51 protein-coding genes (2 of these 51 cut by a window edge) are annotated in these 57,671 nt (G+C 51.9%); 23 read left to right on the top strand and 28 right to left on the bottom strand.

The window, feature by feature from the left end:
- A protein-coding gene (locus F822_RS06280) for a DNA topoisomerase III (RefSeq protein WP_025041234.1) crosses the window boundary here: on the top strand, positions 1–1,108 show its 3' end. Its footprint begins 1,433 nt before the window's first position; only the last 1,108 of its 2,541 coding nucleotides appear in the window; the start codon falls outside the window, past its left edge; it ends in the stop codon at positions 1,106–1,108.
- Between the two features lie 117 nt (positions 1,109–1,225).
- Here F822_RS06280 and F822_RS06275 read toward each other — a convergent pair whose 3' ends face one another.
- From F822_RS06275 to F822_RS06265, 3 genes are all read right to left on the bottom strand, one after another.
- Positions 1,226–1,477, bottom strand: a complete 252-nt coding sequence (locus F822_RS06275; protein WP_025041233.1) for an acyl carrier protein — start codon at positions 1,475–1,477, stop codon at positions 1,226–1,228.
- Positions 1,478–1,494: 17 nt separating this feature from the next.
- Positions 1,495–2,712 carry a beta-ketoacyl-ACP synthase II gene (gene fabF / locus F822_RS06270; protein WP_025041232.1) on the bottom strand — a complete coding sequence of 406 codons (1,218 nt, stop codon included), beginning with the start codon at positions 2,710–2,712 and terminating at the stop codon, positions 1,495–1,497.
- A 144-nt stretch (positions 2,713–2,856) separates the two neighbouring features.
- Positions 2,857–3,111: a hypothetical protein gene (locus F822_RS06265; RefSeq protein ID WP_025041231.1), complete on the bottom strand. Its 255-nt coding sequence runs from the start codon at positions 3,109–3,111 to the stop codon at positions 2,857–2,859.
- A 498-nt stretch (positions 3,112–3,609) separates the two neighbouring features.
- Here F822_RS06265 and F822_RS06260 point away from each other — a divergent pair, with 498 nt between their 5' ends.
- The 7 genes from F822_RS06260 (at position 3,610) to F822_RS06230 (ending at position 11,870) form a co-directional block, all read left to right on the top strand.
- Positions 3,610–4,761: a hypothetical protein gene (locus tag F822_RS06260; protein WP_025041230.1), complete on the top strand. Its 1,152-nt coding sequence runs from the start codon at positions 3,610–3,612 to the stop codon at positions 4,759–4,761.
- Positions 4,762–4,807: 46 nt separating this feature from the next.
- The gene (locus F822_RS06255) at positions 4,808–5,647 is read left to right on the top strand and encodes a nucleotidyltransferase family protein (protein ID WP_025041229.1); all 840 of its coding nucleotides are present in this window, start codon (positions 4,808–4,810) and stop codon (positions 5,645–5,647) included.
- Between the two features lie 44 nt (positions 5,648–5,691).
- A complete protein-coding gene (gene lptF / locus F822_RS06250; RefSeq protein ID WP_025041228.1) occupies positions 5,692–6,780 on the top strand; it encodes an LPS export ABC transporter permease LptF in 1,089 nt (362 codons plus the stop codon).
- Entirely contained in the window at positions 6,777–7,841 is a 1,065-nt protein-coding gene (gene lptG / locus F822_RS06245) for an LPS export ABC transporter permease LptG (RefSeq protein ID WP_025041227.1), read from the top strand. The genes lptF and lptG overlap by 4 nt, the downstream gene beginning before the upstream one ends.
- 447 nt (positions 7,842–8,288) lie before the next feature.
- Positions 8,289–9,518 carry a CDP-alcohol phosphatidyltransferase family protein gene (locus F822_RS06240; protein ID WP_025041226.1) on the top strand — a complete coding sequence of 410 codons (1,230 nt, stop codon included), beginning with the start codon at positions 8,289–8,291 and terminating at the stop codon, positions 9,516–9,518.
- Positions 9,511–10,506: a diacylglycerol/lipid kinase family protein gene (locus tag F822_RS06235; protein WP_025041225.1), complete on the top strand. Its 996-nt coding sequence runs from the start codon at positions 9,511–9,513 to the stop codon at positions 10,504–10,506. The genes F822_RS06240 and F822_RS06235 overlap by 8 nt, the downstream gene beginning before the upstream one ends.
- Before the next feature lie 392 nt (positions 10,507–10,898).
- Positions 10,899–11,870, top strand: coding sequence for a hypothetical protein (locus tag F822_RS06230; protein ID WP_025041224.1), 972 nt, complete (start codon positions 10,899–10,901; stop codon positions 11,868–11,870).
- 231 nt (positions 11,871–12,101) lie between these two features.
- Here F822_RS06230 and F822_RS06225 read toward each other — a convergent pair whose 3' ends face one another.
- The 3 genes from F822_RS06225 to F822_RS06215 all read right to left on the bottom strand — a co-directional run bounded on the left by F822_RS06225 (position 12,102) and on the right by F822_RS06215 (position 15,719).
- A complete protein-coding gene (locus F822_RS06225) occupies positions 12,102–13,301 on the bottom strand; it encodes an acylneuraminate cytidylyltransferase (protein WP_025041223.1) in 1,200 nt (399 codons plus the stop codon).
- Positions 13,301–14,179, bottom strand: coding sequence for an N-acetylneuraminate synthase family protein (locus F822_RS06220; RefSeq protein ID WP_025041222.1), 879 nt, complete (start codon positions 14,177–14,179; stop codon positions 13,301–13,303). The genes F822_RS06225 and F822_RS06220 overlap by 1 nt, the downstream gene beginning before the upstream one ends.
- 139 nt (positions 14,180–14,318) lie before the next feature.
- Positions 14,319–15,719: a surface carbohydrate biosynthesis protein gene (locus F822_RS06215; protein ID WP_025041221.1), complete on the bottom strand. Its 1,401-nt coding sequence runs from the start codon at positions 15,717–15,719 to the stop codon at positions 14,319–14,321.
- A 628-nt stretch (positions 15,720–16,347) separates the two neighbouring features.
- Between F822_RS06215 and F822_RS06210 the strand changes: the two genes are divergently transcribed.
- The 7 genes from F822_RS06210 (at position 16,348) to F822_RS06180 (ending at position 22,794) form a co-directional block, all read left to right on the top strand.
- On the top strand, positions 16,348–17,019 hold the full coding sequence (locus F822_RS06210; RefSeq protein WP_025041220.1) for a heavy metal response regulator transcription factor: 672 nt from the start codon (positions 16,348–16,350) through the stop codon (positions 17,017–17,019).
- On the top strand, positions 17,006–18,436 hold the full coding sequence (locus F822_RS06205; protein ID WP_197272885.1) for a heavy metal sensor histidine kinase: 1,431 nt from the start codon (positions 17,006–17,008) through the stop codon (positions 18,434–18,436). The genes F822_RS06210 and F822_RS06205 overlap by 14 nt, the downstream gene beginning before the upstream one ends.
- A 235-nt stretch (positions 18,437–18,671) precedes the next feature.
- Positions 18,672–19,022, top strand: a complete 351-nt coding sequence (locus F822_RS06200; RefSeq protein ID WP_231623586.1) for a GlpM family protein — start codon at positions 18,672–18,674, stop codon at positions 19,020–19,022.
- A gap of 116 nt (positions 19,023–19,138) precedes the next feature.
- Positions 19,139–20,074, top strand: a complete 936-nt coding sequence (locus F822_RS06195; RefSeq protein ID WP_156304355.1) for a hypothetical protein — start codon at positions 19,139–19,141, stop codon at positions 20,072–20,074.
- 187 nt (positions 20,075–20,261) lie between these two features.
- Positions 20,262–20,978, top strand: coding sequence for an acylneuraminate cytidylyltransferase family protein (locus tag F822_RS06190; RefSeq protein WP_025041217.1), 717 nt, complete (start codon positions 20,262–20,264; stop codon positions 20,976–20,978).
- The gene (locus F822_RS06185) at positions 20,975–21,961 is read left to right on the top strand and encodes a Gfo/Idh/MocA family protein (protein WP_025041216.1); all 987 of its coding nucleotides are present in this window, start codon (positions 20,975–20,977) and stop codon (positions 21,959–21,961) included. The genes F822_RS06190 and F822_RS06185 overlap by 4 nt, the downstream gene beginning before the upstream one ends.
- Positions 21,958–22,794 (top strand): SDR family oxidoreductase, encoded by an 837-nt coding sequence (locus tag F822_RS06180; protein WP_025041215.1) that lies wholly within the window; start codon positions 21,958–21,960, stop codon positions 22,792–22,794. The genes F822_RS06185 and F822_RS06180 overlap by 4 nt, the downstream gene beginning before the upstream one ends.
- Before the next feature lie 263 nt (positions 22,795–23,057).
- Here the strand turns inward: F822_RS06180 and F822_RS06175 are convergent, their stop codons facing one another.
- Both F822_RS06175 and F822_RS06170 read right to left on the bottom strand, forming a co-directional pair.
- On the bottom strand, positions 23,058–24,101 hold the full coding sequence (locus F822_RS06175) for a phospholipase D-like domain-containing protein (RefSeq protein ID WP_231623585.1): 1,044 nt from the start codon (positions 24,099–24,101) through the stop codon (positions 23,058–23,060).
- A gap of 289 nt (positions 24,102–24,390) precedes the next feature.
- Positions 24,391–25,686, bottom strand: a complete 1,296-nt coding sequence (locus F822_RS06170; RefSeq protein ID WP_025041214.1) for a hypothetical protein — start codon at positions 25,684–25,686, stop codon at positions 24,391–24,393.
- Between the two features lie 664 nt (positions 25,687–26,350).
- Here F822_RS06170 and F822_RS06165 point away from each other — a divergent pair.
- Entirely contained in the window at positions 26,351–27,355 is a 1,005-nt protein-coding gene (locus F822_RS06165) for an O-antigen ligase family protein (protein ID WP_231623584.1), read from the top strand.
- Between the two features lie 17 nt (positions 27,356–27,372).
- Here the strand turns inward: F822_RS06165 and F822_RS06160 are convergent, their stop codons facing one another.
- From F822_RS06160 to F822_RS06150, 3 genes are all read right to left on the bottom strand, one after another.
- Positions 27,373–29,967 (bottom strand): glycosyltransferase family 39 protein, encoded by a 2,595-nt coding sequence (locus tag F822_RS06160; protein ID WP_053111336.1) that lies wholly within the window; start codon positions 29,965–29,967, stop codon positions 27,373–27,375.
- Positions 29,968–30,570: 603 nt separating this feature from the next.
- Positions 30,571–31,281, bottom strand: coding sequence for a 2,3-bisphosphoglycerate-dependent phosphoglycerate mutase (locus F822_RS06155; protein ID WP_025040557.1), 711 nt, complete (start codon positions 31,279–31,281; stop codon positions 30,571–30,573).
- A gap of 457 nt (positions 31,282–31,738) precedes the next feature.
- Positions 31,739–32,182 (bottom strand): HIT family protein, encoded by a 444-nt coding sequence (locus F822_RS06150; protein WP_036575380.1) that lies wholly within the window; start codon positions 32,180–32,182, stop codon positions 31,739–31,741.
- 735 nt (positions 32,183–32,917) lie between these two features.
- On the opposite strand from F822_RS06150, the gene F822_RS06140 reads away from it, so the two are divergent.
- On the top strand, positions 32,918–34,240 hold the full coding sequence (locus tag F822_RS06140; protein ID WP_025040554.1) for a sugar-transfer associated ATP-grasp domain-containing protein: 1,323 nt from the start codon (positions 32,918–32,920) through the stop codon (positions 34,238–34,240).
- 118 nt (positions 34,241–34,358) lie between these two features.
- On the opposite strand, the gene F822_RS06135 is transcribed toward F822_RS06140, so the two are convergent.
- The 6 genes from F822_RS06135 to F822_RS06110 form a co-directional block, all read right to left on the bottom strand.
- Positions 34,359–35,168 carry a phosphocholine cytidylyltransferase family protein gene (locus F822_RS06135; RefSeq protein WP_025040553.1) on the bottom strand — a complete coding sequence of 270 codons (810 nt, stop codon included), beginning with the start codon at positions 35,166–35,168 and terminating at the stop codon, positions 34,359–34,361.
- Between the two features lie 99 nt (positions 35,169–35,267).
- A complete protein-coding gene (locus F822_RS06130; RefSeq protein WP_025040552.1) occupies positions 35,268–35,909 on the bottom strand; it encodes an HAD family hydrolase in 642 nt (213 codons plus the stop codon).
- On the bottom strand, positions 35,906–36,835 hold the full coding sequence (locus tag F822_RS06125) for an NAD-dependent epimerase/dehydratase family protein (RefSeq protein ID WP_025040551.1): 930 nt from the start codon (positions 36,833–36,835) through the stop codon (positions 35,906–35,908). Before F822_RS06125 ends, F822_RS06130 begins: the two co-directional genes overlap by 4 nt.
- Complete coding sequence (locus F822_RS06120; RefSeq protein WP_025040550.1) at positions 36,828–37,781, bottom strand: phosphoglycerate dehydrogenase; 954 nt, start codon at positions 37,779–37,781, stop codon at positions 36,828–36,830. The genes F822_RS06125 and F822_RS06120 overlap by 8 nt, the downstream gene beginning before the upstream one ends.
- The gene (locus F822_RS06115) at positions 37,778–38,539 is read right to left on the bottom strand and encodes an HpcH/HpaI aldolase family protein (protein ID WP_025040549.1); all 762 of its coding nucleotides are present in this window, start codon (positions 38,537–38,539) and stop codon (positions 37,778–37,780) included. Before F822_RS06115 ends, F822_RS06120 begins: the two co-directional genes overlap by 4 nt.
- Positions 38,540–38,591: 52 nt before the next feature.
- The gene (locus F822_RS06110) at positions 38,592–39,350 is read right to left on the bottom strand and encodes a 3-deoxy-manno-octulosonate cytidylyltransferase (protein ID WP_025040548.1); all 759 of its coding nucleotides are present in this window, start codon (positions 39,348–39,350) and stop codon (positions 38,592–38,594) included.
- 370 nt (positions 39,351–39,720) lie between these two features.
- On the opposite strand from F822_RS06110, the gene F822_RS06105 reads away from it, so the two are divergent.
- From F822_RS06105 to F822_RS06095, 3 genes are all read left to right on the top strand, one after another.
- On the top strand, positions 39,721–41,040 hold the full coding sequence (locus F822_RS06105) for a hypothetical protein (RefSeq protein WP_025040547.1): 1,320 nt from the start codon (positions 39,721–39,723) through the stop codon (positions 41,038–41,040).
- Between the two features lie 43 nt (positions 41,041–41,083).
- Positions 41,084–42,136: a glycosyltransferase family 2 protein gene (locus F822_RS06100; RefSeq protein WP_025040546.1), complete on the top strand. Its 1,053-nt coding sequence runs from the start codon at positions 41,084–41,086 to the stop codon at positions 42,134–42,136.
- 150 nt (positions 42,137–42,286) lie between these two features.
- On the top strand, positions 42,287–43,051 hold the full coding sequence (locus tag F822_RS06095; protein ID WP_025040545.1) for a 3',5'-cyclic-nucleotide phosphodiesterase: 765 nt from the start codon (positions 42,287–42,289) through the stop codon (positions 43,049–43,051).
- A gap of 250 nt (positions 43,052–43,301) precedes the next feature.
- On the opposite strand, the gene corA is transcribed toward F822_RS06095, so the two are convergent.
- The 4 genes from corA to rpiA form a co-directional block, all read right to left on the bottom strand.
- Positions 43,302–44,372 carry a magnesium/cobalt transporter CorA gene (gene corA, locus F822_RS06090; protein ID WP_025040544.1) on the bottom strand — a complete coding sequence of 357 codons (1,071 nt, stop codon included), beginning with the start codon at positions 44,370–44,372 and terminating at the stop codon, positions 43,302–43,304.
- A 14-nt stretch (positions 44,373–44,386) separates the two neighbouring features.
- The gene (gene ppx, locus F822_RS06085) at positions 44,387–45,937 is read right to left on the bottom strand and encodes an exopolyphosphatase (protein WP_025040543.1); all 1,551 of its coding nucleotides are present in this window, start codon (positions 45,935–45,937) and stop codon (positions 44,387–44,389) included.
- Between the two features lie 29 nt (positions 45,938–45,966).
- Positions 45,967–46,674: a phosphate signaling complex protein PhoU gene (gene phoU / locus F822_RS06080; protein WP_025040542.1), complete on the bottom strand. Its 708-nt coding sequence runs from the start codon at positions 46,672–46,674 to the stop codon at positions 45,967–45,969.
- A gap of 81 nt (positions 46,675–46,755) precedes the next feature.
- Positions 46,756–47,415: a ribose-5-phosphate isomerase RpiA gene (rpiA, locus tag F822_RS06075; protein ID WP_025040541.1), complete on the bottom strand. Its 660-nt coding sequence runs from the start codon at positions 47,413–47,415 to the stop codon at positions 46,756–46,758.
- 138 nt (positions 47,416–47,553) lie between these two features.
- On the opposite strand from rpiA, the gene ilvA reads away from it, so the two are divergent.
- Positions 47,554–49,065 (top strand): threonine ammonia-lyase, biosynthetic, encoded by a 1,512-nt coding sequence (gene ilvA / locus F822_RS06070; RefSeq protein ID WP_025040540.1) that lies wholly within the window; start codon positions 47,554–47,556, stop codon positions 49,063–49,065.
- A 267-nt stretch (positions 49,066–49,332) separates the two neighbouring features.
- On the top strand, positions 49,333–50,658 hold the full coding sequence (locus F822_RS06065) for a porin (protein WP_025040539.1): 1,326 nt from the start codon (positions 49,333–49,335) through the stop codon (positions 50,656–50,658).
- A 98-nt stretch (positions 50,659–50,756) separates the two neighbouring features.
- Here F822_RS06065 and F822_RS06060 read toward each other — a convergent pair whose 3' ends face one another.
- Positions 50,757–51,191: a hypothetical protein gene (locus F822_RS06060; RefSeq protein ID WP_025040538.1), complete on the bottom strand. Its 435-nt coding sequence runs from the start codon at positions 51,189–51,191 to the stop codon at positions 50,757–50,759.
- A gap of 401 nt (positions 51,192–51,592) precedes the next feature.
- Here F822_RS06060 and F822_RS06055 point away from each other — a divergent pair, with 401 nt between their 5' ends.
- Positions 51,593–52,951 (top strand): porin, encoded by a 1,359-nt coding sequence (locus F822_RS06055; protein ID WP_025040537.1) that lies wholly within the window; start codon positions 51,593–51,595, stop codon positions 52,949–52,951.
- Positions 52,952–53,267: 316 nt separating this feature from the next.
- Here the strand turns inward: F822_RS06055 and F822_RS06050 are convergent, their stop codons facing one another.
- The 6 genes from F822_RS06050 to hflK form a co-directional block, all read right to left on the bottom strand.
- Entirely contained in the window at positions 53,268–53,702 is a 435-nt protein-coding gene (locus tag F822_RS06050; protein ID WP_231623583.1) for a GNAT family N-acetyltransferase, read from the bottom strand.
- A 79-nt stretch (positions 53,703–53,781) separates the two neighbouring features.
- On the bottom strand, positions 53,782–55,089 hold the full coding sequence (locus tag F822_RS06045) for an adenylosuccinate synthase (RefSeq protein WP_025040535.1): 1,308 nt from the start codon (positions 55,087–55,089) through the stop codon (positions 53,782–53,784).
- A 108-nt stretch (positions 55,090–55,197) separates the two neighbouring features.
- Complete coding sequence (locus F822_RS06040) at positions 55,198–56,367, bottom strand: ATP phosphoribosyltransferase regulatory subunit (RefSeq protein WP_025040534.1); 1,170 nt, start codon at positions 56,365–56,367, stop codon at positions 55,198–55,200.
- A 46-nt stretch (positions 56,368–56,413) separates the two neighbouring features.
- Positions 56,414–56,599 carry a DUF2065 domain-containing protein gene (locus tag F822_RS06035; protein ID WP_025040533.1) on the bottom strand — a complete coding sequence of 62 codons (186 nt, stop codon included), beginning with the start codon at positions 56,597–56,599 and terminating at the stop codon, positions 56,414–56,416.
- 192 nt (positions 56,600–56,791) lie between these two features.
- Positions 56,792–57,670 carry a protease modulator HflC gene (gene hflC / locus F822_RS06030; protein ID WP_025040532.1) on the bottom strand — a complete coding sequence of 293 codons (879 nt, stop codon included), beginning with the start codon at positions 57,668–57,670 and terminating at the stop codon, positions 56,792–56,794.
- Position 57,671 carries a 1-nt sliver of an FtsH protease activity modulator HflK gene (hflK, locus tag F822_RS06025; RefSeq protein ID WP_025040531.1) on the bottom strand. 1,190 nt of this gene lie beyond the right edge of the window, so only 1 of the gene's 1,191 nt is visible here; the start codon falls outside the window, past its right edge — the gene reads right to left on this strand; only part of the stop codon is in view: it crosses the right edge, with 1 base visible at position 57,671.

Raw genomic sequence — 57,671 nt, 5'->3', positions numbered from 1 at the left:
AGAGGTTAGGGTTATTTCCAATCACACTCGGCCGCCGGCGAGATTCAATGAAGCGACGCTGCTGTCAGCCATGGAGGGTGCCGGTAAACTTGTGGAAGACGAGGAACTGCGAGAAGCCATGAGCGCAAAAGGCTTGGGTACGCCCGCAACCCGTGCATCGATCATAGAAGGTCTGGTATCGGAAAATTACATGCAGCGTGTGGGGCGGGAACTGCATCCCACGGCCAAGGCGTTTTCGTTGATCACCTTATTGCGTGGATTGAAGGTGCCGGAACTCACCTCACCGGAACTGACTGGCAATTGGGAATTCAAACTACGCCAGATCGAGCAGGGCAAACTCAAGCGTAACAATTTCATGGAAGAGATCGCCGGCATGACGAGTCATATCGTGGAACAGGCGAAGAGTCATCGCGGGGAAACCATCAGCGGCGACTTTTCCACGCTTGAATCGCCTTGTCCAAAATGCGGTGGTATCGTACAGGAAACCTACAAAAAATTTCAGTGCCGGAAATGCGATTTTGCATTATGGAAAATTCTTGCGGGGCGGCAATTTGAAACAGCTGAAATGGAACAACTGATCACTCGGCGCGAGGTGGGTCCGCTACAGGGGTTTCGAAGCAAGATGGGGCGGTTGTTCAATGCCAACGTCAAACTTACTGATGAATTTGAAATGAAATTCGACTTTGGCGAGGATACAGAAGAGGATGCGGAGGAGCTTGATTTTACCGGACAGGAACCGTTGGGAAAATGCCCCCGCTGTGGCGGCAGGGTATTCGACCACGGGATGAGTTATGCATGCGAGAAGGCTTTGGGCTCAGCGCGTACTTGCAATTTCAAGACAGGTAAAATAATCCTCACTCGCCCTATTGAACGCGAACAAGTCGTCAAGCTGTTGCACAGCGGTAAAACAGATTTGCTATCAAAGTTCATTTCAAAGAAGGGAAGACCCTTTTCGGCTTATCTGGTCATCGGTGCGGGCGGAAAAGTGGGGTTCGAGTTTGAGCCGAGAAATACAAAGCAAAAAGCCGCAACGCCCACTATGATGGAAGCAAAAATCGCAAAACCGAAAACCCGCAGCCGTTCGTCAAAAGATTCTCTCGCCGGGTAAAAATGAGTCTTGGGATGTGGATAGGGTGGATTTTGGCGCCGTCACGTACACTTATGCTTTCGCTTTTCTCATTTGTCAGAGCGATTCTCCTGGCGGTCATACCTTGGAGCGCCGCCTCTAAGGCGCCGTAGCCTGGTGTTTTTCGATATAGGAAATAATATCTCCGACACTGCTGAATCCCTTTGCTTCCTCACTGTCGAAATTGATCCCGAAAGCATCTTCAGCGTCGAACAAAAGCTGAATCGTATCCATGGAGTCAAGCCCGAGCTCTTCAAATTTTGAAGACCTGTTTATCGTGGATGCATCCAGATTCTCAGCTTTTGTAGCGATAAACTGTATGACCTTCGTTTCGATATCTGCTGTGTCCATCTAATCTCTTCCTTCGTTCACGGGTTTGTGAAAATGATACTTGCATTGTTGCCCCCAAATCCGAAAGCATTGCATAGGCCGGTACGGGGGTTTCTTTGTTGTGCGTGGTTTGGCGTGTAATCGAGATCACACTCCGGATCAGCCTCGTCAAGATTGATGGTCGGATGTATCGTGCCGGTGTGAAGCGCCATGATGGTGGCAATGCTGCCGATAGCCGCCGATGCGCCAATCGAATGTCCAACCATTGACTTGGTTGCGCTAATGGCAATATCCCCGGCCCGGTTTCCAAAAACATGTTTGATAGCCCGGGTTTCCACGATATCTCCAAGCGGGGTGGACGTCGCGTGCGCATTGATATGGTCGATGGAATCGGGCTCCAGGCCGGCGTCCTGGATAGCCGCTTGCATCGTCGATATCTGACCCTCGATGTCGGGCATTACAATATGCTTGGCGTCGCACGCTTGCCCAAAACCAGCGAGTTGCGCGTATATTTTTGCCCCCCGGCGTATGGCCTGTTCTTCCCTCTCCAGAATGAGTATCCCGGCACCCTCGGACATGACGAAACCTGCCCGGCTCCTGGCGAAAGGCCGTGATGCGCCCTCCGGGTCGTTATTGGAACTGGTAGTTAACGCATGCAATATTTCAAAGCTCGTCATGGTCAACGGCAATACGCAGGCTTCCGCACCGCCGGCAACGACGGCGTCGGCTCTCCCGGCACGCAAGAGATCGAGTGCCATGCCAATCGCATTGGCTCCGGATGAGCACGCTGTGCTGCAAGTCAGATTGACTCCTTTCAGCCCATGTTTGATTGCGACCCACGCAGCTGCGGAGTTTGCCATCGTTCGAGGTACCGTGAAAGGAGGTACCGGCTGATTCTGGAACCTGCGCGTGGCAGAAGATTCAAACGTGCCGAACCCACCCATTCCCGACCCTATGCTTACCGCCACTCGTTGTGGTGCATAGGCATCGAGTTTACCCGCATCTTCAAGAGCGAGATTGGCAGCGAGCAGTGCCAGTTGCGCAAATCTGTCCGTTTGATCTATGTATTTGGCCGAGAGAAAGGTCGCGGGATCAAAACCGGCCACTTCCCCGGCTATTTGCGAACGCTGCTTGGACGCATCGAAGGCGCTGATTCTTTTAATCCCGCTCACGCCATTGACCGCTGCCGACCAAAACTGGTCAGTGCCTGTGCCAATCGGAGAAACAATCCCCATTCCCGTAACGACTATACGCATACGTAACCAGAATGACTCATAAAGAAATTCAGGAACACCAGGCTTTTCCAAAAACCCGGGGCGGTAGGAAGACTTGCTGGGGCTGCGGTCAGCTTTTCCTGTCTGCTCGCCCCGGCATTCTTCGGTCCGAGCGTAAATCCGGTCTTACTGTGCATTAAACATCATGGGGAACAGGTATCTCAATATGCCTCCCATGATCCAGATAAGAAGTATTAAACTTGAGATTACAGCCCCTCCTTCGATAAGTGCCGAAAGGAGCGTCCCTCCCAGGCTGTCGAATTCCTGCTGCCCATCTTCATTACGCCGGCCCAGGCGGCGCTTTTTCACCCATACCTGCATTCCGATGACAACCGGAATAAGGGCGAGGGCAATTAGCAGATTATATTCAGGAGTGCCCATTAATAATTAACCTTCCATAAATTATTGCTACAGAAACCTTCAGGTGGGTAGTGTTCCTTTTCCATTCATGCATCTGCAAAAAACCGATGACGCATCAACAGCGCTTCTTTGATGCCGCTCGCCGGCTAATCAAGCTGTTGCCACAAATGATGGTAAATCCCATAATGGCAACGTTTGTTATTTATATGGCCTAACGACCCTATCCATAAACAGAGTCCATTATGTCTAATGCGTACTCCGTCACGCAGTAAATTATTGAAATCCGTGCTACGTTTCAAACCAGCAATTATAATATGATACGACATCAACGTGTCGAGTTAACGAATTTTTGCCTATCACCCAACTTTACACCACGCGCTGAGGTTCAGCGGATTTCACACAAATACGGTTACAAACGAGAAGAGATATTGCCACACTCCGTGCAGATTGAATCAAATTTGTTTTCTCTTGGGCTGGACATCATTTTAGCGAATTACTCGCATCCGTCGACGCTATCTCATGGATGATTCCTCCCAGCCAGCCCGCCAGGCGGTCACCACCCATCCGGTTACGAGTCGAAATGACATTGGCGTGTTTATTGACGTTCCTTGGCGCATTTACGCCGATGACCCCATGTGGGTGCCACCATTGCGCCTGGAGCGACGGTTTCATTTTTCAAGATTCAATCCATTCTTCAAGCATGGTGAATGGCAGGCCTGGATCGCCTACCGGAATAACCAACCCGTGGGAAGGATCAGCGCTCAAATTGATCAACTTCATCGACAGCGCTATGGCCCGGAAACGGGGCATTTCGGATTGTTCGAGTGTATAGATGATGCAGAAGTGGCCGCCGTATTGGTGCGTGCCGCTGAGGAATGGCTGGCTGCCCGGCATACCCGGCACGTAACCGGGCCGTTCAATTTATCCATTAATCAGGAATGCGGCGTCCTGGTGGATGGTTTCGATACGCCTCCAATGGTAATGATGCCGCATTCGCGCCGGTGGTATGGCCGGTTACTCGAAGAGCAGGGCTACCAGCCGGTAAAGGATATGCTCGCCTACTGGGTGGAGGTGGACTTCAAGGTGCCCCGCTTGATGAGCGCCCTGATCGCAAAATTTTCGGATCAGGTACGTCTGAGGCCGCTACGCCGCGACAGGTTTAGCGAGGAAATGGAAATACTGCGTGATATATTCAACGATGCCTGGTCGGAAAACTGGGGATTCGTTCCTTTTACCAAGGCTGAGTTTGCCGAACTCGGTACCAGTCTTCGTTTGCTCGTACCCGATGATTGCATTCAGATTGCCGAGGTGGATGGCGTTCCATCCGCATTCATGGTGGCTTTGCCGAACCTCAACGAAATTTTTGCCGAGCTTGACGGAAGCCTGTTCCCGTTTGGCTGGGTGAAGCTGAGCCGGATAAAATCCAGAGGAGCGGTACGCACGGGCCGTATACCTTTGATGGGGGTGCGCAAGCAGTTCCATAATACCCCGCTCGGCATGGCGCTGGCTTTTATGGTAATCGACGCGCCGAAGAAACTGGCGCGTGCAGTGGGCGTTGAGGCAGTGGAATTGTCATGGGTACTCGAGGATAACAAACCCATGCGCGCGGTTCTGGATAGCTTGGGCTGCCGGCAGTATAAGCGTTATCGCATCTATGGAAAAACGCTGTGATCAACGCGCACGAACACCAAATCGAACGCCAAACCAGGGATTCAAAATGAAAACGGATCAGTTTATCGCGCTGGTGCTGGCGGCGGATCGCGCTGCCAATGATCCCGTCGCGGGTAAAACCGGCGTGGCCTGCAAGGCAATCGCACCCATTTGCGGCACGCCGATGATCATCCGCGTATTGGATGCGCTGGAAGCCAGCGATATGGTGAAAACAATCGTCATACTGGGTCCGCCGGCTTCCATTCTCCCCGATTGCCCGGAGTTGGAGGAGCGCGTTAAAAGCGGGCGCGTTATCTGGCTACCGAATCTGGATTCCCCCAGTCGAAGCGCAAACAGCGGCCTCGAACAGATTGATCAGGACGCGCCTGTCTTGCTGACGACAGCGGATCACGCATTATTGACACCCTCTATCGTGCAGTATTTTTTAAGCAAATCGCTAACGGCACACAGTGATGCAACGGTAGGCGTGGTCAGGCATGAAGATGTCGCGGCCGCGTTTCCGGGCGTAAAACGAACCGTAATACGACTACAGGATGGCGGGGTCTGTGGTTGCAATCTTTATGCGTTTCTCAATCATCGGGGAAGGGGTCTGGTTTCATTCTGGCAGCGTGCGGAAGATCTGCGCAAACGCCCGTGGTTATTGATCTCCCGCACTTTTGGGTTCATGACGGTCCTTTCCTATTTGCTGGGGATATTGACAGTTGATAAGGGATTGAAAGCGGTTTTAGCCAAAACCGGCATCAGAGTGCGGCCGGTGTTTTTGCCATACCCGCAGGCTGGTGTCGATGTCGATAAGGTTGAAGATATGCTGCTTGTGGAATCCGTTCTGGCGAGAGCGGCACCGCTTGCTCAAGAGCAGGCAGATTCGCATGACCTTATCCCCTAGCCTTAAAGGCTGTCTCATTACATAGCATAGCGGCAAAGAAATCCGTGAAGATAATCGATCGATACATCACGCGGGAATTGTTGATGCCGTTTACGGTAATAGCCGTAATCCTGTCGACATTGTTCTCGAGCTTCAGCAGTGCCAATTTTCTGGCCGGGGCAATGTCGGAGTCGCTCGGCGTTGGCGCCATGCTGAAGGTGGTGCTGCTTAAGACGGTGATCGCGTTGGAAGTGTTGATGCCGATTTCCTTGTATGTCGCGGTAGTCATGGGGCTTGGGCGTTTATATAGAGATCAGGAAATCAGCGTCTTACGTTCCGCCGGTGTCAGCGAAAATCGCATAATCTTTGCTGTTCTTATCGTTGCCATTCCTGTGGGAATTGCCAGCGGGCTTCTTTCCGTATTCGTGCGTCCATGGGCATATGAAGAAAGTTACTTGATGAGCGCACAGGCAGAGGCGGAATTAAACATGGATCGATTCCAGGCTGGGCGTTTTTATGGGAGCGAGGGCAAAGGCAAGGGCAATGGCAGAGTGGTTTACATTCAAACCAAGGATGGCGCCGGTAAGCAAATGAAAGATGTATTCCACTACATGAATAAAGATGGAATCAGCGAGATCATAGTGGCCAAGGAGGCCTATCAGCAGGAGCCCATAGCGGGCCAACGGCCCCAGATACATTTGCTGGACGGTTCCATTTACCGGCTCATGCATTCAGGAACGAAGGATACTGTCGTCCACTTCGAGAAATTGGTCTATTTTACCGATAGCGGAAATATACTGAATTACAGACGAAAGGCGACGGCCACGGCCACGTTGATGAAATCCGATCAGCCGCGTGACGTTGCTGAATTCCAATGGCGGATTTCACGTCCTATTGCTACGATTCTCCTGGCCCTTATCGCCGTGCCATTCAGCCGTACTTCCCCTCGTCAGGGAAAAAGTGAAAGGTCTTTTTATGGTGCAGCCGCCGTTTTCGCGATCTACTATATCCTGAGTGGATTAGCCCAGACCTGGGTCGAGCAGGGTACTGTCAGCAGAGTACCCGGTGTCTGGTGGCTTTATATATTGATGGCCCTGTTTGCGTTCAGCCTGCTATCTACCGGGTTCCGGCAGAAGTTATTTCTGCGCAGATGACGATAATCAATCGCTATCTGGCGTTTCAGATCGTCATGGGTCTGGGAATCGCTACGGTGATACTCCTGCCGCTATTTGGTTTTCTCGACTTGCTTGATCAGCTTGGTGATGTCGGCAAGGGCACCTATCAAGTCGAGGACGCGTTCCTGAATACGGCCTTACTATTGCCGCGCAGATTTATTCAGCTTGCGCCTTTCATCGTGTTGCTGGGTAATGTTGTCGCATTGGGTCGGCTGGCGGTCGGGTCAGAGTTGACAGCATTGCGCGTGGCAGGTCTATCCCCAACCCGTATCAGCCTTCCTCCACTTGCGGTTGGGTTGGTCCTTTTATTGGTTACCATGGTACTGGATCAATTTGTCGCTCCCCAATTGCAGCAGAAGGCTATTTCTTCGCGGGCCGTTGCGCTTGAGAAGAGCGCCGCGCTTGGGAAGCAACTGGGTATCTGGACCCGGGACAAACGAAATATATTGCGTATCGGTGAGATGCTGCATGCGGGGAAAGCAGCGGATGTCGAGCTAATGCATTTTGACGACAATGGCCTTCTGCTGACCTATACCTACGCTAAGTATGCAGTTTTCATTGATGGTGATCTGTGGGAATTTAACGACGTTACCACTAAAACGTTTACCGAAAACCGGATAGAATCCGTAAGCACGAATTCGATGCAGTGGAAATCATTTCTGAATCCGGATGATATTTCGACGCTGACGAAGCCTCCGGAGAGTCTTTCGCCGATCGATCTGTTTCTGCATGTCCGTTTTTTACGCGCTACCAGTCAAGAAGCGGATGCTTATGCACTTGCCTTATGGCGGAAGGTCGGCGGCGCATTGACGACAATTGCAATGTTACTGCTTTCGATACCGTTTGTTTTCGGATCGGTACGGGCCGGTCTTGCCAACAGACTCGTCGTTGCGTCCATGCTCGGTATCAGCGTCTACCTGTTTGATCAGATTATTGCCAATGCGGGTTTGCTGCTGCACCTGAACCCGGCGCTAACCGCGCTATTGCCCGGGTTGGTGCTGATCGCTCTTGCGAGTTTCTGGTTGCGGCGAATTTTTTAGGGCTTCTTGCTTATTTTCCGTCATTAGGTTACAAGACCGCATCCATTTCTGATCATCTTCGCCGTGTTACTGATACCGCAATCTGCACAACTTCCCCAGCCAAACAAATATGAAGGAATTCTGAACAAGTCCCTCCTGGGCGCGAGGTGTAGTGGCATCGTGAGAATGTCATCTTCAGGCAAAAGACGTAAATAGTGCCAGCCTGCCTCGCCTGGAGCCTGATGAAGCAGACCGTCCCCAGCGTATCCCATTGCGCTGGTCTTCCTTCGGGTTTCGGTATCGGACGTTCATTGCGTTTCACGTCCGGGCTTTCAAGGCCGATCCGCAGCCTTCATGTTCGCTTTACGCCCTTTCCAGTCTTGGCCAGCTCGGTTGCCACCCAAGCGCTCCGTAGAGGCTGTTCAAAATTTCTAAAACCAGACCACAATCAGACAAACAACTCGAAATATGCCAAAGTCAGTTTACATCTATATCGTCGGCGATAGTGAGACGAATATCTGGGGCTTGAGCGGCCGCGAGCGCTTGCAGCGCATGTTGAAGCCCTTTTCGCAGACCCGGTTGGTCGATGATCCCGAGCAGATTCCGGTGCATGCATCGGCACTGGTGCTTCGTGCGGATCATCTATTCGATGCCAGGGTATTGGCGGCGTTGATTAACGCAAAAACAAACCTTGTGCTCTGCAGCAATCAGGGTCAACCCGCCGCGATCCGGATTATCGAGGGTGATGTGCATCATGTACTGGCGGATTTTGTGGATGGAGAAGATGGGCGAACTTTTTCCGACTTCCCGCTTTATGCGCTGAAGGACCTCGATTTATCAAGCCTCCGGCAAAATCTCAAGAAGAGAGACCCTCCGTACGTTTTCCCTATCAACAATGATAACCGGCAAACGCTCGAATCCGAACTGTTTACGCGATCTTACAAGGGTGTGACTGATCTCGTGACAAAATGGCTCTGGCCGGTTCCCGCATTCTGGACTGTACGCTTTTGCGTACGCTTCGGTATACGGCCTAATCACGTTACGCTGCTCAGTCTTGTGTTTGCCGTACTGGCAGGGGTTGCGTTCTGGCATGGCTACTATGGTTCGGGGCTGGTGATGGGGTGGCTGATGACCTTTCTGGACACCGTTGACGGAAAATTGGCGCGAGTCACTGTCACCTCAAGCCGCTTGGGGGATGTGCTCGATCATGGTCTGGATATCATTCATCCGCCGCTCTGGTATATTGCCTGGGGTGTAGGGTTGGCGGCGGCGTTAACGCAGCCATTCACCCTGACGGTATTGTTCTGGTTGATACTTATCGGCTATATTGGCGGCCGCTTGTGTGAAGGGGCGTTCCAATTCTGGGTTGGGTCATTTGATATCTTCATCTGGCGACCGCTGGATTCTTTTAGCCGGCTCATCACTGCCCGGCGTAATCCCAACCTCATCCTGCTGACGTTCGGCTGGCTCATGGACAGGCCTGACATTGGCCTCTGGTCGGTGGTCATCTGGCATCTGGTCTCAACGGCGTTTCTTGCTCTCCGATTAATGATGGGTTGGCAAGCGCGGCGGCTTCACGGTCCTTTGCGATCATGGTTTGAGGAAATTGTGCCGGGTCGGGATGATGGAAAACTTGCTGTTCGTATTTTTGTCCCTTTAACGGTTAAGGTAAATGATAGAAAAGTCACGCATGGATAGATTGAGGTCTGGAGCACCTGCGACCGGGTTGCTTTTCAATCCTCTCAGCGGACGTATTCGCAAACGTAAAGATGCGATAAGGCGAGCGCTCACGGAGATTCCGGGCGCTGTCTGCAGAGAAGTGACCAATGCACCGGAGATTAACGCATCGGTGGATGCCTTTATAGATGCCGGTATCGATTTGCTGATAATCGTTGGCGGAGACGGTACGGTACAGGGCGTGTTATGTCACTTGTTTGCCACGCAACCCCTTGCAAAATGGCCCATGTTGACGGTCGTGCCGGGGGGGACAACCAACATGACAGCTTTGGATCTGGGCATCAGCGGCAGCCCGGAGTCTATTCTTCAGCAGTTGCGGGATTATCTGCTGAAGCAGACGCCCCCCTTGCTGCTGGAGCGTCATGTGCTGTGCATCGAACAAAGCGAAGCGGCAAAGGTTTATGGGATGTTCTTCGGTGTCGGGCTTATTGCCCGGGCAGTAATATTCTCCCAGAGCAAAATAAAACAATTGGGTATCACTGGAGAAATTTATTCAGCTATCATCACCATAGGATACATTATCGGTTTGATTTTAGGGCGGCGGCACGGAGCATGGGCACCGGTTCAGTTATCAATTATCGACAAGGGTATTGAGTTGCACCGCGGCACCTTCGCGTTTCTCTTCGCAAGTACCCTCGATCGATTGCTGTTCGGCATGCGTCCCTACTGGGGACAAGAGCAGGAGCCGTTACATGTGACGTTTGTCCGTCAGCAGTCAAAGCGCCCCTTACGCTCATTGTTTCAATTACTTTCAGGTCGCGGAGATCTCCTCAAGGAAAAAAACGGCTATCACAGCTGTAATAACAGGGTGTTGGAACTGCGGATGGATGACGATTATATTGTCGATGGTGAATCCTACCGTGCGGCGAGTCAAGATGGACCGCTGCGTATTACCGCAGCGGGTCCGGTCAGCTTTTTGGTAGCGAATAGCGCAAACGCCGGTTCATGATCCTAAATCCGGTAGTTGACCGCTCATTTAATAGATCAGTGTCGTGATTAATAACAATATTTCATATTATTTGACGCTCACCTTCCGGGTGAGGTCGCTACGGGGCGAATTGCACGGTTTTTGCGACACATGGCTGCGTTGCAACTCCTTGGAATGGAGCGGCGCCCCAAAGCGTCGCCCGAGAGGCCCCGCGAAGCGGGGATCGGGCAGCGCAGGGAATACCGCGATCGCGCTCCACACGCAAGGGGACGCCCGCATCCCGCTTCGGGGTCGCACCTTCCTGCGGAAGGCACTGCTCCGCCCTGCGCGGTCGCATTCCACGTCGTTGCGCCTTGCCCTGCACCCCAAAAACCGTACACTTCACCCCGTCCAACTACCGGATGTAGGATGATATGACAAGCAACACCTCAGTACCCGATCGGCAGCTCCCGGACGACTTGATCTCAGAAATGGCCTCGCTGAGTTCGAAAGTGGTATCGGCGGATTTTCTTATCCTCGTCGAGGCGTTGAAAACCCGTTTCGGGTCATCGCTGGAAGCGGTACTGCTTTATGGATCTTGCCTGCGTTCCCACGAGATCGGTGATGGGGTGGTGGATTTCTACGCCGTGGTGAACAGCTACAGCGAAGCTTATCCAGAGCATTACCTGGCCGTTCTAAATGCCTGGCTGCCGCCAAACGTATTTTTTCTCGAGGCGTCCGCCCAGGAAAGGAAGTTCCGTGCCAAGTACGCGGTGGTTTCGATGGCGGATTTTGAGCAAGGCACCCAACACTGGTTTCACCCCTATCTATGGGCGCGTTTTGCTCAGCCCTCCCGATTGCTGTATGCACGTGACGAAACGGTTCGCATGCGGGTCAATCGAGCGCTGGCCCATGCGGTGATAACATTTCTCGAAGCCAGCCTTCCGTTGCTGGAGTCGCCGGCAGTGAGCGCCGAGGCAATCTGGACCAACGGATTGACCCAGACCTATGCGGCGGAATTGCGGCCTGAGCGGTCGACGCGTGCCCGCCAGCTCGTGGAGCTCAATCTGGATGACTACGCACGCTTGACCCGATGCGCCGCATCGGCATTAGCGGAAACGCTAGAGGTATTGCCAGACGGAAATTATCGATGTTTAACGGGGGCGGCAGAGCGGCGCGGCTCATTATGGCGTTGGCGATTACGCCGTTGGCAGGGGAAAATCCTGTCTGTACTGCGGCTTTCAAAGGCGGCATTCACTTTCCACGACAGTATTAATTATGCTGCCTGGAAAATAGAGCGTCATACCGGGGTCCGTGTCGAGGTAACCCCCTTGTTGCGGCGCCATCCGCTGCTTTGGGGTCTTAAAGTTTCGTGGAGACTGTTGCGGCGAGGCGTAATGCGTTAGCATCGCTCAAGCGTCGATGCCGGGATTGGACCTTATATGGGCGAACCAGGGATCATCCCAGATAATCCATTAGGACGCGAGATGATGGCGAGGCAGGTTGCGAGACAATTTTGCCGGTTGAGAGAAGTCCATAGCTTGGTCTATGGACGCCGAGCAAGCGGCGAAAATGGCCGCAAACTGACCGCCAGCACTCGCGTAGGCTCGCAGAGCCGCCCAATGAATTATCTGGGATCATAAGTATGCCTCTGCTTCGGCAGACCTGTAAGGTGTCGTTTCGCTTGATTGAAGAATCAGATCGCAAACTTCGCGGACCGCACCATGGCCGCCAGAGTGCTTGCAGACGTAGTGAACTTGCCGCAGAATTTCCGGAACGGCATCCGCTGGGCAAAAAGCACTACCCACCCGGCTTAAACACTTCAGATCGGTGAGGTCGTCGCCGACGTAGCCGATATTTTGCAGGGAAATGCCCCAGCGTTGTGCCAACTCCAGGAGAAGCGGGAGTTTATTCTGTACACCTGGATAATATTCATCAATGCGCAGTTTCTTCATTCTGGCTGCGACGGCAGGGCTATCCTCGCTGCTGATAACGCACACGCTGATCCCATTTTCACGCAACAGCTGCAAGCCGTGGGCATCGCGCGTATTGAATTTCTTCAGTGCTTCACCGGCGGGTCCATAATACATTCCGGCGTCGGTCAGTGTACCGTCCACGTCAAGCACCAACACTTTAACCTGTGAGGTGCGAGCTTTCGCCGATATCCGGTTTTGTTTCAACAAAAGCTGCTCTACCGCCGTCCAGGCTGCTTCATCGATCACCTCGATTGCAGCCTCAGCAGCCATTTCATGGATGCCGATGTGGCCACCTAAACGGCAGCCGTGATCTCTGAGCGATTTCGCCCCGGTTAGATAGAAAGCGCCATTTTCCACCAGATACCCTTCAATATCTTTGGGCACAGGGCGTTTCCGGGGGTCATGGTCAACCGGCGCACCTGCCGGGGTCCAAAAGAAGCGTTTGGACTGCACGGCGGTTAAAAGGGAATCCAGGTTTTCAGAGAGAAATTTATGCTTGGCGGCACGAAAGTCTTCCGCCCGCGTGAGGGGCGAAGCGGCCTGAACCAGACATACGACATCAAAAGGGATCCTCTGCTGAAACTCAAGCAGCGCACTGTCCATGCTGTCGTCATCCTTCACGGCGGAGTAATCCAGAACCTCTATCGTCTTATCAGCCGCCGGAAATTCATCGGATATTTTTTTGCGAATCTCCACCGATGAGTCAGTAATGACATAAATGGTGTCGAAACACCCGGATGCGATGGCCTGCTCCAGGACCCAGGCGAATAACGGCCGTCCCGCAATATGGCGCGTAGCATTTCGGAGAATCGGAATCGATTCGAAGTTTCCATGCAGAGGCAGGAGAGCTACCCAACGCATCAGTTGAAGTGAACTCCCTGCACGCGTTTGAGCTTGTCGCGCTGCGAAAGCTCGATCTCTGTCATTTCATTTTCCTTGACCCGTAATGTCTTGCAGACGTTGCGAACATCTCGAACCAGCCTGCGCAGCCCGTCCGGTTCCAGCGAAGCGGCATGGTCGGTTCCCTTCCAGGTCCGGTCCAATGTGAAATGCCGTTCAATCCAGGATGCGCCTAAAACCACGGTTGCAATATCAACGGCAATGCCAAGATGGTGACCGGAGAATCCGATTTCCTTGACGCGGGAGCCAAACTTATCATTGAGGATCTGTATTTCCAGCAGGCAGACCTGATCAAAAGGAACGGGATATCCGGACGTGCAGGCGTACAGAACAACTCGGTCGGCGGCGCCGCACTTTTCCATCAATTGCACGATCTGCTCTTGTTCAGCAGGGGTCGTCATGCCCACGGATATGTGAATGTCACCGCCATAATGGTCGGCAAGATACCGCAGCATGGGAAAATTGAGATTACATGCCGAGGGTATCTTGATGAATTCCGGGTTGAGGCTGGCAATTTCTTTTGCCGAGGTAAGATCCCAGACCGACGTCGAGTAGCCGATCCCGACCTCTTGGCACCATTGTTGTAATTGTCGATGCTGATCCATGTCGAATTCGAGAAATTCGCGATGCGCGCCATAGCTTTCCCCATAACTGTTTTGGGGGTTAGGATGGCGTGCGCCATATTCTTCAGGGGTAAGTAATTCCCTGTTCGAACGCTTTTGAAATTTTACGAAATCGCATTTCGCAAATGTTGCCGCGATTCCTATCATTTCGCGGGCGATCTCCATGTCCCCCTTATGATTACAGCCTATTTCAGCAATGATTTTTGGTTTCTTCATAAATGATTTACGACTATCCTTTGATTGCAAATGAAATAAATATAAAACCCGAACCCATCTTTGGCGACTGCCGCCACTATATCGGACGGATTCGGAAAGTTTTTTTGAAAGAGGTCCTGAGGTTTAGTTCGAAGATTGGCTAACCCTGGATTTTGAACAGGTGTCTTGAATGTTGTTTGACTCTGATATTGCCGAAACGATTCAATAAATGGCCAAAACGCCCGATCTTCTGTTCGATCTCCGCAACCGTGATCTCGGGGAAGCGATGGTCATGGTACGAAAGCCGGTTGGGGCCAGGACGGCGCATGTTCAAGTTTGTGACCGAAGCTTTTAACTTGGCAAGTGTCCAGCCCTGAACAAATGTTCCGATCGGGGGTGAGGGCGGCTGCTTTCTACCATAGCCATTCTCCTCAAGGATATCGACGATGCGCTCGCAAGCCAAACGCCCATTTTGAGCCGCCAGGTAATAATCGATGAGTGCTTTGCGTTCCTCACCTCCCGCGACGCCCAGTTTGCCTTCAAGAATTCCGGTCAAGGTATGCTGCAATTCTTCAAAATTGAAGGACTGATAGCTTAACTTGGTGGGCAGGCCCTGAAACTCATAGTCATAATACTCGTTGAATGTCGCAAGGTAAGATATAGCGGGCACCCCAAGCGCATAAGCCTCCAGTCCCGTCGTGCAACCATTGTGCACCATTGTCTTCGCAGCCAGAAGCCAGGGGATGACATTGCCCTCATTGATGACTTTCACTCGCCGGCACTTGGCGGCGATCTCATTGTATACCTTGAAATTTTCACTCGGATGTGGCCGGACGACGATCGTCAGATCAGGAAAAGCCCGTTCGAGGGCGGGAATGAGTTGCTTGAAATCCTCCAGTATTGCCTGCTTATGATCCCATAATCCATCGGCAAATTCGCGGCTCATCCCAATCCCGGCCTGGCCGCGCCGGGACTTCTTTTGCCCATCTTTCGACGGCACAAACAAACCAACATTCGGAATGAAGGGGTTTACCTCAGTAAAGTTCGTGTTGATGAGAATGAAATTACCGTAAAGTTTACGCAATTTCTCTACTTCCGTATCAAAGTAGGGTCGCATTTCGGGCCGTAATATATCCCCGCGAGGATTTCCGGTAATATGGATAGGCATATTTGCGGGCAATTGCGGATACTGCTGAAGCAAGTCGACATTTTCCTGGCCCCAGGCAAATATGTGGGACACATTCCTGATTGTCGTCGGAGACAGTCGAACGGTGAAATAGGTGTCGGGGGGCGGGTGAACCAGCGCCTCTTCTTCCCATGCGACGATTTCATGTCCGAGCAAACGCAAGATTCTGAACATCGAACTGCTCAGGCTGCGCATGCTTTTCGCCAAATACACCCCCCGTGGAAGCGACGCCACCTCGAAATGGACAAACGCACGCGAACCGAGAATAACCGGAAAACCACGCTCTGCCGCTACGCAGGACAGCAGGAGTTTCGCGTCCAGTTCACGCACCTGATTTTCAACGGGAATAATAAGAGTCGAGGCGGAATTCGCCATATTCTTCTTCCAGACCTTTTGATCTGCTCAATGTATAAACGCTTTATTATCGCATTGCTGCGGGCGCAAGGTAAATCATTCGTATGTGACGAAACGTGCGCGATAACTCTGAGGCCGCGCTGGTTGCATAGATGGAAGATATGATTGCATCGTCGCAAATGTCGACTCAATCGGATTCATGGTTCGAGATATATCAAAGTTCCTGATGAAGGTACGAAGGGGCAAAATGGGGGGGCGACGCCCAAGTCGTCGTGTCCGGAAGCATGGATGAAAACTGATGGGTGAATGGGGATGTACGGAGTTTTTTCCCGTGCAATTGCTTCTTATAAGAAAGAATCCTTATTCTCAACGCGACGAGTTTGAATGACCTGCGGAAGCAATTGAGATTATCTTTATGGTAAATCATCAGTATTATAGACGCACGAACCCGATCAAAGTAATAGAACTCGTGCCGGGTACAACACATTATTCGGCTATCGTTTTTGCGGCAGGGCGCGAGCAGGTGAATTACCCTTTTGCATCAGGCGCTGAAGCGGAAAATCAAACTGCCTTAAACGCAGAATTTAGTTGTGATTTCCAGTTCCCTTATACTTTGAACCGGGTCAGGTTCCACAATTCCAGCCATATTATGCATATCCTGATCATCGAAGATGAAAAAAAGACTTCCTCCTTTCTCAGTAAAGGGTTATCCGAGTCAGGATATATTGTCGATACCACGGAAAATGGCGACGAGGGCCTGCTTCTGGCTCTCGATATCGATTACGATTTGATCATCCTGGATGTCATGCTTCCAAGCCGGGATGGCTGGTCCGTTCTCTCAATGCTGCGCCACGCGGGCAAACAGATGCCAGTACTTTTCCTCACTGCCAGAGATGCCATCCAAGACCGGGTCAAGGGATTGGAACTCGGCGCCGATGATTACCTGATCAAACCTTTTGCGTTTTCCGAGTTGCTGGCCAGGGTCCGCCTGCTATTACGGCGCGCGCCACCACGATGTAACGAGACCTTGAAAATTGCTGATCTGGAGATCGAATTCGAGCGCCAGAAGGCGACACGCGGCGGTAACCGCCTTGACCTGACATCCAAGGAATTCGCGCTGTTATCACTGCTGATGCGACGTGCCGGAGAAGTTTTATCCCGTACTCTGATTGCCGAACAGGTCTGGGACATTAACTTCGATAGCGATACCAACGTCATCGATGTGGCGATACGCCGGTTGCGCAGTAAGATCGATGATCCATTCGAGAAAAAGCTGATTCATACCGTTCGCGGCGTCGGATATCTGTTTGAAGATCGATAATGCTCATCAATTAAAAGTCACCCCCGGTTTTCGGGGTTGGTCGATTGCCAGGCAACTGGCCTGGCTTTATGCATTATCGGCTTCCGTTATGCTCATCTTTGCTTCAGGATTTCTATATTGGGTTCTTATTACCACGCTGGAAAAAGAAGATGAGCAATTTCTCAGCAGCCGAGTTCAAGTTTTCGATCTTATTCTTCGGGCTGGTAATACAGAAGCGCTTGAACGTGAAATTTCACAGGAAAATATTGGATTTTCCAACTCCCAGTATCGTGCCTACAGTCGCATACTGGATGAGTCGGGTCGTACGCTTTACGAGGCTCATGGCATGGATCGAGAAATTCCGCCCGCCGTATTTCCTGATCCAAATCAACTGACTGGAAAAGCGAAAAAATGGCGCTCTACCGCCAATAGAAGCTATGTACTGATTGCTGCCCAGACGGGCGACAATGACACCAATAGGCCAAAACGGCTAATTCATGTGGCATTGGATGAAACAGGCGAAGAAATACTGGTCAGTCGATATGAGCGCTATTTGATTGGCGTATTATTAATCGGCATTCTGGTATCCGCAGCCGTCGGAATAATCACGGCGCAGCGTGGCATGAAGCCCCTGGCTGATATTACCAGGGCCGCCGAGCGCATTACCGCAAGCCAACTGCATGAACGCATTGATGTCGCGCAATGGCCTCAGGAGCTAGTATCACTGGCACGTGCGTTTGATGCGATGCTTGACCGGCTGGAAGATTCATTTAGTCGCCTTTCCCAATTTTCAGCTGATCTGGCGCATGAGTTGCGCACCCCGATCAATAATTTACGCGGAGAAGCGGAAGTAGCCCTTTCCAAGCTCCGTGAGACTAATGAATATCGTGAAATACTTGCGTCAAGTCTGGAGGAATACGATCGCTTGTCGCGCATGATGGACAGCCTGTTATTCTTGGCCAGAGCCGACAGTGCGCAGACCATGATTACTTCTCTAACAATGGATGCGTCCACGGAAATCAGGAAAATTATTGCTTTTTATGAAGCGTTAGCCGCGGAGCAAAACGTTTCGGTAATTTGCACAGGGAGTGGGGAAATGAACGCCGATCCGATTCTTTTCCGAAGGGTCATCAGTAACCTCCTTTCAAATGCCCTGCATTACACCCCGGTTGGTGGAGAAATCACTTTTTCCATCCGTAGTATGGATGGTGGGATCGAGGTTGGCTGTCGTGATAGCGGGATGGGGATTGCGCAAGAACATCTGCCAAAAATATTTGATCGTTTCTACCGGATCAGTCCTTCTCGCAATATTAAAACAGAAGGCGCTGGGCTGGGATTGGCTATCGTAAAATCGATTGTCGATCTCCACCGTGGCAAGATCGCTGTGCAAAGCGTCGTCGGCCAAGGTACGTCCGTACGGCTTTTCTTTCCGGCGTAACCATGCCGTCGCTTTACCCTTGCGGACAAGCAAACTCGTCCCACTCTGGCTTCGCAAAGCATCATCCATAGCCCTGTTCAGTGCGCAACTCTTCCCCAAACATTACAGATTCGTAATGACTTCGCCATCTTTACGTCAGGATTCCTTTACTATAATTTTCACGATGACTTTTGAAACAGGTACCGGAAAACATGTATACGCTTCGAAAATCGGAATGGTAATGGAAGGAGTCGATATGATGACACTGTCTATCAAGGCACTGCTGGGCGCCTCTGTGGTAATAATTATCAGCTTGCTGGCGCATATGAAGAATTACTATCTTGCCGGACTGGTGCCGTTATTTCCCACTTTTGCACTGATCGCTCATTACATCATCGGTAGCGAACGCACTCATGACGAGCTCAAAAATACTATTTTGTTCAGTCTGTGCGGCATGATCCCGCTTCTTGTCTACCTGGTGGCTATCTATATGCTGGTCGACCTTATGCCCTTGAAATGGGCACTTGTCTGCGCCTCTGCATTGTGGTGTCTGCCTGCCGCCTTGTTGCTGGTTTTGTGGATGAAATTTGAAACAAGTATCGTTTGATGAGCTGACCCGGTTTTGCGCCGCTCAGATGAACAATCACGTTCGCCGTGCACTAACTCTGGGCTTGCTACAAAAAAACTGAGCTTGTCAGCAGGTCCGTGGCATTACGAAATAAAATGAGTACTTCCACCGAACCGATGAGAGAATATCCGATGTCTATAGCCCCTCCCGCTAACACTTCCGATGTCGCTCTATCTCCTTCGTTTCAGGCTGTTAATGATTCGTTAAAAAGATTTTCACTCACGTGTTTTCATGATCCAGTAAGAGTTGAAGAATATGTTGATTTATTCTCTCTACGAGCGTTGTGTAAGGCATTGGAAGCAGATCGAGCGGCAAGCAAAAACTCCATGCTCGAAAAATCCGTCTCGGCGTTTGAGGAAAAACCGTTTGAACCCGAATACGAAGATTTGTGTCGTCTTCATTGGATCGCATTAAGTCGTAAGGTCATCAACGCTCTCGAGTTTGGCAGTGGCTACAGCACAGTAATCCTCACCGACGCGATGCGCATACTTGACGGACACTTTGGTGAGTGGGCAAGAAAATCCATTCGTAGCGACAATCCATTTCACGTGTATGCGGTTGAAGAGGAGCAGCATTTTTTAGAAATCACCAGATCAAGACTTGGATCAAGGCTTCAAGCATTCGCCACCATTTCTCATAGCTCTGTTGATGTTTTGATTCACGACAATAGAATCGCAAGCGTTTATTCAAAACTACCCAACATATCCCCTGACTTTATCTATCTCGACGGTCCCTCGCAATTTGCCACTACACAAGAGATAAACGGTTTCTCGTTCAACAGCAAAGCAAGAATGCCGATGTCGGCGGATATTTTGAGAGTTGAGTTTTTTCTTGAACCGGGCACGCTTATTCTGGTGGATGGTAGAACCGCCAATGCCCGTTTTTTGAAATCCTATCTGCGTCGAAACTGGATCCATCTGCACGACTCCATTGGGGATATTCATTATTTTGAATTACAGGAAGAACCGCTCGGGCCCTTCAATAAGTTGAAGCTCGAGTTTTGCTTGAATGGAAACTGGCTTATTGCCTAACTCAGCTCCACCGTAGCCTGAACGGCTGATTGGGCGCATGTCTGTGTCGCTGTGGCGCAGGCATGTTTAGTTGTCCCATGGCTCCTCCCTTCGGAACATCGCTTGACAACCACTTACCCCAAGCGCATCATTTCGGCCGAAACGGGCTATCAAGCCTACTGAATTGAAGCAGTGCAGACTGTAGTCGATGTTAATTTATTCACTCATTCCCGCGCGGGGAGGATCAAAGGCCGTACCCCATAAAAATATCCGGCTTTTGCGGGGAAAACCCCTTATCGCCCATTCGATTGAGATTTCCCTCAAATGCCCTTCCATCCAGCGAACTTTTGTCAGCACGGATTCGGAGGAAATTGCCAAGGTCGCGAGAAATGCCGGCGCCGAGGTACCCTTCTTAAGGCCCAGTGAACTCGCGCAGGACGACACGCGGGACTTGCCCGTATTTCATCATTTTTTGCGATGGTTGGAGCAAAATCGAGTTCCACTTCCCGATGCTATCTTTCAATTCCGTCCAACTTCTCCCTCGCGTAGCGTTTCAAAAATAGAAGAGGCTGCTGAGCTCCTGAAAAAAAATCCGGAAGCCGATTCGGTTCGAGGAATCATCGAACCGGGGCAAAATCCCTATAAAATGTGGACCATCGGAGCGGATGGTTTTATGCAAGCGCTATTGAGCATTCCCGGCATTCCCGAGCCCTTCAACGAGCCGAGGCAAAGTTTGCCCAAGGTGTATTGGCAAATCGGTTATCTGGATTTGATTCGCACCCGGACCATTCTGGAAAAACATTCCCTCACAGGCACACACGTCTTGCCGCTTAAGATCGACAGCAACGACTCCATCGATATCGACGATGAATTCTCGTTTCAACTGGCCGAATTTCTGATGGAAAGACGGGGAAGCACCATTTGAAAGCTTTGGTGGTTGGCCTTGGATCCATTGGAGTCAGGCACCTCAACAATTTACATACGCTCGGAATTCGCGAACTCGGCGTGGTGCGAAGCCGGAATCTTCCGCCCCCCATGGAGATCATCCCCGAAGGTATTACTGTCTTTCAAGATCTTGACCTCGCACTCAGCCACAAATTCGACCTCGTGGTGGTGGCCAACCCCACCTCCCTTCATCTGGAAACGCTCATCAAAGCCCTTAAGGCAGGGTCCCACGTTTATGTTGAAAAACCCATTGCCCATGAAAAACAGCGGCTGCCCGAACTGGCTCGCTACCTCACTTTGAATGGGCCTAAAGTTTTGGTGGGGTGTCAACTCCGGATGCACCCGGGACTGCAGAAAATCGAAGAATGGATCAAACAGGATAAACTCGGAAAGATCTATTCGGTGCAAGTGGATCTGGGAGAATACCTGCCCGACTGGCACCCTTGGGAAGATTACCGGCAGAGTTATGCAGCGCGCGCGGATCAGGGTGGAGGGGTTGTTCTGACGCTTATCCATGAGCTGGACTATTTGCATTGGCTTTTCGGAAAACCCAGGGAGGTCTTTGCTATCGGAGGGCATCGAACATCTCTCGAAATCACAGCAGAAGATACCGCGCTCATCACGTTCGAAACCGAGCAAAATATCTGTGTTCAGCTCCGGATGGATTATTGGCGAAAGCCGCCTGTCCGCCATATGAACATCGTAGCTGAAAACGCCATCGTAGACTGGGACTATCCCACTCGCCGCACTACCCTGAAACAAAATGGGCAAATCCTGGATGAAATGGAATTACCTTCAGCCTGGGACCGGAATGCGTTATTTCTATCCATGATGGCGGAATTTATTGAGACGTTTTCCGGAGGATCGACTCCCCGAGTCACTTTGCAGGACGGCATCGATGTCCTGAACACCGCCCTGGCAGTCAAAAAATCCCTTCAAACCCATCAGAAGGTTGCTCTATGAATCAACCATACAAAGATACGCCCTTTGATCTTACCGATCGCGTGGTGCTCATCAGTGGAGCCACCGGTCTGCTCGGAAAAGAATTTGCTCTCGCCGCCGCTTCGGCTGGTGCCCATTTAGTACTGGGAGATTTAAAGAGAGAAAATCTCGAATCTCTAAAAAGCGAAATTGCTTCTGTTTATCCAAATACGAAAACATGGATCCAGGTCCTGGATGTGACCGACACCGATTCTTGCCGGTCCATTGTCCAGTTATGCGAAATTCAGTTCAATCGAATCGATGCTGTTATCCACAGCGCCGCTATTGATCCGAAATTTGAACGGGGTTCCGACACCACCTCTTTTTCCAAATTTACCAAGTTTCCAAAAGAACTTTGGCAATCCTCTCTGGATGTCAATTTAACGGGTGCTTTTTTATTTACCCAGACTGCATGCGAGGTAATGGAAAAATCAGGGAAGGGATCCATTATTTTTTTGGGATCCAATTACGGACTTGTGGGGCCGGATCAACGTATTTATAAAAAAGCAGGTCAAGAAAACCAGACATACAAGCCCGCCGTTTATTCCGTTTGCAAAGCGGGTCTGTTGGGATTGACGAAGTTTTTAGCGGCTTATTATATGAATACCGCCATACGGGTGAACCTTCTCACGCCTAGTGGAGTCTGGAATCAACATGATGATGAGTTTATTAAAAACTATTCATCCCGTACTATCCTGGGCCGCATGTCAGAAAAAAACGAATACCGTGGAGCCGCTATTTTTCTAGCCTCGGATGCTTCGAGCTATATGACTGGAGCAAACCTGGTCATGGATGGAGGATGGACTGCACTATGAATATGCCTTGAAGATGTGATCCTTACCGAAGTGAGCTACACCGCAAAAGGTGATTTCTGGTTAAAGCCGAGTTTTGGGTATTACAATTTCGGATTTTCAAGTTGTCGGCGCTAGCAGCCTATCTCGTATTTCACTGCTTTTTCGGCCGGTAGAATAACTATTGGCCTTCAAAATCCGCAGAATCTATCCTCACCCAGTCACTTTTTTGCTGCAATTCTTCAAGCCCGACAGGCGGCCAGGATTTCCGTTCATGTCCGCCTTTTTCATTCCAACATATTACATCGGTCGGCGAAGGCCTTGAAAAGTATGGGGTCGCTTGAAATAGCGGCAATTTCATGGTTGAGCCAGAATGATGGTTTGGTCCAATTGAAACTACCAAAAAAGGACCATACCTTCTCATGCTCTTCTACCAGCACGAACTTGAGGTGCATCGGAAGATGCTCGGGATTTCTGATTCGCTTGAACTGGATCCTGGCGGCCGAGAGCCGTTGTTCTACCTTCGCAGTGACGCGCCTGAAGGTTGAATCTGCAAATATCTCCAGTGCCGCCCCTCGATTGGCGAGCTCAATCATGACATCGGCGGCGCGCTCTGTTCTGATGTGCGATGCAACTATGCGGACGCGCGCAGTGCCGCCAACCTGGCTCAAGAACTCCACCACCGGGTGCGTGCGCATCCGGGGCCAGAAGTAGATAGTTGTGTCAACGTTGCTGATCGCCAGATTTGCATGGGCAGAAAACCGGTAAAGTAACCCTGGCGGTACCCGATTCAGCTGTCGAGCGTGTTTTATCAATCCGCCAACAAGATGTGGATCGACGAGTCCGACAAGCACATTGTGTCCCCGGTCCTGGTCACCTATTTTCCGGATGATCTCCGGCTTTTCCTCCGGTACGTTTCCTGATGGATTGAAAGAGCCGATAAACGCTATGGGCTTCGGGTGCGAAAAGCAGTAGAGTTTTTCGTGTAATTGCGGTTTCCACGATTTCCCTGGCGGTGCGGGTACACCGGGGAGGGTAACAACACGAAGTCCTTCAGCCAGTCCATCGGGTGCGGAAAGCCTTGCTATTACAGCATCATTGGCATCGGGAACCCGCGGTTTGCCTGCTAGCGTTACGGTAACCTTGACGCCGCGTTTATAAGCTTGAATGATCGCTTCCGCGAGCCGCAGGTCACGAAAATAATAGGTAACCCAGTCGATGGATCCGCCGGACGGAACCGCGGCAATATGCTCCTCCAATATATCGCGCAGGTAACCTGGAGGCTGGTCGGGGCCGCCAAAATATATCTCGAAAGAACGCTTTTTCTCCACAGCTAATCCCGAGAAGATCTGGTTATTGCTGTCGAGGCGAAATAATTGAATGGCTCTGCCAATTTATTGATCCGCACGGCTTGATGGTTTATTTAACCCAGATAATCCATTAGGACGCGAGATGATGGCGAGGCAGGTTGCGAGACAGTTTTGCCGGTTGGGAGAAGCCCATAGCTTGGTCTATGGACGCCGCGCAGGTAGCAAAAATGGCGGCGAAAATGGCCGCAAACTGACCGCCAGCACCCGGGTAGGCTCGCAGAGCCGCCTAATGAATTATCTGGGTTTAATGCTAAAGACACGATTGAGCATTTACTCCGGGTCTTCCCTTCACTTGCGCTTCAAGCAAAACCACATAGCGGGATAATACATCCGGTCCACCGACGTGAAGCATCTCATTGATGAATCGCAGCCGATGTTCCTCCACATAGAAGGAATCGCAACCGCTGGTAAGAAACTCGTCAATTCTTTTATACACATCATCCCGGCATTTCAGTTCCGTCTCGGGTATAAAACAGGCTAGCGCAGAACGTCCGGCATGCAGGTAATCGGCGGCCAGCACCGGTTTTTTCGCCTTGACTGCTTCAAAAACCACCGAAGTGGCAAGGTCGATAATAACATCCGCCCAATTCATCAAATGAATGGAATGGGTGTCATCGCTTGCCACGCTTACATTCGGCAGGCGATGCAGGGACGAATCTTTGGTCAGGGGCTGTCGCCGGCCGCCGCGCGTATGTGGCTTGATCACCAATTCTACTTCGGGAAAAGCGGCGATCATCCCGATCACCTCGCTGACTTCCTCCCAGAATGTCGTAAAATTGCTCTTCCTCAAGAACATCACGACTTTAAGCCGGTTACCGGAGCGAGCTGTCAGCAAAGATGGAGAGATTTTTGTCAATTTCTCCAACCATTCGTCACAGTAGCGTGGAGAACCCAGCACAGCAATCGCCTGGTCATCCAGGAACGGACGGAAGCGCTTTGCGCACAATTCATTGGGTACCACAAGCTTATCAAATATCCTCGCCGCAGAAAACAGGCTATCCGGCTCGAGTCTCCACTCATGGTGTCGTATCAGTTGACTGGCATGAGGACTATCTCCATGCGGCAGCGATGCTGTACCAAAACCCATGGTTCGTGCCGTAGACACAACCGTCTCGACCCACTCCACGGAAATAGGCGAATCTCTGGTGATCCAGTCAAATACGATCACACCCTCATCAATACCATTGAAACTCCGCTGCAATAAGCGGTTAGTGGTGCTCCGCCAGATCGGTTCGCGCCGTTTGGCACCGTACATCCGGGCCAATGCGCCGATAAGAGGGCCTATAAACAGGCGCCTCAAACTACTGACCAGGAGGAGCATCTGCATCTGCCATCTCAAGAATTCGAGAGGTGGCAACAGATTACGAATATGGGCAATTCGCACACCATCGAGCTTGCTCAGAAATTCAATACGGTAGTCACTGAGAAATTTTGGACTACCGACCAGGACGATATCGCAGATATGACCTGCCTCGATCCATTTCGAGATGACTGGGGTGATGTGATCTATGTCATTGTAATGGCGTAGAAAAAAAAGCGCTTTCATATGAGCCATCGCACTACGTTTACGCCAGACGGAATTATCTTCGCCTGACAGTTAAAAAACGGATCAAATAGGTCCATTGCTGGCAAATTTGAGAATATAAGAACTATATTTCATTCGAAATACTTATCACGAAGCACACAGGATTATTGCAGTGACGTAAGGTATTCCTGAAGGAGTACACCGCAATTTCATCCCATCGCAATATATGCATAATGTGAGCTTATAATAAAATTGATTCTTTACGGCGGTTCAAACCTGCTCAGGGGTCAGCCGAGCGTTCAGAATAGCGCTTCATATCTAAACACCTGCAACAGGGGCCCTTGATCAGGGTGGAATTCTGAGCCGGCTGACCATGAAATATCAACTTATTTGATGTGTTCGGAAAGATCATAGGGTACGAAATTTAGCTGGGGAGATTATAGGTCGAGTGTCCGATGTATAAGCAATCAATCATGCTTCCAGCCTGATGAAAGACGTTCAGGTGTGGCACAACACGCTGGTAAAGTTTGTGCTGTTCTTTTTCGGCATAGCGCTGTGGAGTAAATGGCTGAGCTTGAATGTAGGTATTCTCGTGACCTTGCTCTGGATTCTGGATAACGGTTTTCGCAGGTTCGGACAGGCAATCAAAGAACCTCTCGTATTGGCAATACTCATCTTCTGTGCTGTGTTGGCGCTGGGAATTCTCTGGGGCGACTTTCCCGAATCCGGACGTTTGAAATGGAGAAGATATTTCGGATTTCTGGTCTTCCTGCCGTTTTTATCGCTTTTGAATAAGGATCGTCTGCCTTGGGCAATCAATGGTCTGCTTGCGGGTTATTTTAGTGTTTTACTTATCGGAATTTACCAACGGACCATTGTCGGGGCGCAAGGCATTCCACCCCTTGATATAAGCTATCTGACCTTCTCATCGATGCTTGGGATAGGGGTTATACTATCGCTATATCTTGCCAGCGTGAGCACCGGTAAAAAAATAAAGTCAGCATTATGGCTTCTGGCGACATTTCTATTTTTTATGCAGTTAAACCAGAATGGGCGGGGACCTCTTCTGGCCACCTTGCTTGCATCTGTATTTTTAATTTATCTGCGCTATAAAACAGAAAAAAAAGCCCTTCTGAGTATTGTCGCATCGGTAACCATTATGGTTGTGTTTTTCGCATACACTGATGGCAACCTGCATGAAAGGCTGGTTCAGGCCCAGTCCGATATCGAGTTGTCCAAGCGAGGAAAATACGATAACAGCTTGGGTTATCGCCTCGCCGTCTGGGATGTCGGACTGCATGGCATCGCTCAAAAGCCCTTGTTTGGCCATGGCACAGGCGTACCCGAGAGCTATTTCGAAAAAATGGTGGTCACATACAAAGATGGTCGGTACAAGGATTTGCCAAAATTCCTTGAAACCGCTCATTATCACAACGACTGGATTGAAATTGGAATGCATATCGGCGCACTTGGCATTCTGGCGTTCTCATTTCTTCTATGGAGTTGGTATCAAACCCTGAAAACATATCAGCTTCCCATCCTGGGAGCAGCTTTGGTATGCTTTATTTTTATATCGGGGCTGACGGATACTTTTGCTCTTTTTAGCAAAATTCCCACTTTGCTTCTGGTCATCACTGCTGTTGCAATTGGCCTGCAGAAAGAAAATCGTGATAAGGTAATGAAGCAATAGATTTTCTTTACTGAGGATCAAGGATTTTTACCCAAATACCCCCGCGCAATGCGGTAATGCACCTGCCGCAGCGGTTTGCCTTCGCGCATGACCACTCGCTCCTGTATCGGACCGGGTTGTAAGAGCATCCGGTCAATATCATGTATTTTCGTGGTATGCTCGAGATCGCGGCGCCATATGCCCACCATGATGATTGGCCTGGTGGTGGGTGATTCCGATGGATACCAGAAATCATACATGGCACCGCTATCACCAAACATATTGCGCGAGCGTATCTCCATAGGCTCATCGCCGCGATTGTAAAAAGACAAGGGCGCAGCCACCGACCATTTGCTCATGCCCACTACAATGGGCTTTTGCCCAGTCTGTTGTCGAACCTCCGCTACAATCTGCTCGACCTCACTTGTGGCTTCGCGCCAGAAATAACGTTCGGACAAAAACTTGTAGGGAATCCCGGGGATGCCGAGCACCACATAGTGCAGTACGAATCCGTAGAGAAGCAGGCAGATCATGATGGCCGGCTTCCAGGCTGCCTTCACACGGCGTGCGGTGGTGCTGAGATCGCCCGCTTGGCCCATCATCCACGCCATCGTTGGCAGCACCGCGAGCCATAACGGACCGGCCCAGTGGAACCGTTGCGAATCGAAAATACTGAGAATCAAGAACACTGACAGTGGCACGCCGGTGAACACCCCCACGAACAGGCGGCGCCTGCGTACATAGGTGTTGGAGTCACGTTCGGTCCTCGGCCACAACGCCATGGCTGCAGCAAGCAAGCCCACCGGCGTCAACAGGACCATGAGATGGAGAAATAATTCATGGACCGAGAATTGATTATCACCTACCCCCTGGACCCGGCTTGACTGAAAGGTAATCGACGCCCAGTCGTGCTGGAAATTCCAGATGATCACGGGAGAAAACAGCAGTAGCGCAAGTGCGGCGGCCAGGTAGGCATGTGGACGGCGCAGCCAGCGGCGCGAAGCGGGGTCCAGGATCACAAACAGCAGCGCCGCTGGACCCAGGAGGCCCAGCGTGTATTTCGACAGGATGCCCAGGCCGAATGCAATACCCATGCCCAGCCAGGCCGAACGCTCATCGGCTATCAATGCGCGCTCCATATAGTAGAGCGTGGCAGCCCAGGCAGCCACCAGCGGTGCATCCGCTGTCGCCACCATGCCAGTGGCAAAGTAAAACGGCAACACCGCCAGCAGCATCACCGCGCGCATAGCGGTCGACTTATCGTACAGATTGCGTGCCAGCGCATACAAATAAGCCATCGTTATCAGGCCACAGCAAAACGAGCCGATCCGGACTCCGAACTCGCTGTTGCCGAAGATCGCGGTGCCAAGCCAGATCAGCCAGGCCACCATGGGCGGGTGATCATAAAAACTCAGGTCCATGTGCTCGGCATAGGCCCAGTAGTAAGCTTCGTCGGGAATCAGTTCGGCTGTGCCCAGATAGATCAGGCGCAGCAGGACGGCAAAGGCAACGATTCCAATCGATGCGACCCGCCAGCGCACTTCCGGCGAGGGCGGATTCACGCTGACGGGAAATACGTAGAATGCGGTGCCGAAGTAGTTGATGACGGCCGTTGCGGCGATGGCCGGGAAGATGGCCAGAAACGGGGGCAGGTGCCAGCCATCGATCAGCAGGGCCAGTACGCCGCCGCGCATCAGTAACGCAAACATGCCTACGGTGAGGGCGCGGCCCAATTGATTCCACCGCAGGTCGCCTGCATGATCGCGGAATGATCTTCCGGAATGGAGTGAGTAATTCACCGCTGCGGCGGTGAAGAAGCTCATGATGTGCGCCAGGGCGAGCCCGGAACCACGGCTCATGAGGAATTGAAACAACAGCGCGTCTATGGCGACGCTCAACAATCCGACTGCGGCAAAGCGGCCGGCGGCACCGACCGGGACGGTACCGCCGGCCAGGGTCATGAGGCGTTGCAGGTAGGCCCACTGCGGGCGGACTGATAATCTGGAGGTGCCGTGGGTGCGATGGGTGCCATGACGAACGCGGATGGGCACTTCCACGACCCTGAGTTTGCCTTGGCCGGCCATGAGCAGTTCGAGCAGGAGTTCATGGCCGTGTGCGGGTTCGGCAATGGTGGCGGCCAGTTCCCGCCGGAAGGCGAAATATCCCGAGGTGGCGTCGTTTACGTCGCAGAGGGGGCGGGCAAGCCAGTTGGCGAGGCGCGAGAGCCATCGGCGCGGCAGGGGCTCTCCTTCGGTGCTGCCGCCCGCTACGTAGCGACTGCCGATGGCGATGTCGCAGCTTCCTGCCAGTATGGGGGCAATCAGGGCGGGCAACCGTTCCGGCGGGTAGCTCAGGCCTGCATCCATCACGACGATGATATTCCCGCGTGCCGCTGCCGCGCCGGCCAGGATGGACCGGGTGAGACCGGGTTTTTCCCGACGTTCGATCAGCCGTACATTCGCCCGTTTTTCCCAGGCACGCACTTTGGCGGGCGTGCCGTCGCTCGAGTTGTCGTCAACAACAATGATCTCGACGTCCTCCGCCGGCAGGTCAAGCTCGTACAGGCGCGTCAGCAAGGGGTCGATGTTGTCGGCCTCGTTGAACGTGGGGATCACTATGGAAACTTGCGCCAAGGTTACCTCTAAAAATTGATTAGCAGATTTGTCCTATCCGCAATCCGATATCGTTGACATTCGATGAAGATCTGACGAGCGTCAATCGGGGCATATACTGCGCTGCATCCTTTGAGGTCGAACCAGACAACAGCTTTCTCCCAACGTGTGAGCCTGCGGATTTTACTCCTGGCTCATCAGTCCAATTGAGGATTTTCCCACGGTCAGGGCGATGCGAATTCATGGCGGGTAAGCTTTGCAATTACTCTACTTTTTTCCTGAGCGGTGTGACTCCGTTTCGCAGCACTTTTTTGAAATTAAAAGTCTCAAGAGTGGGCAGAAGATGAAAGGGGCAGCGACAGGATGAGAAAGGCATGCGAAGGGTCGACTATTTGGCAAGCACTTGGCGAACCCAGGAAAACAGACGGTATGTCCATTAAACCCGAGGCCCGCTCCATTTGCGCGAATCAGGGCGCGTTACGCCAACAGACTTGGTATTGCGATCATCGTAAAGACTACCAATATGCGACTTGTCATGCGCTGCTATGGCACTGCCATCCGATTTCGCCAGTCCGGCTGGTGCTTCGATTGCCTTAAGCGCTATTCCACTTTCCTTGATATAAATTATTTTACAAGGCCGGCCTGGCGATCAGCATAGTAATGTCGGACGGGATTCAGCTTATCGTCAAGTTCGTATACCAGCGGTCGCCCTGTGGCGATGGATAGCCTTATTAGCTGGACGATGGACAAATCGTCCAGTTGCATCACTAGTGCACGCAAAATATGCTTGTGAGCTACGATGAGAACCCGCTTTCCGTGTCGAATTTCCGGCAGAATTACCTCCTCCCAGTAGGGTAGCACCCGCAAAAGGGCTTGCTGCATGCTCTCAGCAAGGGGCAATTCCTGCCTGTCGATATTCGAGTAACGCTGCTGATTTCCCGGAAACCGCGCATCACAGGGGTCGAGCGGCGGCGGCCGTGCATCAAACCGCAGCTGGGAGCCGAGGATGGGCCAGACACCAAATTTCCTGATCGCCTTCAGGGGATCGATCCCTTCCAGCGCGCCATAGTGTCGTTCGTTTAAACGCCAGCTCCGCTGTACGGCCAATTCATCGACCTCCATCGCTTTTAATACGATACGCAGCGTCTCCGTAGCCCGCTGGAGTTCCGAGGTAAAACATATATCGAACTTATATCCCGCCTCCCTGAGCAGACGGCCAGCTTGCTCGGCTTCCTGTTCACCTCGTGGCGTCAGGGCAACATCATTCCAGCCGGTAAAACACCCCTCCCGGTTCGAGATACTTTCCCCGTGCCGCAACAGAACGAGTTGTGTCATACGCCGGTTTACCTGTCCAAGCCAGATAAGTGGTAGTTGACGCTGGGACCTGGCGTTGCAAAAGGGCGCATGCTCTCTATTTTTCGTTCGTAGACGTCGAATCTGAAGTGGTCGCAGTGGTCGCTGAGTATATACAATCTTAGTATGGACAGCCATGGGTAAAATGCTGTCAAAAGGCTAATGGGCCCAAAATAAAATATTGATAAAAAAACCGAACCGTAGAGTCACAGATTGGGGTGTTCTACCGGATCGCCAGCAGGCGGGATTTCTGATAATAAATACCACTGATTGGTTTCAGGAACGCATGAATGGGTCATGGTTTAGTCAGGATAGGCCCCGGCATCAAGGAGTATCCTTGCCGGAGCGATGCTTAAAGAATGCGGTGTGTGATAGGTTATCCAGTATGGCTGAAATCTCTTGGACAAAGGGATAAAGCGATGAAAACCGGGGCCGCATATTATTTTTTGCCCCAGCAGGAAACGGTATGATCGATAATGAGACGATTGGTTTCGGCATCGATCTCATAGGTCCGGTTGAAATCTGGAGCCCCTGGCCAACCGGAGTCGATAAATTCCATGGCATTGAAATACTTTGTTTTCGCATAACGAGGGATGACATGGAAGTGCACATCCGGATCAACCATCATTAACATCAGGTAATTCAACCGGTCGTAACTGAAGGCCTTGGCCAAAGCAGACTCTAGTTGTGATATTACTTCGTGAAGCTCAGTAAAGCTTTCCTGGCTAAGTGCCGAGAATGAGCGAACTGGCTCATGAGCGGCTAGAATCAGGGAACCAAGCGTTAGCTGGGCTGGACGCAACATGACGCTCCAGTATTGATACTGATGAATTATTGTTTGTGGTGCGCCAAACTTCCGCATGGTTGCGTTAAAGACCGGCATATCCGGCGGCGGGGTATTGATAATCGAAGAATCCATAAGATTTGATAATTGATGGGTTTCGTCCGGCTGAGTTCGAATCAATTGTTTAGCGGCATCGCTTGCAGGATACGATACGAAACATATCGGCACAATCAGCCATCTTGTACAATGGCGCGGGGAAAGTCATATAGGGGTGCCGGCATATCGATGAGGCAGGGTTGAAATTGACCGCATATGCCGGATTTCGCGTTTTTCCGCATGACGAATGGTGGTGCGTACATTGGTTGAAAGATTTTTTTTCTGGATAATTCTGCCGCTATAATCTTCATCTTCCAACGCGTTCTTCCTTCGGTGATTATCAGCAGTCTCCACATGCATTGATACCCTCTCGAAAGTGCACCCTATCACCATGAAGTATATACGGCTATTAGCATATATGGCCATTCGCCCCCGCCGGTGCAACGTTTAAGCTAAATAAAATCAAAGAGAATATACTCAAGATGTCTTAGTCCAAACGGACTATTTTTCCCGCTATGGTAAAGAGTTATTTTATTATCTGGTATTGCTGATGCGGCGACGTATCACGCAAATAACTGAAACCTTTAGAGAGCCTCTGAACAAAACTATATCTTTTTGCAGCATGTCATCGCCTCTTCATATTGTTGGTTGATTATCATACAAGAGAATTAAATAAGGGTCTTGGAGGGTATGTGATTTACTGTCCTTCTTGACAGGCTACCGTGGATACGAGGGCTCATGAAGATTATCAATAGTTTCAGCATTGACAGGATTACCCGGGACTTGAGTGGCGCGATGTGGATTCTTGCGCGACTACCGGAGGATAACTCGGCGGCGACGGCTATCCACCGATGCTTCCAGCGTGAGGTCTGGCGTGAGATCAGGCCCCGCGATCGTCTGGTAGCGTGCATGGCTCTGCCGTTCGTCCCATTCGTGGTTGCTGCGCTGGTAATGGTGTTTACCACGCTCAACGGAGGCGCCATAAAGAAGCGGACAGGAAAGGGAATCATTCGGCAAATCCGGGAGCAGGTCGATCTTGCGGCCCGGTTTGCGATCCTGTCTCCCTGGTACTATATCTTCGAACTGCACGACGACGATAAGAGAAAGCATGCGGGTGAGTACCTGAATCGGCTTGAAACAAAAGCCGGGCTGTACCTTTTTTTGCGCGACCACAATGGTGGACTTTCAATCCCCCCGGAGCGGAGCACAATATGTATAAAAGATAAAGCACGTTTCATGGCCCGCTGCCGTGAGTTCGGAATCAAGACTGCACCCGTCCTCCTGAGCGTGGAGAAAGGAGAGGTCACGGCAGTCGATTGGAACGGACCAGGCCTGCCCGAGATCGATCTCTTCGTGAAGCCACTGTATGGACAAGGGGGGAAAAATGCCACGCGCTGGGATTACCTGGGTTCGGGGAAGTACCGGCGCAATGATGGTGAAGTCGCCACTGAGGATCAAGTACTTGAGGGTCTGCGGAAAGCCTCATGGCAGAATGCTTTTCTGGTGCAGCCGCGACTCGTGAATCACCATGAGATCGCCGACCTCGCCAATGGTACGCTGGCGACTGTTCGTGTGATGAGTTGTCGTAACGAGCAAGGCGGATTCGAAGTTACCAACGCAGTTTTCCGCATGGCGCGGAATAGTGCCGTCATTGTCGACAATTTCCACGCCGGCGGAATCGCAGCCAACGTGGATATCCACACCGGCGAACTAGGAAGAGGCGCCTGTGGGGCTTGGGGAGCGACTGCCGATGGCTGGTATGAGCGGCATTACGAAACGCACGCCCAGATACTGAAGCGCAAGCTCCCGTGCTGGCCTGAGCTGATCGACCTGGTGCAATATGCCCATGGCAGCGCCTTCTCCGATCAGGTGGTGATTGGTTGGGACGTCGCCCTGCTCGATAACGGTCCGTGCCTGATCGAGGCCAACAAAGCACCGGACCTGGACATTATCCAGCGGATCGGTAATGGCCCCGTAGGTAACGAACGGCTTGGGAAACTCCTGGCGTTCAACTTGAGGCGGACTGTCGAAACCAAGTATGCCCGTTCAGAAGTATGTTGACATTCGCTTAAAGTGTGGCGAGGATTACCACCGTATCGCTTTTCCCGCATCGAATGACGCAGAGACAACTCACGCGCGTGAGTTGTCGTTCTTCCCAGGCGTCAACGGTCGTGCCTGGCTATTCATCCGTAATAAGTTCAGCTTGTATAGATGGGCTCTGCGGGATTCCATTCCCCTTCGTTTCGGCGAAAAGCGCTTCAGCCCGTACCAGATCCGCGGCGAAATCAATTTCACACCAAATATGCCCGGATACGGAACAAGCCTTCACCACTTGTTTATCGGCCAGGCCGTCAATGATGTTCAGATACCAGAATTTAAGCGCAGCTTGATGCCGAAGTGCATTCTCGACCGCGCTGCGGAACAATTGCGGTCCACGATCCCGAAAAAAAATAAGACCGATGGACTCGGCGTCGGTTTGAGCCGCGGATAAAGTTTTGCTCACGTGCTTGACCCATCCTCTTTCATCCAGCTGGACTTTCATGTCGTCCGCATCATAAGCGGATTTGTAATCCACCCCCAGGGTAATGGGAGCGGGATCCGAGCTCAGCACCTGCGCCAGCACAGCCTCATCAAAAACAGTATCCCCGTTCAGGAGCAGAAAATCGCTATCCATCACAGAACGTGCAATCCAGCAACTGGCCAGGTTATCGGCAACCTCAAAGAACGGATTAAAAATCGTACCGACCTGCGTGTGATTTGCGTAACGCCGTTGCAATTGAGCTTCAACCAGGCTGGACTGAAAACCGGTGACAACAGTGATTTCTTCTATGCCCGCTGCCAGTAAGGCATCAATCTGCCGCTCAATAATGGATTTGTCCGAGACCGGCAAAAGACATTTCGGCATGTTTTCAGTCAGCGGCAACAGCCGCCGTCCCTGGCCGGCGCCAAGAATAATCGTCTTAGGCTTTTTTTCTTTACTGCCCGTCATATTGGCTGGTCTTGGGGATATTTCAAAAATATCATATATCATTAAGGTTGATGTTTCTGAACCATTATCGATTTGCTGATTAAACCGTTGGGTCAGGTATCAGGTGAGCAACGGGCTCAGATCGGGCAATATGTCCACGTGCGCAGGGAAAGGGTTTTTATCCCCGGGGCGCACGCGTCCCAGGAATGCGACATTGTTAAGCTGTGCGCTTTGATAGTCGATCAACGCGTCGCCTATCATCAGCACACGCTCAGGCAAGAGCGCGTGACTCGATAAAATATCCGCAATCAGCTTCTGTTTTGGCGTGGGGGAGCCACACACAGCGGTGAAATAGGAGGCCAGGCCACGGCGAATGACAATTGTATTGAGCTCCGCTTCCGGTGTACCGGAAGCCACAAATAAAGGAATACGTTTGGCTTCTTTACGGATCAACTCCGTTGCACCAGGCACTGCATCACTGGCAATCACAGCCTCGACGACCAATTCGGAAAAACGACGGTCCAACTCTTGCTCTTCATCCGGAGTCAACGGTGATTTCTCTAAAAGATGCTCCTGAAAATAACGAAATTTGTGATAGCGCGACATGCCTCCATGCAAGCTGTGATACTGCATCACCGCAGCCATGACTGTTTCCCCGTAGCCTCGATAGAGATCGCCAAAAGCTTGCGTCTTGATTTCACCGGATTCGACCACAACACCATCGAAATCGAAAATGATGGCTTGCCATGCCGCTGTGCTCATGCTTTATTGTCGGATGCCAAAGGCGTCGCTTCGTCATCTTCACCGGAGTGGTGCATGGTTCTGTGGATATCCCGCAAACAATCCAGTAAACCCTGACCCAGATCGACATGTTCGTTGAGTACCAATTTACGGCCAATACGGGGTTGAAAAGCATAAGGAGTCACCTCGTAATGGTGCCCCGCACGCGCCTGGTCGAAATGTAATTCGATCTTCCAGGGCATGATTTCAGAAATCATGGTCATGACGTCCTTGATGCGTAACCGCTCCTGTCCGGTCAAGATCAAATGACGATTGGCAAACTCTGGCGCCAGCACCTGGACACTCATGCGCGCTGCATCTTCAACATGGATGTATTCGCGGATTGCCTCACCGCTACCATGGTACGTTATGGAATGACGGTCCACCGCTTCGTGTAGCATACGGTAGATTCCGTTACGTGCGTCAGCACGCCTGCCATACAACGATCCATAGCGTAAAATGCTATAGTCCAGCCCATAGCGCTCATGATAAGTTTCAATGAAGCGTTCTGCCGCCTGCTTGCTGGCACGATAAAAAGAACCAGACTCGGAATAGACATAAATAGTGCTGGCAAAAACAAATCGGCGCGCTCCGGCAAGACGTGCCGCTTCCAGTGCGTGCATATTACCTAATACGTTAATCGTGGCGGTCGCCAGGGGTTTATCGTTGGCTTCATCGATATCCGCAATGGCAGCAAAATTATAAACGACATGAGCACCCTCAGCCGCTTTCGTCACTTCATCCAGGTTCATGATGTCACCGATGACCATTTCCTGATCGGGACGCTGATAAATCGATGGGCGACGATCAAACAAGCGCACACGATAGCCGGCGTTGGACAACGCATCGGCTACATGGCTTCCGAGGAAGCCGCTGGCGCCATACACGATCGCAATTTCGCTAGGCATTTCCGTGGTGCCTGTCTTTCATCACATCCGCTTTAGCCAGTCCCTGAAGCAGATTCTCCGCGGCCTCCACCTCCATGCGCTGACGTGCTTCCCTGGCGTGCGAACCAATATGCGAGGTAAGAATTGCCGTTTCACATTCCAGCAGCGGCCCATGATACGGTTCCTGCTCAAAAACATCGAGTGCGGCAGCAGCCAGACGCCCGGAAATCAAGGCTTCCGCAAGCTCGGCTTCATCGATAAGCCCGCCTCGGGCTGTATTTATCACTACAGCACCTGGCTTCATGCGCGCGAGCGCCGCCTTATCAAGCAAGTGGTGCGTGTCAGTGTCATAAGGCAAGTGCAGGCTGATGATATCCGCTTCCGCCAGCAGATCTTCCAATGATATCAATTGTACTCCTTGGGGCGCCTGCTTCACATATGAATCATACGCCACAATCTCGGCCTCGAATGCCTGACACAGCCGCGCTACACGCCGCCCGACACGTCCCAGGCCGATTATACCTACTCGCTGGGCAGCGAGCAGGCGTCCCTGCGTTCGCGGCCATTTGCCGGCATGAAGCAATCGATCAGTCTGGGATATCTGCCTCAAGGCGTCCAGTATCAGGCCCAAGGTGAGCTCGGCAACTGCCTGCGCCGGCGCCTCCGGCGTATTAAGAACAGCAATGCCATGACGTTTTGCTGCCGCAAGATCGACACTGTCCACGCCGCTTCCGCAGCGAGACACCACTTTCAGGCTTCTGGCGGAGGCAAAGACGCGTTCTGTCAGGGGTTCGATGCCGGCAATCATCCCAATGGTATCCGAGCCCAGCAAAGCGATGGTTTCGTCTTCCGTAAGTTTGCGGCCATGGCTGTTTTTGGTGATATGCATGCCATCTTTCAGCAAATTCTGGAGAGGGGGATTGTTGTCCACATCAAACGATGAGGTGGAGATAACGAGTTTATTCATAAACTTTCTCTTATATTTTGCATATGACTGCGGCAAAGGGTGTCCAGGATACGAATATCCAGACCATAGCCAAGAAAACTGAAGCCGGTCTGGATGTAATGGCGCAACTGATCCAGATCAGGCTCGACTACATGGATACCGCCCGATTTGCCTAGACGGCGCCCGGCTTCATGTACCCGTTTTATCGCCGCCTGAACTTCGGGGTAATCCAGTTCACCTGGGCGCCCCATGGATCCCGATAGATCGTACGGGCCAATGATATAAGCATCAACGCCAGGAACCGAAAGTATGGAATCGATGGCATTGACAGCATCGATATGCTCAATCATGACGACTACAATTGCATTCTCCTCCAGCCAACGCCGATATTCCTGAAATCTTGCGCCATAACCTTGCGCGCGGGCCAGACCGACGCCCCGCTGACCCCGAGGCGGGTAATAGACGGCTTGTACCGCAGCTTCCGCATCGGCCGCGGTTTTGACCATAGGCACCATCACGCCGGTTGCACCGGCATCCATGACACGTTTGATCTGGTCAGGATGGTTTGAAGTCAACCGCACGATAGCGGGGCACCGCTGACCGTCGAGTACCTGGATCAGCATCTGAACGTCGCTCAGCTCAAGGACGCTGTGCTCCGTGTCCAGGACGAGCCAGTCGAAACCGGCCGCAGCCATGATCTCTGCGATTGCTGGATGCCCCAGGGTGATCCAGGAACCAATGGTCAGCGCATTACGGGCAAGTTTCGATTTTAATTGCATAGCTATACCTTGGAAGACTGCAAGAACGTGCCTGTGTCTGTGCGTATCTGATTCAATATGAGGCCAGCAGCGGGTCGGTTTCCATCAACCTGGCGACACGCTCCAGATCGGCCTGAGTATCCACTGCCTGCGTATTGAATTGGGTTGTCACCATCTTCACCCGATAACCGTGCTCCAGTAATCGCAGCATGTCTACGGACTCCAGTTGCTCTAATGGAGTTGGCGGTAACCGGGCGAAATCAAGCAATGTTTCACGCCGGAACGGGATAATGCATACCTGCTTATAGGCAAATGCATGCGGGAAATCCAACTGGGACGAGGCCGGTGTAGTCGGTATCGGCTGGCGCGACATATAGAGAGCATCACCTTGCTGATTCATTACTACCTTGATCGTGTTGAAGTCATGAAAATCAGCTTTATTATCAATGGCTCGCACAAGATTAACGCAACCCAGCCGCGAATCCTGCCGGAATGGCTCTACCGCTGCATCGATCATTTCCGGGTGAGTCATCGGTTCGTCGCCTTGTACCATGACAACAAGTTCAGCATCAAGGCCGGCCACGGCCTCGGCAACCCGATCGCTTGCACGCTCATGGGTGTCAGCAGTCATTATCACGGCAGCGCCAAAATCCTCCGCCACTCGCCGGATCTCTTCGTCACAAGTAGCTATGTAAGTAGCATCAAGGGATCTGCTAAGGGCAACGCGCTTGTAGACATGTTCCAGCATTGTACGCCCTAACAATTTTGCAACCGGTTTTCCGGGAAAACGCGATGAACCCATACGTGCCGGTATTACAGCAATTGTTCTCATTGGCAAATTATGTTAATTGATGTCTATCAGGAGCTGCATTTCATTATTGGACTGTCCGTTATTGACTCTATACGTTAGTATCGGGAACGGATCGGCCTGAGAATAGTTTTTTGAAACTCGTTTTTATCGTGCCTATCTGCTGTCCGGAAAATACTCCGCCGGAACTTGAACCCGGACCGGAATCAGCTTTCTATAGTAACAGAAGTCCGCGGGAGTAAAAATACCGGCTGTGCTAGTAAACGAATATCGCCCCGTGTACAATTATGCGCATTTTCGTCGCAAGAAACAGCAAGAAAAAAATGGGAATAATCAATGAAATGATGGATATACTGCTTTTTGCTGCCAGCATGCAAAGAATGAAATCACCAGTATGAAGGCTCTTTTTTTTCTACGTCATTATAACGATATAGATCATATTACGCCGGTAATTTCCAGGTGGATCGGTTCTGGTCATACCTGTGACATTGTTCTGATAGGCAACTCGCGGTTTCGAAATGATTATCGTATCAAATTCCTGAAGGGACTCAATGGTGTGCGCATCGCGTACATTGCTGACGTGTTGCCTCCTGTCGAATTTTTAGGGTGGTTTTTTCAGACACTGATATTGATCCGCAGCTTGCGCCGCCCATTCATTGGTCCAATCATGAAGGCGCTGGCGGAGGTTTACAATGCCAAGCGGCGTGAGCCGATCTGGCGGAGTACCGCCAACCGCCTGTTGAGGCGCAGCTTTGGCGAAAGTGACGAGGGGGTCGTAGTATTCGACTGGATAGAAAGAAATTCATCCATCTGCGTGGAGTGGGTCAAGGTGGTGTTATCGACGGCGCGTGCCATGGGTCTTGGCACGGTCTCGTTGCCGCACGGGGATAGCCCTCATGCAAGTCAGTTGATCAGGCGCCGCGAGCTGACCCTGGAGCCCGACACTACGTTCGCCAATGCAGGAATTTTCGAAAAAGTGGTAGTGCCGAACGAATTATGCTCGGTGCGCTTTCGTCCGTTTATGGATAACCAGAAGCTTGCTGTACTGGGCTCACCGCGCTATTGCGACGAATGGCTTGCCAGGGTGGCCGAGTTGATGCCGCCTTCGCCGCTGACCTGCTCTGATAGCAAGCTCAAGGTGGTGATGTTTTTGAGAAAGAGTAATTTTTCAACGTTCTGGGAGGAAGTAGGCGAGGTCGTACGCATCGTTGCCAGCTTTCCGGGGGTGGAGTTGATCATCAAGCCGCATACCCGCGGTGGTTGGCAGCAATCCTTGACGAAGGATATGTCCCTGCGGCGTTTGTCTAACGTGAGCGTGGCAGGGGATATTCATTCCATTTATCTCATGAATTGGGCGGATGTAATCATTGACCTGGCTACCTCGGTTGTATTCGAGGCGGTCAAAAGGAAGAAGCCGGTATTGGCTGCGGATTATCTTCATGCCGGGCGCTCCGCACTGGCTGAATTCATACCTGAGGCAGAGTTGCGCTGCCGGGATGATGTATATAGAAATATCGAAAGATTTCTTTCGCACGGCTGCGATTCTTTTTATATAGAAGAGCATCGCCAACGTTTCGTGACGGAAATGATCGATGTCGGTGGTCCCGACGTATTGTCCCGTTATGTTGCACTGCTGGAAGGGCAGGTGCGGCCAAAAGCCAGCCAGAACCGGGATTATCCGCATGATCGTACCGCTAATCTCGCTTTCGCGTGATTAGCCTCTGCCGGCCGGTATTCCGAGGAGATTACTGACCCGTATGCCGGCCAAGCCATCCATCGATGTGGTAATCCCGGTCTATAACGCGCTGGCGCTGACGCGGCATTGCATCGATTCCGTCGTTGCATGCCTCAGTGACTCCATCCGGCATATTTATGTACAGGATGATGCTTCCGATGTCGAGACGCGCATGATGCTCGATCAATTGCCGTATGAACACGTCCACGTTCATCACGCACTGAAAAATCGGGGGTTCGGTGCGTCGGTAAACGAAGCAGTCAGCCGCTCCGATGCGTCTTTCGTATTGATACTCAACTCAGACACGATGGCAAGCGAGGATTTTCTGCCGTTGCTGTGCGCAGCGATGGAGGCAGACCCGCAGCTAGCGGTCATTATTCCCGCCGGCAATGACTATGCCAGGGACAATCTGGACCGATATATGCGCGAACCCGGCGGTTACATTCGTACACACCGCCTTCGTGGCCACGCATTCTTGATCCGGCGTCACGTTTTCCTTGAAATTGGCGGCTTTGACTCTGCATTTGGCCGCGGCTATTATGAAGATATCGATCTCGGCCGTCGCCTTGACTTGCGCGGCTGGCACCTTGGCGTCCACCCTGGCGCCAGCATACAGCACGAAGGTGGCGGGTCTTTCGGCCGTGGCAAATATTATAAGGAGCTCGTAAAGCGCAACCGCAACCTTTATTTTTCGCGTTATCCTAATGCTTCGCTTAATATCCTGCTTCTATCGGGCAATTGTCCGCTGGCGCATTTTCCCCCGGATCTTCTTGATGCGCTTGATTACGTGTTTCGCGAAGGCGGTTACGCTCACTGGCTTACACCGGAACCGGCGCGATTACTTCTTTGCTTGCAGATGCGCAGCTACGCCATCGGCCTGGAGGCGGTGGTAAGGCTTCTGCTGCGTGGTTGGCGTGAGGAAAAACGCATCTCTGAAGTATGGATGCTGCCCGATGCTCCACGTCTGCTACGCACATTGATTGTGTCATGGGCCCGTGTCCGCGGTCTCAAGGTTTTATCGTGGGAGTGGGCTTCAACGGTGCAGGACGGCGTCCCGAGACTACTGTCTAAGTAACTTGTCTGTATCGCTGGATGGATTGGGCAGGATGGAAAGAAAATCTGCGAAGCGCGCGTTTCGAACTTTATGCCCGATATCTCGCATGCCATCCCGGTCGCCAAGTCATGTACCTAAACGATATTTTTGAGATCGTTGCGCGAGGATAGGATGCGGGTAACCATTCTTGGATGCACCGGCGGTGTTGGTGCCGATTTAAGAACCACTTGCCTGATGCTGGATGACGATATCCTGGTCGATGTGGGTACTGGCGCGGGGGACCTGACGCTGACGGAGATGCTGCGTATCAATACGGTATTTCTTACTCATTCGCATCTCGACCATGCGGGCTTGCTTCCCATGGTGGCGGATATGGTGGGGCCGCGTCGTGAGAGGCCGCTCACGGTTTACGCATTGGCTGAAACTATTGCCGTCCTGAAGCAGGATATGTTCAATTTTCGCCTTTGGCCCGATTACACGGTATTACCTTCATCCGACAATCCGTATGTGGTATTCCGGCCTGTGACAGTAGGACAGAGCGTCGAATCGTCGGGAAGGATGATTACCCCGCTGCCGGCGCGACATGCTGTGCCAGGTGTGGGCTATCAGCTTGATAGCGGTAAGGCAAGTTTTGTATTCAGTGGCGACACAACTTACCACGAGCCGTTCTGGAACGCCTTGAATGCAATCGGGAATCTGCGCTATCTGATGATTGAAACGACCTTTCTGAACCACAACGTTGCGGGTGCCGAGGCTTCTGGCCATATGCGCCCTGAACTGCTGGCCCAGGGATTAAAGCGGCTCAACAAGCCGGTCCAGCTTCTGATCACTCACATGGAACCGGGCAATGAGGACGCGACAATGGCGGAAATTCAGGCAGCGGCAGGAGAATTCAAACCCGAGAGATTGAAGCGCGGGCAAGTATTCGAGCTCTGACAGCCTGTCGGACTTGAAGAATCGCAGCGAAAAAGTGACTGGGTGAGGGCAGATTTTGAGGATTTTGAAGGCCAATAGTTATTCTATCGGCGGCCGAAAAAGCGGCGAAATATGAACCAGCCAGACGCTTTTGCAGCCGATTTCCTTTAAATCCGACAGGCTGCTGGAAACTCTGGAGAAAGTTTTCGGCCAGGCGTCCGGTTCACCAATGAGCTGGAGGCTGAGTTGGCCGCTGAGCTGTTAGACAGGACTATAACCACTTTTTCCAGCGGAATAGTGCCAGCATCCCCACACTGATCACTGCCATTGCTCCCAGGACCGCGAAGAATCCCCAGTACCAGTCAAGCCCAGGCAAGTGTTGGAAATTCATCCCATAAATGCCGGCTATCAGGCTCAGCGGCATGAATATGGTAGTAATGACGGTGAGAACCTTCATGACCGTACTGATGCGGTAGCTTACGCTGGACATATAAATGTCGAGCATGCCCCCTGTCACGTCGCGTAGAGATTCAACCGATTCGATGATGTGAATGGTATGGTCGTAGACATCGCGCAGGTAAAGCAAGGTATTGCGGGTGAACAGCGGCGAGTCCCCTCGTTGCATGGAACTGATCACTTCGCGTAATGGCCACAGTGATTTGCGTAAAAAGGCATTTTCCCGCTTCAGGTGATAAATTGAATGCAGGGTGGTTGGGCGAGGACGCGCTATCAGTTCCGTTTCGAGTACTTCAGTCTTTTCGTCGAGCTGCTCGAGAATGACGAAATAGCTATCCACAATGGCATCAATCAAGCTATACATCAGAAAATCCGGTCCCAGGTTTCGTATTTGCCCCTTACCCGAGTGTAAGCGCTCACGCAGCGACCTGAATTGAACCCCATCCGTTTCCAGGAATGAGAGCACGAAATCTTTTCCCAGCACCAGACTAATCTGGTCAGAGGTTATCATTTCTTCTTCACCCTTGCGCTCATAGCCGAAGGTTTTGAGTACCACGTAAATATAGTCGCCGTAGTCCTCCAGCTTCGAGCGCTGCTCGGTATTGAATATATCCTCCAGCACCAGCGGGTGAAGATTAAAACAGGCACCAATTTGTTCCATCATGCCAATGTCGCCCAATCCACGAACGTCGATCCATTTGATGCCCGGCGCGAGCTTGATCTTGTCTGCCAGTTCAGCAGTGGTTACCTCGTATTCGCGCGCGCCGTTCGTATCGTAATCCAGCAGGGTGATGCGAGGAGCGACATTTTTCTTTATGCCGATATGCACCAGCGTGCCTGGCGCAAGGCCCGCTTTTGTCGATCTCTTTCTGGAGTGGGACGCCATCGTGATGGTATGGGTTATGTGCCGGCCGCGTTCCGGGCGGTTTTATCGGTTATGCGCGCCTTGCTTCCCTCCAGTCGCTTTATACGGAAATCGAAACCGAGAGCGGCCCATTGCTCAATTTCGGCGGACAGCGCTGTATCGGTCAAGGGGTTACGTTCCAGCCATTTCCGTTCAATGCATAATTCGAATTCTTTGCCGCTGAGGCGAACTTCCAGATCCGGCAACTGGATATCGCAACGGCTGCGATGGAACAGCACAGCCAGACGAAGCGCAAGGAGCAGAGCGAAGTCCGGTGGGTCGGTAACAAATTCCCGAATTTTACCCGCAACGCCCCTATGCGCGAGAGCAAGCGCGCTCAAGCGTTCTTGTTCCATTCTTGAGAAACCCGGCATATCCGCGTTACCGAGAATATAGGCCGAATGCTTATGATAGCCGGAATGGGCTACTGAAATTCCTACCTCATGCAGTCGTGCCGCCCATGAGAGAATCAGCAGCAATTCCGTTGCTTCATCAGGAAAATCTGCCAATAGTTGTTTACCAAGCAGGAGGGCTAGCGATTCCACCCGCTTCGCCTGGGTGGAATCCACCCGATAGCGCTGCATGAATTGTCTTGCCGTAACTTCGCGCATATCGTGATTATGGAAGCGCCCCAGCAAATCGTAGAGCACCCCCTGCCGCAATGCGCCCATGGCCTGAGACATCCGGCTTATACCCAGTTCTGAAAATACCGCTGCCATGATGGCGAAGCCGCCGACGATAACGGGCGCTCGGTCAGCGCGAAGTCCCGCAAATTCCAGCTTCCTGATATCGCCAACCTTAAGCAGACATTCGCGGAAATTATCCAGCCCTTCCAGGGTGATGTCCCCGTCGCAGCCTTCCTTAGCAAGATTGTTCAGCTTGATGATGTCGCCCAGTGCGCGGGCAGTACCGGACGAGCCAAAAGCATCCTGCCAGTGGGTTCTGGAGAATCCGGCGGCGATAGCTTGTACTTCGCTGCGCGCCGAAAGCTCGGCTCGCCTCAGCGCGCCCTTGGTAATCTTTCCGTCCGGGAAAAAACGCAGGCTATAACTGACGCAACCCATATACAGGCTTTCCAGCTTGACCGGCTTCAGCCGATTACCAATGATCAATTCCGTAGAGCCGCCGCCAATATCCACAACCAGGCGAGCGTTGGTGGAGGCGGGAAGGCTGTGCGCGACCCCCAGATATATCAGCCGCGCTTCCTCATACCCCGCGATTATTTCGATTGGAAACCCGATGGCCGCTTCCGCTTTTTTTAGAAATGCCGATGCGTTCCCGGCTACTCTAAGCGTGTTCGTACCGACTGCACGTACTGTGTGTGGCGGGAAACCCCGTAGACGCTCGCCGAACCGTTTCAGGCAACCTAAAGCGCGCTCCTGAGAGTCCTCATTCAATTGCCCATGCGGATCGAGGCCTGCGGCAAGCCGTACCATTTCGCGTAAACTATCCAGCGGATAGAGCTGTTTACCCACTACCCGCGCGACTTGCAGACGAAAGCTGTTGGAGCCGAGGTCTACCGCCGCAAGAGTGGAGTATTCAAGCATGAATTTTCAGGGATCCGAATATCGCGGACTTATTCCCTGACTTCCCGCTCGATTTCTTCAACGGTAACATGGCGTACATCCCGGCCCTTGACCATGTAAACCACGTATTCCGACATATTCTTGGCATGATCGCCGATTCGCTCGATGGCTTTTGCTATAAACAGGATTTCGAGAGCGGTAGAAATTTTGCGCGGGTCTTCCATCATGAAAGTGATGAGCTGGCGCATGATAGAACGGAATTCCTCATCCACCAACTCATCCTGCCGCACGACCTGAGCTGCTGCTGTCAGATCCAGACGGGCAAATGCGTCCAGTGACTTGCGCAGCATATCCAGCGCGATGTGTGCGACATGCCTGATCTCGACGAATCGCGGCATATGCATACGGTCGGTCTGGTATATCAGCTTAGCCATGCGTGCAATCTTCTCGGCTTCGTCGCCGATACGCTCCAGATCGGTAATGGTCTTGATGACCGTCATGATCATGCGTAAATCGCCGGCTGCGGGTTGCCGGCGGGCAATGATCTGGCTACAAATTTCGTCGATCGAAACTTCCATGGCATTAACGCGGTGATCATCGGCAATGATACTTTCTATCAGGCACTCGTTTCCGCTCGTTAAGGCATCGATGGCCTTCTCGATCTGCTCTTCCACAAATCCACCCATGTGCAACACGCGGGTCCGCACCGCTTCGAGATCGGCATCAAACTGCTTGGATATATGTTCGCTACTTACCATTGCACACCTGCTGATCGATTGAAAGCAAAGAAAGACAAGAGATGTTACCGGCCCGTTGTGACAATTTTATTGTTCCTCAGCTCAAATAACCATTGTTTGGACACCGCTATCGCTGCTAAGCAATAGCACGTCGGCGCCACGCCTTGCGAATAATCCGTTGGTGACGACCCCGGTAATCTGATTGAGCGCTGCCTCCAGTTCAACCGGGTTCAGGATTTGCAGGCCGTGTACGTCGAGGATGATATTGCCGTTGTCAGTGATGAGCTTCTCGCGCAGCCTCGGCTGACCCCCCAGCCGTATTATTTCCCGCGACACATAACTACGTGCCATCGGGACAACCTCCACAGGCAGGGGAAATTTACCGAGCACATCGACCAGCTTGCTTTGATCCGCGATACAGACGAATTTTTTTGCCACGGCAGCGACGATTTTTTCTCGCGTCAATGCTCCGCCGCCACCTTTTATCATGTACAGGTGTTCGGTAATTTCATCTGTTCCATCCACGTATACCGGAAGCACATCAACGTTGTTTAAATCCATGACCTCGATACCGTGACTGCTGAGTCGCCGTGCAGTAGCCTCCGAGCTTGCCACCGCCCCTTCAATTTTATGTTTGATCGCAGCCAGCTCATCTATGAAGAAATTGGCAGTCGAACCGGTACCCACCCCGACTATGCTGCCAACTGGAACGTATTGGATAGCGGCCCGGGCGACCGCGCGTTTCTGCTCGTCTTGCGTCATAGTGTTATTTTTTGGAAGTTAACGTTTAATTATTCATGAGGATAATACTATCCGGCGATTTTAACAATGAAGCTGGGCAACTAGCCTTTCCCGGCATGCTAAAATGCGTAGCCCTGAAATCAGGAAATCCCGATTTTGATGAAAAACAATTATCTCGAAAGAATTCTCACCGCTCGGGTTTATGATGTTGCGGTAGAGAGTCCGCTGGAGCTTGCACCAAATTTGTCCGCGCGCATACATAACCGGCTTTTGTTGAAGCGGGAGGATATGCAAGAGGTTTTTTCATTCAAGCTGCGCGGGGCTTACAACAAAATGGTCAAGCTTTCACCCGCTGTGCTCAAGCGCGGCGTGGTGACTGCGTCTGCAGGGAACCATGCGCAAGGGGTGGCGCTTGCGGCACAACGGCTGAGTTGCCGCGCGACCATCGTGATGCCCGTTACTACGCCACAAATCAAAATGCAGGCGGTCGAGGCGCGCGGCGCGACGGTGATAACACATGGCGATTCCTATGACGAGGCCTATGCCTACGCGTTGAAATTTTCCAGAGAGAAGCATGCCACTTTTGTGCATCCCTACGACGACCCTGACGTCATCGCGGGGCAGGGTACGATCGGGATGGAGATTCTTCGTCAGCACGCCGGCGCAATCTACGCCATATTTGTCCCGATAGGCGGTGGTGGCCTTATTTCCGGTATCGCCTCGTATGTGAAGAGGCTTTATCCGGAAATCAAAATCATTGGCGTCGAACCAACAGATGCCGATTCCATGTATCAGTCCTTGAAAAAAAAACGCCGGGTCAGGCTCGCACAGGTGGGATTGTTTGCAGATGGTGTGGCAGTGAAGCAGGTTGGAGGAGAAACTTTTCGTTTGTGCCGTGAACTGGTGGACGAAATCATCCTGGTCGATACTGACGCTATCTGTGCTGCGATCAAGGATGTGTTCGAGGATACTCGCGCGATTCTGGAGCCGTCCGGGGCGCTGTCTGTCGCCGGCGCGAAGGCTTATGCCAAGCGTGAGAAAATCCGCGGCAAGGATTTGATTGCCATCGCCTCTGGCGCCAACATGAATTTCGACCGGTTGCGTCATGTGTCCGAACGGGCGGAACTGGGCGAGCAGCGTGAAGCGGTGATGGCCGTGACCATTCCCGAAGAGCCCGGCAGTTTCAGGAAGTTTTGCGCCATGCTTGGAACGAAAAGCATTACTGAATTCAATTACCGCTATGCTGATCCGAAAGAAGCGCATGTGTTCGTCGCCGTGTCGGTGCGCAATCGCGATGAGGCGGCAAAACTGATCAGAAGCCTGGAGAGAAGTGGCTTGCGCACCGAGGATTTGAGCGACAACGAAATGGCAAAGCTCCATGTTCGCCATCTGGTGGGGGGGCGCGCCCGTGAGATAAAGAATGAGCTTCTCTATCGCTTTGAATTTCCCGACCGTCCCGGTGCCCTCATGAGATTTCTGAACAGTATGGGTCGTCACTGGAATATCAGCTTGTTCCACTACCGCAACCATGGCGCCGATTACGGCCGCGTGCTGGTGGGCATGGAAGTGCCGCCTGAAGAGAGGGACGAGTTCGAGGCGTTTCTAAAGCAACTCGATAACCATTACTGGGATGAAAGCGAAAATCCGGCATATAAATTGTTCCTGGGGTAGGTGCGATCTGCTCTTTCATATCGGTATCACTGATCGGGGCGAATTGCTGATAAAGGATAGAGGTAGCGATGTTTTTTTTCACCATATCGGAATTTCCCGCTCTTGATAACAGAGGGACGGACAGCGCAGATGACATTCCATTTATGAGTACGGCACGATTTTAAAGAGAATCGTCAATAACCAGGTTTTTGTCTTATAAAGCCGAAACGCCCCATTTTCGGATGTTTCTCAAAATCCTTATGTCTGGGGAACTAAGGAAAATCATAAATGAAATGCGTGCGAAGATGCAAAGGCGGGTTTCTGCTTGCCGTAAGCGCCCTGCTGTCAGTTCTCATGAACTCGAGCAATGTGCATGCTTTTAAAATAGTAGACCTGCTTGAGGATAGTGGCGTAAGGGTGGGCGGATGGATCAACGCCGGAGCAACTTACAACCCGAGCAATCCTGGCAATGGATACAATGGTACCGTTACGTTTGCCGATCGGGCCAATCGATTTCAGTTAAATCAATTCAACATATATATACAGCGAACTGTAGTGACGGAAGGCAACGCGTTTGATCTGGGCGGGCGCTTCGATTTCATGTTCGGCACAGACGCGATTTATACGCAGGCTTTCGGCGTCCCTTCTTTTGATGTTAATTCCGGCCAGCCGTTGAGCAGGGGACATTGGGACCTGAATTTATGCTGCTCTTCCACCCGTACCTACGGCATTGCACTTCCGCAGGCGTATGTGGAAGCCTACTTGCCGATTGGCAATGGTATCAACATCAAAGCAGGTCATTTTTATTCGCCCACCGGCTACGAGACCGTGCCGTCACCCGACAATTTTTTCTACACCCATGCCTATACGTTCAATAATGGCGAACCATTTACCCATACGGGGCTGGTGGGTAACTATGCAGTCAATGCCAACTGGTCCGTCATGGCCGGTGCAATCACGGGCAGCGCCACGGGAGGGTGGGACGGAGGTTTTGACAAGCAGCTAGGCAATTGGGGAGGTTTGGGCGGGATTACCTGGGTGAGTGATGACAAGAGAAGTTCTATCAACGTCACCGGTACATACAGCGAGATTTCCACGCGAAGCACTAGACCCTGGGGTATGTACAATGTGGTATTGCAGCACAGGGTTACTCCTAAGACACATTTGGTTCTGCACCATGTTCACGGTTACGCCGGTGGCGTTTTGCTGAACGGCGCCCCCAAGAACGTCGAATGGTATAGTATCAATACGCACCTGTATTACGATCTTCTGAATGACCTGTCTATCGGGATCAGGGGTGAATGGTTTCGTGATAGAGATGGTTTTCGCGTCTTTTCGCCATTTCGTGTACTTGCTGCCACCGATAACACGGGACACAGTTTTGCAGGAAACTTCACCCCCATGAGTGCTCCGGCTGATTATTATGCAGTTACCGTGGGCATGAACTGGAAACCGGCGAAAAGGCTGAAATTAGACTGGAAGCCAATGCAAAAGCTGAACATTCGTCCCAATATTCGTTATGACAGAGCAGAAGGGATTCATCAAGCGTATCGGCCTTTCGATAATCGAAAGGATCAAGTTCTGTTTTCCCTCGATGCGACTATTCCTTTCTGACACCGGCATTTACCTTGGCTGCAGCATCCCTCGACGCCATACCGGGACTCAGCACTTACAGTTGACAACAGGCCATGACGTCGCTGTTTGTGTTGTGTTTAATTGCTTCCCTGGTTTTCCTTTTCTACCGCAGTACCCGCCATTTTACCGTCGCGGCCGGTAGACTCATGCTGGGCTTGCTCTACTGCCATTAGTCGGTGGGCAGCCGCTTCCTTTATATTTTCCTCCGCGGTTTCATGGTATTTGCGCACCAAAGCGGCAGCATGTGATTTTAAATCTTGTGCTTCCCTGCCATATAAATAGCTTTTTTCTTCATAGTGTTCCAGCAACTGCTTTTGCTCCGCTGCCTTTGTCTCCATTTCTCTTGCCACGTCTTCAAAGAACTTGGCCAAGGCGTCATGGTCAGTGCGTATGCGTGCGTTCTGAACAGTCCTGCGAACATTGATGCTATGGACAGCCTCATGAGGACTCATCTGAGCACAGGAAGCCAATATACCAAGGGAAAAAGCTGCAAAAAATGTACTTGTTTTCATAGCGCCATCTCTTCCCATCTGAGACTAAGATAGATAGAAAAAACAAATCCTATTGTGCTTTGGTACGAAGGTAGCATGGCAGTAGGGGGTTGTCAAACTGCTGAATCACGCGCCGGCAAGCGCATGTTGCAGAGTTTCCGGTTATGCTGATTACGTAGAAAAACGTATGGGATACAGCGCGAGCCTTCGCGGCATACAGCGAAGCTAAAGACGGCCATAGCCCACTGTAGTATGGGTTTTAAAAGCGGCGATCGTTTTCTGGACGGCTTCGGCTCGCCAGGCAACTTTGCCTGAATGTTCACAAATATTTCACAATAAACCAACATTTAATTGACATTTGTTATGCTAAGTTGAGAAAATAACAACTTTAGTTGTGGTGTTTTTGCCCAGGGGAATCACTTATGTCATACGTGCCCAAACGACGAAGCCGGATGATATTCGCCTCTGCGGTGAGCCTGTTCACAGTGGTTGTCAACTCAACCAATGCGAATGCCGATGCTGGTGCCGGTGTTGACTCTGCGATTAACTGGGTAAAAGATAGCGGGATAAGAATGGGGGGTTGGATCAATGGCGGAGCCACTTTCAATCCCGGTCAGGCCAGCGGCTTTAACGGCCCGGTAACTTTTGCCGATCGTTCCAATCGATTCCAGCTGAACCAGTTCAATGTATTTATAGAACGACCGGTAGTGGCTGAGGGTAGCACGTGGGATATTGGCGGGCGCTTCGATTTCATGTTCGGTACGGACGCCATTTTCACGCAAGCTTATGGTGTCCCGGCATTCGATGTGAATTCCGGACAGTCTTTGAGCAGAAGCAATTGGGATCTCGACTTGTGTTGTGCCTCGACGCGGTATTACGGTATCGCGCTTCCCCAGGCGTATGCGGAGGTGTATGTGCCGGTCGGCAATGGCCTGAACGTCAAGGTTGGCCATTTTTATACGCCTATCGGTTATGAGTCTGTTCCAGCCCCCGACAATTTCTTCTACACCCATGCCTACACGATGCAGTATGGCGAACCTTTCACCCATACAGGGGTATTGGGTAACTACAGGATCAACGAGAACTGGTCGGCAATAGGTGCGGTTACCACCGGCAGCGCCACCGGCGGCTGGGATGGTGGTTTCGATAAGCAATTAGGCAACTGGGGCGGGATAGCCGGTATCACCTGGACCAGCGACGATATGGGGAGTTCGGCCAATTTAAGCGGTACCTACGGCGAAACCTCCACACGAAGCAACGAGCCGTGGGGAATGTACAGCGTTGTGCTGAAACACAGGATCACGAGCAAAACGCATTTCGTCCTGCAACATGACCACGGTTATGCGGGCGGCGTTTTATTGAATGGCGTCAATAAGAACGCCGAGTGGTATGGCATCAACACCCATTTGTATTATGATCTTACGTCTGAATTGTCTGTGGGCATACGTGGCGAATGGTTCCGGGATAGAGACGGGTTTCGCGTTTTCTCACCTGGCCGGGTGAGCGCCGCCACGAATAACCAGGGACTCAGCTACGCGCTGGGGCGCGGCCAACTCGGCAACAGCACCAGTATGCCTGCCGATTACTACGCGGTTACGGTTGGTGCGAACTGGAAGGCGGCAAAAACGCTGAAGCTTGACTGGAAGCCGATGCAACAATTTAACGTTCGTCCCAACGTACGGTATGACAACGTGGATGCGCTGCATGGTGCAACTTATCGGCCCTTTGGCGGAAAGAAGGATCAGGTTGTGCTATCCCTCGATTTTACAGTTCCCTTTTAACCTAAATCCGCTAGTTGGCGTGTAGAGCGCGATCACGGCATCCCCTGCGCTGCGCGGGGTCCCTCGGGCGACGCTTCGGGGCGCCGTTCCATTCCAAGGAGTTGCAACGCAGCCATGTGCCGCAAAAACTGTGCAATTCACCCCGTAGCGCTCTCACCCGGAGGTGAGTATCAAATAATATGAAATATTGTTATTAATCATAATATTGATCATATTAAATGAGCGGTCAACTACCGGATTTAGGTTTAATCAAACCTGGGTTTTAACGAAAGCATCAGGTACAGGTAGCCGATAAGGACCACGGTCATTGGATAAGCTATCGTAAAACCATTCTGACGTGTGAAATCCCTGCATCAAGGAACTCTTCCCCTATCACCTGAAAACCGAATTTTTTATAAAATTCGATAGCATATGCTTGTGCATTCAATGTGACCTGCTGCATCCGACGACTCTCCGCCTCTCTTAATAACCAGTGCATCAATGCGGTGCCCACATGTTTTCCACGGTATTCCCTTAGCACTGCCATCCGTCCGATAGAACCGTCCGGTAATAACCGTGCCGTGCCGACAGGATTAGCCGCTGAATCCGAGGCAAGTACATGAATACAATTCACGTCAAATTCGTCCCATTCCAGTTCGGCGGGAACACCTTGTTCGTGGATAAAAACCGCTTCGCGTATTCTGCGTAGTGCCTGAATATCGTCTTGCCAGCTTGCGGCGCGCACGAGGTAGGCGCCCGCGTCATTTTTCACCAGCAGTGTCATGGCAAGTCAGTTTGAACATAATCGGGTCTTTGCAGCAAGCCCTACCTTTCAGACACTGATTGTCAAGTCAGGCAAATGGATGCCGTAGCACAATCGTTTCTTCCCGGTCCGGCCCGGTTGATATCATGTCTACCGGTACTTCACAGATCTCTTCTATGCGCTTCAGATACCTCCGTGCTGCCGAAGGTAGCTGATTGAAATTTTTGATCCCTACCGTGCTGTCGGTCCATCCGGGCATCTCCTCATAAACCGGATCGCAGCAAGCGAGCTCTTCCGCACCTACCGGCAAGATCTCTCTGAATTGCTCGCCTTCATCGTTGCCGTTCCATTTGTAGCCCACGCCCAGGCGCAAGGTTTCGACACCATCCAATACATCAAGTTTTGTGACGCATAATCCCGAAACACCGTTTATCTGGATGGAACGCTTCAAAGCGGCTGCGTCGAACCAGCCACAACGGCGCGGCCGCCCGGTAGTTGCGCCAAACTCGTTGCCCCGCTTGGCGAGATGCCGCCCGACATCATCAACCAGTTCAGTAGGGAAGGGGCCTGCACCCACCCGAGTGGTATAAGCCTTGGTAATGCCGAGAACATAATGCAGCATTTGCGGACCGACTCCGCTCCCTGTTGTCGCCGCGCCGGCTATGCAATTGCTCGATGTAACGAACGGATAGGTGCCATGATCGATATCGAGCAGCGTGCCCTGGGCCCCCTCGAATAGAAGATTGCTACCGGCCCTGTTGGCTTCGAACAGAAGCCGCGGTACATCCGCCATCATTGGCTTGATACGCTCAGCCAGGGAAAGTATGTCATCCACCGTTTGCTGAAAATCGACCACCGGCGCGTGGAAATAATTTTTCAGCACGAAGTTATGATAGTCCAGCATCTCTCCCAGCTTGGCCGCAAAGCGGTCACGATGAAATAAATCCTGCAGGCGTACCGCTCGCCGGGCCACCTTATCCTCATACGCGGGCCCGATGCCTCGTCCCGTCGTGCCAATTTTATCCAGGCCCCTGGCGGTTTCCCGGGCGTTGTCAAGAGCGATGTGGCAAGGGAGAATAACAGGGCAGGCTTCACTGATGCGCAACCTTCCTTCCACATCGATTCCCGCTTGCCTCAGCATGTCCACCTCATCCAGCAGCGCCTGGGGGGATACAACTACGCCGTTACCGATATAACAAGCAACATCGTCACGCAGAATACCCGAAGGAATCAGATGCAGTACAGTTTGCTTGCCTCCTATGACGAGCGTATGCCCGGCATTGTGGCCGCCCTGAAACCGAACGACGCCCTGGGCGTGATCGGTAAGCCAATCCACGATTTTGCCCTTGCCCTCGTCGCCCCACTGGGTTCCGACGACAACTACATTTTTAACCATGTCAGTAATCTTCAATTAGTGCATTGCCCGGACCCTGGCAACGCAAGGAAAAAGGAAAGAGTTTCAGAAAAGTTTTCTTGTGCCGCATCGCATCGTCAGGTCTCGAGTTCAGATTTCGATTGTTGACCAGACATTGTCTTTCAGTATCAACTTTCTGTCACAGTTGAAAGTATCCTGCTCATCCCCATGCCCGGGCAATTCAACCACTACGATTTTGCCTTCGCTACGAAGCTGCTCAATTTTCTTTTCCAGGGTTTTGTCCCCTTTGACGTATGGCGCCAGAATCCCCCTGGGGTAGAGATCAAGCCGCACCAAACCGGACAATTCCCGCAAGTCCATGCTGAATCCGGTGGCTGGGCGGGCTCTTCCGAACGCCTTACCGACCTCGTCGTAGCGTCCACCCAATGCGATCGCATTGGGGCTGTCGCAGGTATAGGCGGAAAAGACCATGCCGCTGTGGTAGTGATAGCCGCGTAGATCAGCCAGGTCAAACGCCAGCGTATGGACCAGGGGTTCCAGCTCCACGGCTATCGTTTCCAGCTCATCCAGCGCTGTCATGATTTCAGGATAGGCCGGGAGCAGTTTACGCGCAAGCGACAGCACTTCCTTTCCGCCGTACAACTCGGGTAGCAGTAGCAGCGCCCGCTGCGCATCCGCGTCGACGTGCTTATCCAGACCCGCGCAAAGATTCTCCAGCCCACAAACATCCTTGGCTTGCAATACCCCAAATAACTCCGCCTCCAGCTCGGAAGGGATACCCGCACCTCTCACCAGTCCGCGGAATACGGCAACATGGCCAAGATCGAGATGAATTTTGCCTATCCCGGCAATTGCCAGAGATTGCAGCATAAGGCGCTGGACTTCCAGGTCGCTCTCCAGGCCGGCATGACCGTAAAGTTCGGCACCAACCTGGAGCGGCTCCCGGGTACGAGTCAAACCCGATGGCACGGTATGCAATACGCTGCCTGCATAGCAGAGGCGGGTAATACCCTTGCGATTAAGCAGGTGCGCATCGATACGGGCAACCTGAGGCGTCATGTCGGCACGTAGCCCCATCATGCGTCCGCTCAGCTGATCCACCACTTTGAACATGCGCAAATTCGTACCGCCACCGCTGCCATTCAGTAAGGATTCCACGTACTCCAGCAAAGGTGGGCTAACCAGTTCATACCCGTGTACGAATAGCCAATCCATGATCCGACGGCGCATCATCTCTATGCGAAGCGCCTCGGCAGGCAGGATATCCTCAATATATTCGGGGAGAACCCACGCACGCATGTTTATGTTCCAATTGCATTCTGAAGAGAAGCGCGACAGCGCAGGTCTAATTTACGAGGTAAAGTAGAAGAAGCCCTGCCAGCATAGAGGTAAGGCCGATAAAGCGTAGCTGACTGTCGTCAACGTCAGTCAATTTCTTGAAGGTCTCACGCCACATGCCGGGTATCAGAAACGGAAAAAGTCCTTCCAACACCAGCATCAGCGCGAAAGCCATTAATAAAGTATCCCACATGCCGCCATAACCTCACTACGCGTCCGATGATCTGTAGCGTAAGCGAACTCATCCGTCATGGGAGAACACATAAGAAACAGCCAGCCACCGTGTGTCCGCTCCGTGTTTACGATATTCTCCGCACTTGCGGCCCGTCAGCAGGGCGAAGTCTGCCAGCGCCTGCCTCCGGGCGAACCATCAAATATCCGCAGTTCACTTGGCACTACGACCGGGGTTTCTCAAATACTTGAAAAACTCGGAGCTAGGATCGAGAATCAACATGTCGCTCTTGTTTTTCAAGCTCTGTTTATAGGCTTCCAGGCTACGATAAAAAGCATAAAATTCCGGATTTGGCTGATAAGCAGCGGCATAGATCGCCGAGGCTTTTGCATCGCCCTCACCCTTTGCCTCCTGCGCCTTCCGATAAGCTTCGGCAAGAATGACTTCGCGCTGGCGGTCAGCGTCGGCGCGAATTTTTTCAGACTCCGCCGACCCCGTGGAGCGCAGTTCATTAGCCACGCGCTTCCGTTCTGCTTCCATCCGGCGGTAGACCGATTCACTCACTTCCTGCGGCAAATCCACCCGCTTCAGCCGCACGTCCACGACTTCCACGCCAATTTTACGTGCGTCGGCATCGGCTTTCTGGCGCATGATCTCCATGATCTTGTCGCGCTCTCCCGAAACAACGTCATGCACCGTGCGATTGCCGAACTCATCGCGAAGGCTGGAATTCACGGTTTGCGCCAGCCGGGTTTGCGCCAGCATTTCATCCCCGCGAACACTGACGTAATACTGCTTGACGTCCACGATCCGCCATTTCACGAACAGGTCTACCAGCACGTTCTTCTTTTCGGAGGTGATGAACCGTTCCGGCTCGGCTGTATCCATGGTCAGGATGCGCGAATCAAAGTAACGCACGTTTTGCGCCAGAGGAATCTTGAAATACAGGCCGGGCGATGTTTTTACGTCGACCACCTCACCCAGTTGAAACAAGATCGCCAGTTGGCGCTGATCCACGATATACAGTGAAGATGTAGCTAGAACAACCAGGGCGACAAGAGTGCCCAACAGCATTGAAGTATATTTTTTCACT

This window comes from Nitrosospira briensis C-128 (assembly GCF_000619905.2).
GTDB classification, from domain to species: Bacteria; Pseudomonadota; Gammaproteobacteria; order Burkholderiales; family Nitrosomonadaceae; genus Nitrosospira; species Nitrosospira briensis.
This window is presented reverse-complemented; position numbering and strand designations above follow the sequence as displayed.

What these genes read in the sequence shown, in the direction of transcription:
- F822_RS06140 (WP_025040554.1), top strand. Translation starts at nt 32,918, where the DNA reads ATGAAGATTATCAATAGTTTCAGCATTGACAGGATTACCCGGGACTTG.
- fabF (WP_025041232.1), bottom strand. Translation starts at nt 2,712, where the DNA reads ATGCGTATAGTCGTTACGGGAATGGGGATTGTTTCTCCGATTGGCACA.
- F822_RS06040 (WP_025040534.1), bottom strand. Translation starts at nt 56,367, where the DNA reads ATGCGTGCGTGGGTTCTCCCCGAATATATTGAGGATATCCTGCCTGCC.
- F822_RS06170 (WP_025041214.1), bottom strand. Translation starts at nt 25,686, where the DNA reads ATGAAAGCGCTTTTTTTTCTACGCCATTACAATGACATAGATCACATC.
- F822_RS06265 (WP_025041231.1), bottom strand. Translation starts at nt 3,111, where the DNA reads ATGGGCACTCCTGAATATAATCTGCTAATTGCCCTCGCCCTTATTCCG.
- F822_RS06155 (WP_025040557.1), bottom strand. Translation starts at nt 31,281, where the DNA reads ATGACACAACTCGTTCTGTTGCGGCACGGGGAAAGTATCTCGAACCGG.
- F822_RS06125 (WP_025040551.1), bottom strand. Translation starts at nt 36,835, where the DNA reads ATGCCTAGCGAAATTGCGATCGTGTATGGCGCCAGCGGCTTCCTCGGA.
- F822_RS06235 (WP_025041225.1), top strand. Translation starts at nt 9,511, where the DNA reads ATGGATAGATTGAGGTCTGGAGCACCTGCGACCGGGTTGCTTTTCAAT.
- F822_RS06200 (WP_231623586.1), top strand. Translation starts at nt 18,672, where the DNA reads ATGATGACACTGTCTATCAAGGCACTGCTGGGCGCCTCTGTGGTAATA.
- F822_RS06055 (WP_025040537.1), top strand. Translation starts at nt 51,593, where the DNA reads ATGTCATACGTGCCCAAACGACGAAGCCGGATGATATTCGCCTCTGCG.
- F822_RS06135 (WP_025040553.1), bottom strand. Translation starts at nt 35,168, where the DNA reads ATGACGGGCAGTAAAGAAAAAAAGCCTAAGACGATTATTCTTGGCGCC.
- F822_RS06115 (WP_025040549.1), bottom strand. Translation starts at nt 38,539, where the DNA reads ATGCAATTAAAATCGAAACTTGCCCGTAATGCGCTGACCATTGGTTCC.
- F822_RS06130 (WP_025040552.1), bottom strand. Translation starts at nt 35,909, where the DNA reads ATGAGCACAGCGGCATGGCAAGCCATCATTTTCGATTTCGATGGTGTT.
- F822_RS06220 (WP_025041222.1), bottom strand. Translation starts at nt 14,179, where the DNA reads ATGAAGAAACCAAAAATCATTGCTGAAATAGGCTGTAATCATAAGGGG.
- F822_RS06210 (WP_025041220.1), top strand. Translation starts at nt 16,348, where the DNA reads ATGCATATCCTGATCATCGAAGATGAAAAAAAGACTTCCTCCTTTCTC.
- phoU (WP_025040542.1), bottom strand. Translation starts at nt 46,674, where the DNA reads ATGGTAAGTAGCGAACATATATCCAAGCAGTTTGATGCCGATCTCGAA.
- F822_RS06150 (WP_036575380.1), bottom strand. Translation starts at nt 32,182, where the DNA reads ATGCCGGTCTTTAACGCAACCATGCGGAAGTTTGGCGCACCACAAACA.
- F822_RS06275 (WP_025041233.1), bottom strand. Translation starts at nt 1,477, where the DNA reads ATGGACACAGCAGATATCGAAACGAAGGTCATACAGTTTATCGCTACA.
- corA (WP_025040544.1), bottom strand. Translation starts at nt 44,372, where the DNA reads ATGGCGTCCCACTCCAGAAAGAGATCGACAAAAGCGGGCCTTGCGCCA.
- F822_RS06240 (WP_025041226.1), top strand. Translation starts at nt 8,289, where the DNA reads ATGCCAAAGTCAGTTTACATCTATATCGTCGGCGATAGTGAGACGAAT.
- F822_RS06255 (WP_025041229.1), top strand. Translation starts at nt 4,808, where the DNA reads ATGAAAACGGATCAGTTTATCGCGCTGGTGCTGGCGGCGGATCGCGCT.
- lptG (WP_025041227.1), top strand. Translation starts at nt 6,777, where the DNA reads ATGACGATAATCAATCGCTATCTGGCGTTTCAGATCGTCATGGGTCTG.
- ilvA (WP_025040540.1), top strand. Translation starts at nt 47,554, where the DNA reads ATGAAAAACAATTATCTCGAAAGAATTCTCACCGCTCGGGTTTATGAT.
- F822_RS06215 (WP_025041221.1), bottom strand. Translation starts at nt 15,719, where the DNA reads ATGGCGAATTCCGCCTCGACTCTTATTATTCCCGTTGAAAATCAGGTG.
- ppx (WP_025040543.1), bottom strand. Translation starts at nt 45,937, where the DNA reads ATGCTTGAATACTCCACTCTTGCGGCGGTAGACCTCGGCTCCAACAGC.
- F822_RS06195 (WP_156304355.1), top strand. Translation starts at nt 19,139, where the DNA reads ATGAGTACTTCCACCGAACCGATGAGAGAATATCCGATGTCTATAGCC.
- rpiA (WP_025040541.1), bottom strand. Translation starts at nt 47,415, where the DNA reads ATGACGCAAGACGAGCAGAAACGCGCGGTCGCCCGGGCCGCTATCCAA.
- F822_RS06095 (WP_025040545.1), top strand. Translation starts at nt 42,287, where the DNA reads ATGCGGGTAACCATTCTTGGATGCACCGGCGGTGTTGGTGCCGATTTA.
- F822_RS06060 (WP_025040538.1), bottom strand. Translation starts at nt 51,191, where the DNA reads ATGAAAACAAGTACATTTTTTGCAGCTTTTTCCCTTGGTATATTGGCT.
- F822_RS06260 (WP_025041230.1), top strand. Translation starts at nt 3,610, where the DNA reads ATGGATGATTCCTCCCAGCCAGCCCGCCAGGCGGTCACCACCCATCCG.
- F822_RS06045 (WP_025040535.1), bottom strand. Translation starts at nt 55,089, where the DNA reads ATGGTTAAAAATGTAGTTGTCGTCGGAACCCAGTGGGGCGACGAGGGC.
- F822_RS06225 (WP_025041223.1), bottom strand. Translation starts at nt 13,301, where the DNA reads ATGCGTTGGGTAGCTCTCCTGCCTCTGCATGGAAACTTCGAATCGATT.
- F822_RS06120 (WP_025040550.1), bottom strand. Translation starts at nt 37,781, where the DNA reads ATGAATAAACTCGTTATCTCCACCTCATCGTTTGATGTGGACAACAAT.
- F822_RS06065 (WP_025040539.1), top strand. Translation starts at nt 49,333, where the DNA reads ATGAAATGCGTGCGAAGATGCAAAGGCGGGTTTCTGCTTGCCGTAAGC.
- F822_RS06180 (WP_025041215.1), top strand. Translation starts at nt 21,958, where the DNA reads ATGAATCAACCATACAAAGATACGCCCTTTGATCTTACCGATCGCGTG.
- F822_RS06190 (WP_025041217.1), top strand. Translation starts at nt 20,262, where the DNA reads ATGTTAATTTATTCACTCATTCCCGCGCGGGGAGGATCAAAGGCCGTA.
- F822_RS06110 (WP_025040548.1), bottom strand. Translation starts at nt 39,350, where the DNA reads ATGAGAACAATTGCTGTAATACCGGCACGTATGGGTTCATCGCGTTTT.
- F822_RS06105 (WP_025040547.1), top strand. Translation starts at nt 39,721, where the DNA reads ATGAAGGCTCTTTTTTTTCTACGTCATTATAACGATATAGATCATATT.
- F822_RS06100 (WP_025040546.1), top strand. Translation starts at nt 41,084, where the DNA reads ATGCCGGCCAAGCCATCCATCGATGTGGTAATCCCGGTCTATAACGCG.
- F822_RS06230 (WP_025041224.1), top strand. Translation starts at nt 10,899, where the DNA reads ATGACAAGCAACACCTCAGTACCCGATCGGCAGCTCCCGGACGACTTG.
- F822_RS06035 (WP_025040533.1), bottom strand. Translation starts at nt 56,599, where the DNA reads ATGTGGGATACTTTATTAATGGCTTTCGCGCTGATGCTGGTGTTGGAA.